This is a genomic window from Curtobacterium sp. MCLR17_059, from assembly GCF_003234665.1.
Classification (GTDB): Bacteria; Actinomycetota; Actinomycetes; order Actinomycetales; family Microbacteriaceae; genus Curtobacterium; species Curtobacterium flaccumfaciens.
In genome coordinates this window covers 114005-170022 of sequence record NZ_QKSU01000005.1, presented here as the reverse complement: position 1 = coordinate 170022, position 56018 = coordinate 114005, and the positions used below count along the sequence as shown (strand labels likewise).

Here is a 56018-nt window from a genome sequence, read left to right as displayed (position 1 = left end):
ACTGCGCAGCGCCCGGACCGTCGAGGACCCCGGCGAGGCGCTGAAGCGGGCCTCCGACGGGCTGACCGCCGAAGGCGTCGGACCCGACCTCGCCTTCACCACGCTGTTCCACGCCCGGATCTCCGACGACGGCACCCTCCAGTGGTCCGATGCCGGTCACGGACTGAGTTTCGTCCTGCGGGCCGACGGACACGTCGACCGGCTGCGCTCCGGCGACATGCCGCTCGGGCTCGGCATCCGGGAGGAGTGGGCGACGACCGACGGCACCCTCGAACCGGGCGACCTGCTCGTCTCGTTCAGCGACGGTGTGCTCGACCTGTACGACGACCTGGACGACACGATCGAGTCCGTCGCCGCGATCGCCCGCGCCGGCCGCGACCCGCACGCGGTCGTCCTCGCGCTGTCGGCCCGCGCCGACGAGGTGCCGCACGACGACGACGTCACGGTGATCGCGATCCGCCGGCAGCCGGTCGAGGTGGACACCGAGCGACCGCTCGCGATGCACGCGGACTGACGGCGCGGAACGAGCGACCGGCGACAGTGGGGAATGCACGGTCGTCTCGCGGCGATTGGTACGCGCCGCCGCTCGAACCCGAATCGTGCGGCGACGCGTGCAGACGGTGAGCGTCTGCCCTCGGACGCCCTAGCGTCCTCGGTCTGTGGGGGGCGGCCCGACGAGCCGCCCGGAGGGTCAACCGACCCGGGCGAGGTCCCAGACGGGCGGCACGTACGCGCGGGACCAGCCCTCGCGCAGGCGCGTCACGGCGCGGTCGAAGGCCTCGAGCAGGTCCATCTCCGGTCGCACCATGGACTGCAGCTGCAGCCCCTCGTAGGTCGCGAGCAGCTGCTCCGAGCCGCGGGCCGGTTCCATCGTGCTCGGCTCACGCCCGAGCAGGACGTCGCGCTCCAGGGCGTGCTGCACGAAGGCGTGGAAGCGTCGCCAGCGGGCGTGCAGCATCGGCGCGAGCGGGTGCTCGGGCGATGCCGCGATGTTCAGCGTCGCCGTCAGGAACCGCATGAGCGACGGGTCGGCCACGTTCGCCGTGACGATCGCGCGCAGGAACCGGATGGTGCCGTGCTGCTCGGCCAGGGGCATGAGCGGCACGGTGCGCTCCTCGTTCCACCGGTCGATGGTCGCCAGCAGCAGGCCGTCCCAGCTCGGGAACGTGCGGCCGACGACGTCGGTGTCCACCCCGGCCGCAGCCGCGACGACCTCGGGGGTCACTTCGTGCAGCGGACGGGAACGCAGCGCCGTGATCATCCCGTGGATGACCTCACCCCGCAGGGCGGGGTCGTCGGGGGTGGTCACCGGCGGCGTTTCGATGTGCATGCATACACTGCACCAGCCCGACGCGACCGCGCACAGTCCCCCGAACGGGAACGTGCGTTCCCCGGACAGGGTCCGGCGTCGTGTAGCACAGGGAACGACCTGTCTGTCCGCGCAGCGCGAGCCGCCAGCGCCCCCAGACCTGGGGGACGATGACGTGTCACGGAGCTTCTAGGGTGGGGAAGTTCGCACCCGAAACGAAAGCTCACGTTGTCTCACCACCAGCGCTCCTCCCGCCTCCCCTTCATCGCCGCAGCCGCATCCGTCGCCGTCTTCGCCGGCACCCTGCTCGCCACCGTCCCGAACACCGCGACCGCCGTGGAGGGAACCGGGACGATCGCCCCCGCGCCGACGGATGTTCCGGCACCGTCTCCGACCATGGAGCCGACGAGCCAGCCGAGCGAGCCCACGCCCGTTCCGACCAGCGCCCCGACGCCGAGCACCGCCCCGACGGCCACGCCGAAACCGGTGCCGACCCCGACGCCCGCGCCGACACCGAGCAAGCTGACGTTCACCTACGCCGGCGACTCGCTCACGGCCATGGACGCCTCGTGGATGCGGCAGATGAAGGACCCGACGATGGCCAACGTCGGGGGCACCTCGATCGGAGGAGCCACCTCGACGCGGATCCTCGAACGGAGCTCGGCGCACGATGCGGACGTCCTCGTCGTGATGGCCGGCACGAACGACCTGCGCTACGGCTACAGCACGAAGTCGATCCTGAACAACATCGACAAGATCACGAAGAAGGTCGGCGCGCGCCACGTCGTCATCGCCGCGATCGCCCCGTCCAACATCACGAACTACAGCAAGAAGCACATCGACCGCCGCAAGCAGGGCGAGATCCTGAACCGCGACCTGCAGAACCACGCGCTCACCCGCGGCTGGATGTTCGTCGACCCGTGGGCAGCCGACCGCCGGCTCGACGGCGGCTGGCCGTCCTCGCGCACCTACGACGGCGTCCACCCGACGGTCGCGATGTCCAAGAAGGTGTCGGTCCGGATGCAGCAGGCGATCCACATCGCCGCCGAGGGCGCCAAGGGCGCTGCGGGCTAGCCCCCGGTCTCGTCGTGAGCCATACTCGCCCCATGCAGTGGGGACGGATCGCACCGGTCGTGGCACTCGTCGTGGTGCTCGGCGGCACCCTGGCGGGCTGCGCCCCCGGAGTCGGCGGCGGGACCAGCGCCCCCACGAACCCGAGCAACGACGACAACGTGCAGAGCACCGGGTGCACCGACTACGTCCAGCTGAAGACCCCGGCCGAACGCCGCGACGCCGCTGAACTCGTCGTCGACGCTGACGTCACCAAGACCGACCGCACCGTGGAACCCCAGGGCATCTACGAGGTGTACGAGGCGACGATCACGGACGTCACGAAGGGTGACGCCGTCGCCTCCGGCGACACGATCCAGGTCATCAGCACGTCGGACCAGTGCGAGACGAGCGGCGAACCGGTCGAGTACTTCTCGGGCGACCCCCTCGCCGACGAGGGCGCCTTCCGCCTGTACCTCTCCCACGGCGGAGACGACGACGTCTGGAAGCTCGTCGTCCCCGGCGCCGCTGAGCCGCAGCCCGCCGGCTGACGCCGCAGCCCGCGGGCTGACACCGGGCCCGCTACGGCTGCTCCGGCACCGTCACGATCCGGTTCTGGTAGGCCCACACCACGGCCTGCAGCCGCGACCGCACCCCGAGCTTCGGCAGCATCCGCGCCAGGTGCGACTTGACGGTCGAGACCTCGAGCACCAGGGCTGCGGCGATCTCCTCGTTCGACATCCCTTGCGCCAGCAGCAGGAGCACCTCGCGCTCGCGGGCGGTCAGCACACCGTCGGCCCGGTCGCCGGAGACCGGCTGCAGGCTCCGCCGCGACACGAACTCCCGCAGCACCCGCCGGGTCAGGGCCTGGTCGAGCGTGCCGTTGCCGGCGGCGACCTGCCGCACGGCGTCGACGATGGTGTCCGGCTCGGCGTCCTTGAGCAGGAACCCGGAAGCCCCCGCCTCGAGCGCCCCGAACACGTAGTCGTCCAGGTCGAACGTCGTCAGCATGAGCGCGGGGATCGCCGGATCGGCGTCCGGTGCGCAGAAGATCCGGGCGAGTTCGATGCCGTTCATCACCGGCATCCGGATGTCCAGGCAGGCGACGTCGGGTCGCGTCTCGCGCGCCAGCGCGAGCGCCTCGCCGCCGTCGGCGGCCACGCCGACCACCTCGATGTCCGGCTCCGCACCGAGGAGCGCGGACACCCCGGCGCGGACCAGGGGCTGGTCGTCCGCGACCAGCACGCGGATCACGCGACCACCGCGGGGCCGTCGGCGGCCTGCGTGGGCGCGGCAGGTGCCTCCCGGCCGAGCGCCAGCTCCACCAGCCATCCGCCGGTCGCGGTCGGGCCGGTCTGGAGGCGCGCCCCGACCAGGTCTGCCCGCTCGCGCATCCCCCGCAGGCCGTTGCCGCCCGAGGGAGACGTCCCCGCTGCCGGCACGGTGGCCGGTGCGTTCTCCACCCGGATCACCACCCGGGTCACGTCGCGGTCGTCGATGGTGACGGTGCACGGGGCGGACGGGGCGTGCAGGGCGGCGTTGGCCAGTGCCTCCTGGACGGTGCGGTAGGCGGCGAGCTGCGCGAGCGGGCCGACGCCGTCGGCCAGCGGGCGGTCCCCCGGCAGCACGTCGAGCCGGACGTCGCTGCGGAACCGGGCGCGTTCGGCCAGGTCGACGATGCCGGCCACCGTCTCGACGGCGCGCTCGGCAGGGGCGTCGTCGCGGAGCAGGCCGACCAGGCGGCGGAGGTCCTCGAGCACGGCGGTGCTCTGCTCGCGGACCTGGCGGGCACCCTCGTGGGCACGCTCCGGGTCCGCGTCGATCTGCCGGTCGATGACGGCGGCCATCAGGGCGATGCCGGACAGGTGGTGGGCGGCGATGTCGTGGAGCTCACGGGCCATCGTGGCACGTTCGCGGGACACCGCGGCGTCGACCAGGGCGTCCTGCTCCCGGTTCACGGCGCTGGCCTCGGCGGTGCGGGCGACGCGGACCTCGCGGCGGGACTGCACGAGCAGGGTGACCAGCAGGGGCAGGCCGACCGCGCCGATCGCCTGCAGCACGCCCTGCCCGAGCGAGCCGGACACGGCGGCCGTCGTGTCACCGGTGACCGCCAGCACCACATTGCCGGCTGCCACCAGGGCAGCGGCGACCACGAGTGTCGACCAGAGGCGGGCCAGCGGGACACGGAGCACGGCGAGGACGACGGCGACGACCACGGGCAGTGCGGTGAGGCCGAACAGGTCGGAGGACTGCGGGGCGAGCGCCGCGACCACCACCGGCAGGGCGGCGACCACGATCAGGACGGTGCGCGGCGCCCGACGGGCGGCGAGCAGGGCGGCCGACTGGGCCAGCAGGCCGAGGGCCAAGACGGTCCAGGCGGCCGAGAACACTGCAGGGACCCCCAGTGCCAGGGCGGGGCCGTCCGGTTCGAGGCTGTCCAGGGGCGGCAGGCCGAGCAGCAGCCCGAGGGCGACGGCGGCCGTGCCGAGGGCGACGAAGACGTCGACGCGGCGGGCGCGCAGCGCGTCGTGCTCAGCGGGTGCCATCGTTGGATCCTACGAGGCGGGCGCGGGTGGGGACCGGTGCGTCGAGGGGCAGGGCGCGTCGGGCGGGGTCGTAGCCCAGGCGGCCACGGGTCACAGCGAGCAGCACCACGGCGGCGATCGTCGACATGATCGTCAGGCCGATCATCAGCGTGCCGGCGGTCATGCTCGGGTACATCTCGGGGAACAGCGTCGAGATCGTGTTGTTCACGCCGACGTGCAGCAGCAGGGCCAGGGGCAGGCTCTCGCGGGTCTTGTTGAAGACCTGGATCATCACGACGTTGAAGGTGATGGTGAACAGGGCGAACACGACGGGCTCGCTCCAGTGCGCGTTCGGCCAGCCGCCCCAGTCGCTGAAGTACAGCGGCATGTGCCAGAGCGCCCAGATCGGGCCGAGGATCGCGGCGGCGCCGAGGCCCCCGAAGCGGTGCTGCAGACGGGGCAGGGCGAAGTCGCGCCAGCCGGGCTCCTCGCTCAGGCCGGTCGAGAACAGCTGGATGATCAGTCCGGGGACGAGCATGGCGAAGGCCAGGGCCGAGGGGGCCCGCACGTCACCACCGGCGAACGGCAGCGCGGACACGACGATCAGGGCCGGCACGACGACGAGCGCCAGCGCGTACCAGTACCAGGCGACCCGCCAGCGGAACAGCCGTCCCACCCAGCGGCGGAGCCCCGAGCGACCGTCGGCGACCGCGGTGACGATGAACGCGCTGCCCAGCGGGCCGAGGAGCGCACCGGGCAGGACGCCCGTGAACTGTCCGCTGCCCAGGACCTCGGGGAAGTGGATGTCCCACACGCCCATGCCGTGCGGGGACAGGATGTACGGCACCCACGCGAGCCAGCTCAGGCCGAGTGCCATGGTGAAGAAGGACACGAGCGGGTGCCGGGCGATGAGGCCGCGGACACCCCCTCGGTCGCGGGCTGCGGTGCCGGCGGTGGGCCGGACTTCGGTGGTGTTCGTCATGTACACGACGCTAGGAAACGGGGCGCTCGGGGACGACCGGCTTCGGGATGCACCTGCCGGAGTTCCATCGAAGGATGCAAGTGCCGGTCGGTCAGTTCGGCACTCATGAACACGCCGTCGTCATCGCTCGACGACGGCGTCTTCCGAACCGGCTCGGCCCGCAGGACGCCGGCGTCTCGCGGGTCCGGTCAGGCAGCGCGCTGTGCGGCCACGTGGGCCAGGACGACGGGGTCCTCGCAGCCGCGGGCGAACCCCAGGATGCGCCGGTCGATGTCCCGCTGCAGCACCAGCACGCCGATGCGCTCGGCGATCGGCGCGAGCCACTTCGGCCGGCAGGTGAAGTTGTAGCGCCAGACCGCGAGTGTGTGCCCGGGGTGCCCCTCAGCCGCCTGGAAGCGCCATCCTCCGCCCATCCGCTCGAAGAACCACGAGCCCTTCGTCATCTTCATCCCCACGTTCGACGGCGGGTGGTACGAGACGTACTCGCTCTCCATCGCCAACCCGAACCGTTGCACCGTGTACGTCCGGACGCCCTTCGCCGGCACGGTCGCACCGTCCATCAGGTGCTGGCGGCGGATGAAGGGGTCCCACCGCTTCCGGATCGCTCCCTGTGTCTGCGAGACGGCGAACGCCACGTCGGGCTCGACCGGGATGACGCAGCGGGACTCGACGACGGGCATGAGTCATCCTCGCACGTGGCGGTCGCGCGGGCCTCCCCCACGCGGCGGACGTCAGGCCCGGTGCCGACCGGCACCGGGCCTGACGTCCCGCGATCCCGCGGGCCTGCGGTCAGCGCACGCGCCGTCGACGCCGCAGCGCCACCATCGCGGTACCCGCACCGAGCAGGAGCACCGCCGCGATGAGGCCCGGCAGGAGCGAGGCACCGGTGAACGCGAGGTCTCCGCTGCCCGTCCCGATGCCGCTCGTACCGCTCGTACCGGCCGGGCTCGTGCCGTCCGGCGTCAGGGCACCGGGAGCCGCTTCGTTGCCCGGGCCTCCGGCTGCGCTGCCGCCGCCCTGCCCGCCATTCCCGCCGTTCGCGGGCGGATCGACCTTTGCCGTGGTGACCACCGCTGCCGACACGTCGGCTGCCAACCCGGCGGGGTCGCTCAGGTGCAGCGCGGTGACGGTCCGGTCCCGCCCGCGGGTCCGCTGCTCGTTGAGCACGACCTTCCCCAGCCCGCCGGGCAGGGCGATCCGGGTGTTCGCCCGGATCGTGCCCGCCGGGATGGTGGTGCCCGCGATCCGCCCACCCGCGGTCGTCACGGTGGCACCGCCGTGGGTCACCCGGACACGGACGTCACGGAGCTCGCCGGCGATGCTCGTGCCCGGGTAGAGGACGACCCGTTCGAGTCGGACCTCGCCGCGGTCACTCGCCGACCGCACCGTGACCCCGTCGACACGCAGCTGTCCGGTGGCGCCGTCCCCGACCTGGTCCGCCCGCTCGGTCACGGTGGTGCCGTCGGCGGCGGGCGCAGCGACGGGTTGCGCCGGGACGTCGCTCGGTCCGGATGCCCGGAGCCCGAAGGCATGCCAGCGTGCGATGGCCGGGTCGTGCGGCTCCGGTGTCGGCGTGGTGCCGCCCCCGCCCGGGGTCGGGTCCGGGGCGGGCTGCGCCGCCGCCAACGTCACCTGGCCGAGCAGCACGTCGGGGTGCGTCCCGGTCAGGTCCTCGTAGCGGAGCGCCGTGAGCGTGACGGTCCCGTCCGGTTTCTCGGTCCGTTCGCCGAGGTGGACGCGGACCCGTTCGGTCCCGTCCGGGGCGAGCCCCGTGTACAGGTCGGTGGCGGTGTTGATCCACACCCCGTTCACGAACACGGCGTTCGACTCGTCGTCGAAGGAGACCGTCATCGTGCCGGCCGCCGTCACCTCGGCGTGCAATCCGTTCACGCGGAGTGCCGGCCAGCGGTAGGCGGCGACGGGGTCGGTGGCCTCGTCCGGGATCTGCTCGAAGTGCCCGACCGAGATGGTCGCGGTGTCGCCGTCGTCCCCGATCGCCGCCGTGACGTCGGTTGCACGGGCGGGGTAGTCGGCGATCGCGTCGATGCGGGCGGCGGAACGGTGTTCCCCGGCACTGGTGACCCGCGGCTGCGGGGCGACCAGCGCCGTACCGCCCGTCCCCCGGACGCCCACCCCGAAGGCGGCGGTGACCCGAGCGTCCGTCGGGCTGCTCGCCCTCGCCGGGATCGTGACGGCGCCGAGCCGCACGTCTGGGTGCGCCCCCGTCAGGTCGCGGTAGTGCAGCGCGGTCAGGGTCGTGCTACCGTCCGCGTGCACCGTGCGCTCCCCGAAGGCCACGCTGACCCGCTCCTTGCCGTCAGCGTCGACGCCGGTGTACAGGTCGGTGGCGGTGTTGATCCACACCCCGTTGACGAACACCGCGTTCGACTCGTTCGCGAAGTCCACGGTCATCGTCCCCTCTGGCGTGAGGTGGGCGTCGAGGCCGTACACGCGCAGCGCTGGCCAGCGGTACTCCGCGACCGGGTCCGAGGCCCGGTCGGGGATCTGCTCGAACGAGTCGAGGTGCACGTCCGAAGTACCGTCCGCCGCAGTCGAGACGGTGACCCCACGTGCGGTCGACGGGGAACCGTCGGCAGCGTCGACCCGGTCGGCGGTGCGCTTCGCGACGCCGGTCACCGTGGGCTGCCCGTCGATGAGCACGGTTCCGTCCGGGGCAGTCACCTGCACACCGCTGACGCTCCGGGTGGCCAGGGCGTCGCCGTGGGCCGGGGTCGGCTGCGGCGCGGGATCAGGCGTCGGAGCCGGGGTCGGGGTGGGCGTCGGCGTCGGCGTCGGCGTCGGGGTGGGTGCCGGCCAGCGGTCACCCGCCGCGCAGGAGACCGATCCGGCACGGACGCGCCAGATCTCGGAGGCACCGGCTTCGGCGTCGATGCGGAGCGCGACCGTCGTCGTGGTGCCGTCGGCGGCCGTCGTGGTGCTGCCGACGACGACCTTGGTGGCGCCGTAACGGGACTCCGGCAGGTCGCGGCTCCACCCGGGCGTCGCGGTGGCCTCGGTGGTGACGTCGTCGCCGTCGATGGTCAGGCGGTCGAACGACACCGCGGGGGTACCGCCGGGAGTGCACGCGGCGCGGAGTCCGGTGAACACGACGGGGGGACGATCGCGCAGGGTGAACTCCCCGCTCGCGATCGTCGAGGTCGCCCCGTCCGGGCCGGCCTCCGAGCGCAGACCGCTCGTGCGGGTGGTGTTGAGCTTCAGGACGTCCTGCGTCGTGTCGACCCGGGCCACCGTCGGGTCGCCCGAGTCCCAGCGCACGGCCGGGGTCGGTGCGGTGAGCGTGCCACCGTCGATGTCGGTCAGTTCGACGCCCGACGCGGCGGCGAGGGTGGCGCCGTCGGCCGCGGTGTCCGCGCTGGCCGGCAGCGCGAGCATGGGCACCACGAGGCCGATGCCGAGCAGCGCCGAGGCCGCGAGCGCGATGACGGAAGTGGTGCGTGGACGATCGGTCATCGGCGGGCCTCCTCGGCGAACGCGGTGAAGAAGGCGCGGCCGGCGGGGACGCCGACCCCGGTCACGTCGTCCCAGCCGGGTGCGGACCGGAGTCCCTGCCGACCGGTGTCCCAGAGGAACAGGGTCTCGGGCCACAGCGCTCCGGCATCGGGCCCGCGCGGCGACCAGGTGGCAGCGGAAGCGGGGCGGACGTCGCGGACGGCGTCGGTCCCGAGCATCTCGTAGAGCATCGGCGTGACGAGCCCGATCCGGACCCCCGTGGCGGCCTTGGCCATGGCGACCATCGAGGCGACCATCGGGGTCGCCAGACTCGTGCCGCCGTGCGTGACGTAGCCGGTCACGCCCTTGTGTGGCCCGTACACGACGAAGCCGGTGTTGGGGTCGCCGATCGACGCGACGTCGGGGACGAGTCGCCCGGTCCCCGGTTCGTCGAGCAGCTGGCGCTGCCACGTCGGTCGGTCGTAGACGTCGGACTGGCCGCCGCCGGCGCCGTACGCGAAGCCCGGCGGGATGAGGGCACCGTTGCGCGCGAAGCGGGTCTCGGTCTCCCAACCAGCCTCGACCGCGACGGAACCGTCATGTGCGAGCCCGGTGCTGGTCGCTCCGACCGCGGTCACGTACGGGCTGGACGCCGGCGACGACACGTCGGGGCCGGAGTCGTGGTCACCGACGGCGCTGTTGTCGCCGTCGTTGCCGGAGGACGCGAACACCGAGATGCCCCGGGCCCCCGCCTCGACGAGCACCCGGTTCAGCAGCGTCCGGTCGTCCGCGGTGTCCAGGTCCTCGGTGGACCCGAACGACAGGCTGATGACGTCCGCACTGCCGTGTTCGACGACGTCGAGGATCCGCGAGAACAACGAGGTGGTGCTGCAGTCGTCGGCACCCCAGTACTCGATGTCGGCGTCGGGGGCCATCGCGTGCACCGCCTGCACGTCGAGGTGCTGCTCCTCTGTCCAGCTCTGCGGCCCGCCGCAGCGGGAGGTGTCCGGCGACGCCGGAGCGTGGTGCTGGTACTGCCCCGAGCGGAACGGCTGGGCGCCCGCCGCCCGGAAGTAGGTGTCCGTGTTCGCTTCGACGTCGGGGTCGTCGTAGGCGGCGACGATCGCGATGGTCGCGCCGCGTCCGGTGTACCCGGCCGGCACGTCGTGGACCTCGCGCAACTGGGCCGGCTGGTACCCGCACAGCGCGTTCGATCGGTGCGTGACCGGCACCGATGCGGGCCAGTCCGTCGTGAGGCGCTCGCCCCACCATGCTGCGCACTGTCCGTCGTCGGCCAGGACCGGCGGTCGCGGGACGGTCTCACCCGGTGCCGGGGTGGGTGCCACCGCTGCTGCAGTGGTCGTCTCGGTCGGTCGGACGGCGTCGGAGTCAACGGCTCCGGACACGCCGACGACGGCGGTCAGCCCGCGTGGCACGGCGAGGGCGCGGACCGGTGCCACGGCGCTCTGTCCGGCGACGTCCCACCGCGCGAAGGAGGTGTGGAAGGCGTCCGCGATGCGCGCGGCCGTCCCGCGAACGGGCAGGGACACGATCGAGCGCTCGACGGGGCCGACGTGGAGCCCGGCACCGCGCAACCAGGTCGCCACGGCCGGGGCGCGGTCGAGGTGCACGGGGTCGAGGAGGACGGTGAGGGACAACTCGTCGACGGTCACCGGGTCGCCGCGCTCCGCGTGTGCGGTCCAGGCGGGGACGGAGTCCGCGAGCGGTCGGTCGGGCGAGGGCGGTGCGGGGCGCACGAGGAGCGCGCCTGGGATGATCACGGCGAGCGCGAGCGCACCGATGAGGAAGCGTGGACGCATGGGTTCCTGGTCTGCTGAGAGGCGGGGACGCAGCGCTGCGCGCTGCCACAGCGACCTTACATGCAACTGAGAATCGTTATCACTCGCAGGACACGAGCAGTCCAGACAAACAGGAGGCCCGGTGTCAGCTGACACCGGGCCTCCTGTCCGTCAGGGGGTCAGACCACGGCGCGCAATGCGTCCGCGATGCCCGTCAGGGCCACGTCGACCTCGTCGGCCACGCGCTGGTGCGTCGCCGTCGAGCGACGGTAGGGGTCGTCCACGTCGTCGTCGGCCGGGTCGGCGGGCGGCGAGACCGTGCCGCGCAGCCGGGCGACGCGCTCCACGAGCTCCTGCGGGGTCGTCACGTCGGCCAGGTCACCGGGCTCGAGGCCGGCGAGCACCCGCGCGAACTGCTTGATCGTGAACGTCCGCTTGGAAGCCCGGGGCGCCAGGGAGACGGCGGCTGCACGGTGCGATCGTTCGGCGGTCAGCACCAGGTCGGCGCGCTCGACGATCTCGGCCGTCAGGTACCGCGACCGGTGGGCCGACGGGTCGCCCCCGAGCCGGACGGACTGCTCCGCCGCGGCGGCGTCCATCGCGGCACCGTCGTCGGCGATGGTGCCGGCCGACTCGACCACGAACGCGGGGGCGTCCGGGCCGAGTCGTGCCGTCAGGACCTGCGCGCCGAGCGGCGACCGGCAGATGTTGCCGCTGCAGACGAACAGGATCCGCATCGTCACGCTGCGTCGGTGCGTTCGCCGGCGCGCTGGTCGGCACGCTCGTCGTCGCCGAGCAGGTCGTGCCGCACGACGATGGCGTCACGGCCGGGGCCGACACCGATCGCGGAGATCCGTGCGCCGGACATCGCCTCGATCGCCAGGACGTAGTCCTGCGCGTTCTTCGGCAGGTCGTCGAAGGTGCGGGCTCCGGTGATGTCCTCGGTCCAGCCGGGGAACTCCTGGTACACCGGCTTCGCGTGGTGGAAGTCGGACTGGTTGACCGGGACCTCGTCGACGCGGACGCCGTCGACCTCGTACGCGACGCACACCGGGATCGTCTCGAGCCCGGTCAGGACGTCGAGCTTGGTGAGCACGAAGTCGGTCACACCGTTGATGCGTGCCGTGTAGCGGGCGATCGGGGCGTCGTACCAGCCACAGCGGCGCGGGCGGCCGGTGGTGGTGCCGAACTCGAAGCCGTTGGCGCGCAGGAACTCGCCCGACTCGTCGAACAGCTCGGTCGGGAACGGACCGGCGCCGACGCGGGTCGTGTACGCCTTGACGATGCCGATGATCCGCTCGAGCTTGCCCGGGCCGATGCCGGAACCGGTCGCGGCGCCACCGGCGGTCGCGGACGACGAGGTGACGAACGGGTAGGTGCCGTGGTCGACGTCGAGCATCGTGGCCTGGCCGGCTTCGAACAGGACGGTCTCGCCACGCTCCAGGGCACGGTGGATCTCGAGGGCGGTGTCGGCGACCATCGGGCGCAGGCGCTCGGCGAAGGACAGCAGCGACTCGACGACTTCTTCCGGGTCGATCGCGCGGCGGTTGAAGACCTTGACCAGCAGGTGGTTCTTTTGGTCGAGCGCTGCCTCGACCTTCTGGCGCAGGATGTTCTCGTCGAAGATGTCCTGGATCCGGATCCCGACGCGGTTGATCTTGTCGGCGTAGGTCGGGCCGATACCGCGACCGGTGGTGCCGATCTGGCGCTTGCCCAGGAACCGCTCGGTCACCTTGTCGACGGTGCGGTGGTAGTGCGTGATGACGTGCGCGTTGGCCGACACGAGCAGCTTCGAGACGTCGACGCCGCGGGCGCGCAGGGCGTCGAGCTCCTGGAACAGCACCTCGAGGTCGACGACGACGCCGTTGCCGATGATCGGGGTCACGCCGGGCGTCAGGATGCCGGAGGGCAGCAGGTGCAGGGCGTACTTCTCGCCGCCGACGACGACGGTGTGGCCGGCGTTGTTGCCGCCGTTGAACTTCACGACGTAGTCGATGCGGGAGCCGAGGAGGTCGGTGGCCTTCCCCTTGCCCTCGTCGCCCCACTGGGCTCCGATGATGACTGCTGCGGGCATCTGGTTCTCCTCACGTTGGCGGAGGACCGCACACGGCCGTCCGGGCCGGTGGTCCACCCGAGTCTATCGGCTGGTCACCTGCGCGTCACCCGCTGTGACGTCCTGTGGACGGCGGGTCGCTTGTCCACATGGAGCGCACCTGGATGTCCGTCCGGATCTGTCGGAGCACGGTCGGACGCGTCCAGATCGGCAAGGCCGAGGACGCGGCCGACGGCAAGATCGGCAAGTGACGTCCGAGACGTCACCGGCGGACAGACGGGCGCGTTCCGCTCAGCGGCGACGCGAAGCGTTGCGCGGGGCGCGCCGACCGAGCCTGCGAGGGAGGGGTGCCAGCTGGCACCGCGCCTCCCGTCTGTCTGCCGGTGCGTCCCGAGCCACCCGGCCGACCCCGGATCAGCTCCGGAAGAAGTCCTGGTACGACGGGTCACCGACGGGCTGGGAGTGCCCCGGCTCGGCCAGGCGCTGCTCGATCATGGCCTGGATGACGTCCGGCGGAGTGAGTCCACGACGGCGCCACTCGACCGGGTTGGACCGGAGCTGGTTCAGCGTGTTCTGCATGGGACAAACAGTGGCACCACTTCACTAGTTTGTCTAACTACCTGTCCCGAACACGCGTTCGCGGGGTGGGGTGCCCCGTGCTTGGTGAGCAGAAGAGGTCGGATCCCCCCTCGGGACCCGACCTCTTCTGCTCACCATGTGGCGCGTGAACCGCGCGCACCCTGTCCTAGCGGCGCGTGACCTTCGCGGTCGCCCCGGACTTGGCCGTGCCGTCCTTGTACCCCGAGGCGTGGGCCGTCACCTGCACGCTGACGCGGTGCCCGACGTCGGACGAGCCGAGCTTGTACTTGGTACCCGTTGCCGACTTGACGACCTTGCCGTCACGCAGCCACTGGTACTTGTAGGTCGCCTTCGTCGTGCTCCACGTACCGTGCTTCGCGGTGAGGGTCGAGCCGACCTTCGCCGTCCCGCTCAGCGTGACCTTGCTCCCCTTCGCCAGCGCGAGCTTCGGCGGGACCACGTTGATCGTCGACGTGTCGGCCTGCTTGCCCGCCGCGTTGTCGAGGTGGAGCAGCAGCACCGTCGCCTTGGTGACACCCGAGGCACGGGTGACCGTGAGCGAGTCTGCGTCGGCGAACAGCACGCCGGAGGTGCCGTCCTGCGAGAACGACAGCTTCGGCTTCGACGGGTCGAACGTGGCCGTCTTCGTCTCGTCCACGACCGAGGAACCGCTGGTGGCAGCACCCGGGGCGTAGGCCGACTCCGTCAGCACCGTGTAGTCGAACTTCTTCGACGAACCGATGGCCTTCGCAGCGACGGTCAGCACCTTCACGGAGCTGTCGAAGGTGTTCACGTCCTGTCCGGGCGCACCGCCGTTGAGCGGCTGGACGTCGACGACGGGGTCGACGTCCGGGTCGTCCAGGGCGGCCTTCGCCAAGTCGACCGTCGTGGCGAACGTGGCGTCCACGGCAGCCGACTTCGCGTTGTACACCAGGAAGTCGGGCTCGCCGTCACGGTCCGTGTCGATGAGGACCTCGACGTTGGTCACGGCGCCCGGGTTCGCGTCCGGACCGGCGGTCTGCACGCCGAACGCCAGGGTTCCCGACGACTTGTCGTACGACGCACCGTAGGAACGGACGTCGGCCGCCTGCAGCGAGCGCGTCGCCGAACCCTCGGGGAACGCCTCGGCCGGGTCGGTGCCGCCGAGCACGAACGGAGCGACGGCGGCGTGGTAGCCGGTCGTCAGTCCGCCCTGGTCGAGCGTGCGGCCCTTGAGCGTCAGCTCGGCCGACTTGCCCGGTCCCGTGAACGAGACCGTGGTCCGTGCCCGCACCGCGCTGACGGGCTTCGGGGCCACGTAGGCCCCGAGGCGCATCGGGTTGAGCGAGCTGTCGGTCGGCGCGAACGCCACGATGCCGGAAGCGGCGGCCACGAACTCGCGCTGGTAGCCCTGCTGGACGGCCTCCTGGGTCGGGTCGATGACCCGGCGGAGCTTCGTCGCGTCGGCGACCGAGAACGTCAGCGTGACCGACGCGGTGCCGTTGGCGGGCACCGTGACCTGCTTCGAGCTGAGCGCGAAGGTCACACCCGGCTGCGACACCTGCGGCTGGTACGACACGTTGTACGTGTGCGCCGTGCTGTCGGTGTTGTCGATCTGCAGGGTGCGGGTCTCGCTCGTCCCGCTCGCGACCTCGACGACGCCGAACGACGCGGTGACGAGCTGGTCGTTCTCGGCGCTGCGGACCGTGGTGCCGGCGGTGACCGCCTGCAGTGCGTCCACGCGACCGGTGCCCTGGCGGAGCAGGGTGGCCGAACGGTTGCCGTCCTTCACGTCGTGCGTCGCCGTGTTCATCAGGGCCGCCTTGACCTGCGGGGCGGACCAGGTCGGGTGCGACTGGAACGTCAGCGCCGCGATGCCCGCGACGTCCGGCGTGGCCATGGAGGTACCGCTCATCGACATGCGGCCGTCACCGGTGCCGTTGGCCGCGGAGATCACGTTGACCCCGGGGCCGGCGATGTCCGGCTTGACGATGTCGTCGAACGATCCGTGCACACCACGGCTGGTGAACGACGCGAGCGTGTTCACGGCGTCCGCCTCGATGGCGACCTCGAAGCCCTTGAGCTCGTCCGCGAAGCGCACGTGCAGGGTCCCCGCCTTGGCGGTGGCCTGGAGGCTCGCCACGCTCTTCGCGGTCAGCTCGGCACCCGGGATGGTCGCGTTGCCACCGATGCCGGATTCGAACGTGTCGAGCGTGCCCGCCAGCAGGACGCCGACGCCGCCAGCGGCCTCGACGTTGCCGAAGCGCACGAGGGAACCGCACTCGAGCGCGGCGTCCGTCCACTTCAGCCAGACGACCTTGCCCTTGATCTTCGCGGCGTCGGCGGCGCTGAACGCGGCACAGCCGTCGATGTTCGCGGTCGGGACGACGACGTCGCCCTCGACCGGCAGGGTGCCCTTGAAGTTGGACGAGTACTGCGAGCGGTAGGTCTTCGCGACGTCGGCCGGTGCGGTGACCTGCACGCCGTCGTAGAGCGACTGGCCGGTGGCGCTCGCGGCGACGGTGAGCGCGCCCTCGGCGTTGCCCGGCGAACCACCGATGTCGGTGAAGTCGTCGGCGTTGCCCGAGGCGATCACGGGGAGCACGCCGCGAGCGGTCAGTGCGTCGATCTTGGCGTTGTCGGGGTCGTCCGGTGCGCCGTAGTCGGAGCCGAGCGACAGGTTCAGGACGTTGATGTCCTTGCCCTCGGTGAGCGCCTGGCCCACCCAGTCGAGCGCGGCACCGGTGACGTCGGTCGAGCCACCGTTGTCACCGAAGACCTTCAGGGCGTACAGGCCGGCCTCGGGCGCGGTGCCCGGACCGATCCACATGTCCTGCACCTGCTGCGTGGTGAGCTTGGTGTAGTCGCCGTCGAACTGCTGCTTGTCGGCGGTCAGGCCGTAGCCGGCGATCGAGCCGGACACGTGCGTGCCGTGGTCGCCGCCCTTGCCGTCGATCGGGTTGTCGTCGGGAGCCGGCACCGGGTCGTAGGCGTCCGGGTCCGTCGGGTCGGCGTTGTAGGTCGCACCGGCGAAGTCGTACCCGCCGAGGAACTTCGACGCGTCGTACAGGCTGGGGTCCGGGGCGCCGCCGCTCGCGTTCGCCAGGGCCTGCTGGTACGCCTCGGTGGTGCCGGGGCCGCCGAAGTCGGCCTGCGTGTAGTCGAGACCGGTGTCGAGGACGGCGACGTTGACGTCCTTGCCGGTGTGGCCGGTCTGCTGCCAGGCGTTGAGCGAGCGCGTGTAGACGTCGCTCGCGGCGTTCTTCGGCGCGACGCCGTCGGCACCGGGCTGGACCAGGCTGGGGTCGACACCCGAGGGAGCGGCGTCGGCGTTCTCGTTGACCGTCGGCTCGACGATCTTCTTCGGCGTGAGCGGGATGATGCTCTCGACGTCGGAGCGCTCCGCGATCTTCCGGAACGCGTCGACGTCGGCGACGACCGCGACGCCCGGGACGGTGTACTCGGTCGAGTAGAGCTCGGTCGCGTCGGCGTCGGCGCGCTTGACGGCCGACCGCACCGCGGCGACGGTCGACTGGATCGCCTCGACGCGGTTCTTGGCCGCGGAGGACTGGGTCCGTGACTTCGTCAGGTCCCCACCCTTCGCCTTGGCGTCCACTTCGAGGGCACCCTGGCCGGTCGTGCGCACGAACGCGGCGACGGTCTTCGTCGGCTTGGCGTCACGGAGCGGGGCGGAGAGCTTGAGGTCGGCCACCGAGATCCCGGCCGGAGCTGCGGAGGCCGCGCCCCCGACTGCGAGACCGCCACACGCGAGGGCCGCGACGGCGATGCCGGCGGTCAGGACGCGGGTGAAGCGATGGGGGGTTGGGTTCGGGTCGGTGTTCGGTGTTGCACGGTTCAAAGAGGGCACTCCTGGCTCAGTCCGTGGTTCGCATGAGATTCCTGTGAAGCTATGCGTTCGTTCTCAGGGAAGACAGTCCGCACTTTGGGGGACCCCCCTCGTCCGGGGGGCCGAACCTGTTAAGTTGCACACCCGTGTGCACGTTATTACGATGGGGTGCGTGACCACCACCGAGCAGCCCTCCCGCGCGCCCCGCCGCGACGCCACGGAGAACCGGGCAGCCCTCCTCGACGCGGCGAAGACCTGTCTGCAGCAGGACCCGGACGCCTCGATCGAGACGATCGCCGCGGCTGCGGGACTCTCGCGCCGTGCGGTGTACGGACACTTCCCCTCCCGCGACGACCTGGTGCGCGAGGTCGTGACGGCCGGCGCGGCCCGGATCGCCGCAGCCATGCCCACCGCATCGGACCTGCAGGAGCTCCCGCCGGCCGCACGCCTCGCCGCCATCGCGGTGACGCTCTGGACCGAGGTGTCGCACGTCCGCTCGATGGCCCGGGTCGCCGTGCGCAGCCCGTTCGCCGAACCCGTCGCCGAGGTGTTCGCGCCGCTGCGCTCGCAGGTGCGCCAGGCGTGCGCGCTCGGGATCGCCGACGGTGCCATGCGGGACGACGTCGACCCCGAGACGCTCGGCCGTCTGGTCGAGGGTGCGTGCATCGCCGTCCTCGACGAGGCCACCCGTTCCGGCACGAGCGACGAGGACGGACGGCGCATGGTCGTGGTGTCGGCGCTGGGCATGGCCGGCATCGACTGGCGCACGGCACTGCTCTCCGAACCCGCTGCTCCCGCTCCCACTCCTGCCCCGAAGGACCACGCATGACGCTCGAACTCGACCACGTCGGCATCGGCGAGGAGCCCGGCGCACCCCTGCCCGTCGTCTCCGCCGTCGCCGCCCCTGGACGCCCCGGGGTCCTCGCCGTCGAGACCGAGCAGGCACCCGTGCTCGCGTCACTCGTCGCCGGTGGCCGCATGCAGCCCGACACCGGCCGCCTGCTGCTCGACGGGCACGAGGACCCGGCAGCCGTCCGCCGCTCGTTCGCGCTCGTGGACACCCCCGGGGTCGCCGAGCCCTTCCCCGTCATGACCCTCAAGCAGATCGTGCGCGAGGAGCTCGCGTTCGCCGGGCAGCGCCCGAACCGCGAGCACGTCGACACCGTGCTCGACGAGCTCGGTCTGCGGGACTACGTCGACACCGCCGTGCAGCGGGTGCCGACCGTCGTGCGCGTCCGGCTGCTGGTCGAACTCGCCCTGCTCCGCGACGGTGTGACCGGCATCGTGATCACCTCGCCCGAGCGGCACGGCGGCGCCGTCGAGGACTGGTTCCAGGTGGTCCGCGACGTCGCACGACGGGGCGTGCCCGTGGTCCTCGTGACCTCGAAGGCCGCTGCCACCACCGTCGAGCACCTGCTCGACACGATCGACACGCACGACGGCGTCGACACGCACGACGGCGTCGAAACGCACGACGACGTCGCGACGCTCGCGACGCCCCAGACCGAGGACCCCGAGGACGTGGCCCGAACCGACGGAACCGAGCCGGGCCTCCCGGCCGCTCCTTCCGTCACCGAAGCATCCGCAACCGTCCCGACGGAGGCACAGAAGTGACCACCACCTCGCTCGTCCGCGCAGAACTCGCGCGGCTCACCGCGACCCCGCTCGCACGCCTGGCGTTCATCGCGCTGATGATCGTGCCGCTGCTCTACGGCGGCGCCTACCTGTGGGCGAACCGCGACCCGTACGCGAAGCTCGACCAGATCCCCGCCGCGATCGTGAACCTCGACGCCGGCGCCACGCTGGACGGCGACCACGTCGACTACGGCAAGGACGTCACGAAGGAGGCCATCGACGGCGCCGACTTCAAGTGGACGAAGACCAGCGCCGCCGACGCCCGCTCCGGCGTCCGGAACGGCACCTACGACTTCGTCGTCACCATCCCGCACGACTTCTCCGAGCACCTGGTGTCCGCGCAGTCCGACGACCCCACGCAGGCGAAGCTCGTCATGACGACGGCCGACACCAACTCGTACCTGGCCTCGACCATCGCCGAACAGGCGGGCAAGACCATGCGCACCGCCGTCGCCGAGCGTGTCGGCAAGCAGGCGGCGAAGACCCTGCTCGTCGGGCTCGCCGACGTCCGCGACAGCCTCGGCGACGCCGTCGACGGTGCCGATGAGCTCGCTTCCGGGACCAAGAAGGCGGACCGTGGTGCGCACACGCTCGCGGACGGCACCGGCAAGCTGTCGTCCGGTGCGGCGGATCTCGCGTCCGGCACGGCCGACCTGCCGTCGCAGACCCAGCAGCTGAACAGCGGAGCGCAGCAGGTGGCGTCGGGGGCGTCGACCCTGGCGTCCGGGCTGGCCAGCGCGCAGCAGCAGACGGCGGCGCTGCCGTCGCAGACGCAGCAGTTGGACAGTGGGGCGCAGCAGCTGCAGTCCGGGCTGCACCAGCTCCGTGACCAGACGGCTTCGCTTCCCTCCGACTCTGCGCGCCTGTCCACTGGTGCGTCGCAGGTCGCCGCCGGGAACGCCACGCTGGCCGACGAGGCCGCACCGTTCATCGCGGGCGTCCAGCAGCTCTCTGCGCAATCGCCGGAACTCGTCGCGTCGCTGAAGCCCGTCGTCCAAGCCTCCACGGTGCTCTCCGAGGAACAGAAGACCCGGCTGCTCGCCGGGCTCGACGACCTGCAGGCCGGCAGCACCAAGCTCGGTACCGGTGCCGGCGACCTGTCCGGCGACCTGCAGAAGCTCAAGACCGGCAGCGCGCAGGTGTCCGCGGGCGCCTCACAGCTCGCCGAGCAGGCCCCGGCGCTCACGAGCGGCATCCAGCAGCTCTCCGACGGCTCGGACACGCTCGCCGCCGGCACCGGCAAGCTCGCCGCGAAGGCTCCGGAGCTGTCGTCCGGGATCGCGGACGCGGCCACGGGCGCCTCGACGCTCTCGTCGGGGGCTTCGAAGGTGGCCGACGGCACGTCGAAGCTGGCCTCGGCCGCTCCGACCCTGTCGTCGGGTGCGTCCCAGCTCGCGACCGGTGCGAAGACCGCCGACCAGGGCGCTTCGTCGCTCGCATCGGGGTTGGACAAGCTCACGACCGGCTCGTCGAAGCTCGCGTCGTCGCTCGACGAGGGCCGCACGAAGATCCCGGCGTCGAACGCCTCGGAGCGTGCGTCGCAGGCCTCGGTCATCTCCGACCCGGTCAAGGTCGGGGACGACAACGTCGCCGCCGCGTCGAACTACGGTGCCGGCCTCGCGCCGTTCTTCATCTCGCTCGCGGCCTGGATCGGCATGTACGCGCTGTTCCTCATCCTCAAGCCGATCTCGAAGCGTGCGATCACGGCGGTACGGAAGCCCCTCGCCGTGGTGTTCGGCGGCTGGCTGACCCCGGCACTCCTCGGCCTGGTGCAGATGGTGGCGCTGTTCTTCATCGTGCGCTTCGCCCTCGACCTGAACGTGGTGCACGTCGGCGGCACGATCGGGATCATGGTGCTGGCCTCGGCGACCTTCGCGGCGATCATCATGGCGCTCAACGTGCTGCTCGGATCGGTGGGGCAGTTCCTCGGCCTGGTGCTCATGCTCGTGCAGCTCGTCACCGCCGGCGGGACGTTCCCGTGGCAGACGCTGCCGGGGCCGTTGGCGGCGCTGCACTTCGCGCTGCCGATGACGTACTCGGTCGACGCGATCCGGCAGACGATGTACGGCGGGAACCTCGGCGCCGCGTGGTCGGACGCGGGCGTGCTGCTCTGCTGGCTGCTCGGGGCGCTCCTGGTGTCGTTCGTGGTCACGGCGAGGCAGACCCGCTCCCGCACGCTGCGCGACCTGCGCCCGAGCCTGATCGGGTAGCGCGGCGGCGCGGGCGCGGGCGCTCGCGCGCGGGACGCTCGCGCGCAGGGCCGCCCGCGACATCGAGTGAGCAGAAGACGACGGGTGTGCAATAGCGACCCGTCGTCTTCTGCTCACTCGACGCGACCTCCGCGTGCAAGGAGCGTCTGCAGGTGCGCCACTGCGGCTGACCGGTGCAGCGTCAGGTCGGACTTGGTCCACCGGACGACTGCCCAGCCGAGTCGTTCCATCTCGCGGTAGCGGCGGAGGTCACGGCCCCACTGCTCGGCGTCGGTCCGGTGGTGGTCACCCTCGTACTCGATGACGATGCGGTGCTCCGGGTAGGCCAGGTCGACGCGGCCGACGAACCGACCGGCTTCGTCCAGCACGTCGACCTGCAGTTCGGGCTCGGGCAGCCCCGCGCGGACGATCGCCAGCCGCGCTCGGGTCTCCTGTGGCGACCCGGCCCCCACCCGCACGAGCTCGAGTGCCACGCGCAGCTTCCGCACGCCACGACGATTCCCCGCCCCGGCGAGCGCGGCGGCGAGGTCCTCCAGCGCGGTCGCGCACGCCCGCGACGTGACGATGGCGTCACCCAGGACGACGAGCTCATCGAGTCCGAGCAGGCCCCCGCACTCCACCCACAGCGCCGCGGGGCTGCTGGACGGAACACCCCAGCGCTGCTGGGTGCTCACCCGGTCAGCAGCCACACGGTGCCCGACCACGCCGACGCGCCGGGGCTGCGCCTGCGGGTGCACGCTGGTGATGTGCACCGGTGCGTCAGGGCCGCACGGCACCGGCAGACCCCACAACACCCCCGCAGAGGTGTGGCTGACGAACTGTCCGGGCAACAGGACCGGCCGCAGTGCCTGGATGCGGCGGATCGGATCGGGTGGTCGGTCCCGGGGCCATCGGATCGATCGCGTCGGGCACGTCAGGTCCTTCCGCTGGAGTCGTTGTCGGGGAACTCCGGCTCGATCAGCCGCGCCGATGTCGAAGGCCCGGCCTCGCAGCGCCGGAGGGAGTGGTCGTGGTCGCATGCCGACACGCTCGCGCCCCGCGCCGACGCCCCGCTCACCGAACCGGAGTTCCGTGCAGAACCGGCACCGTGCCTCCGCTGTGGAGGACTCGCGAACCCAAGGGAATGAGCAGAAGACGACGAGTGGCTGTTCGAGACCCGTCGTCTTCTGCTCACTCGACGCCCCACCCCACCCGCCGGCCCATGTCACGTCAACCGCTACGATCGACGCACGAGCCAACGGAGGTCGAAGCGCATCATGGGAGACGGCAAGCCCGCGACCATCTACGACGTCGCCGCACGCGCCGGGGTCTCGAAGTCCCTCGTCTCCCTCGTGCTGCAGCGCTCCCCCCGGGTCAGCGAGCAGCGCCGGGCCGCCGTGCTCAAGGCGATCCAGGAGCTCGACTACCGCCCCTCCACCGCAGCGGTCTCCCTCGCCGGCACGCGCAGCCGCACCATCGGCGTGGTCCTCGACGACTTCCGCAACCAGTGGTTCGTGGACCTGCTGACCGGTCTGCGCGAGAGCCTGCAGGACCAGGGGCACCGGCTCGTGGTCGCCGACCGGTTCCTCAACACGGGGCTCGATGCCTCTCCGGTCGAGGGCTTCCTCTCCATGCGCGTCGAGGGCATCGTGATCGCCGGCGAGCCCACCACCGACCTCGCGATCCCCGCCTCGATGCCGCTCGTGATCGCCGGCGGCCGGGTCGCGATCCCCCGTGCCGACACCGTGGCGAACGACGACCACGCCGGTGGCGGCATCGCGGCGCAGCACCTGCTCGACCTCGGCCACACCCGCCTCGGGTTCGTCGGTGCGAGCTCGGCTGCTTCGGCCGAACGCCAGGCCGGGTTCGAGCAGGCCGCAGCAGCACGCGCCTCTGTCGTCACGACGGTGCTGCCGGGTGAACCCACCGAAGAGGCCGGTTCCCGCGCCCTCGGCATGCTCCTCGACGAGCACCCGGACGTCAGGGCCGTCTTCGCAGCGAACGACGTGATGGCCCTCGGCGCGCTGTCCGAACTCGCCGAACGCGGGTTGCGCGTCCCCGAGGACGTCTCCGTCATCGGCTACGACGACACCCCGGTGGCCGCGATGCGGTACGTCGGCCTGACGAGCATCGACGACCGCAGTGTCGAGATCGGTCGCGGCGCCGGCGAGCGCCTGCTGGCCCGCATCGCCGATCCGCGGATCGCCGCCACGGAACTCCTCGTCGAACCCCGCCTGGTCGCGCGCCGCACCACCGCCGCTCGCTGACGCGGCAGCACGGACCCTGGCCTGGAGGCCCGCCCCGCCTCCGCCCCGCCCGCTTCGTGAGCAGGAATGGTCGGGTCCAGGGCCCGTACCCGACCATTCCTGCTCAGGAAGTCGCGCCCGGCAACTCCGCGTGCTGGACGACCCAGCTGTGCATGACGATCGCGGCCGCCGCCGAGGCGTTGATGCTCCGCGTCGACCCGAACTGCGTGATCTCGAGGTGTGCGTCGGCACCGGCGACCGCCTGCTCGGTCAGCCCGGGGCCCTCCTGCCCGAACAGGAACACGCAGCGCTCCGGGATCGTCGCGGTCTCGATGCGCTCGGCACCCGTGGTGTTGTCGATCGCGACGACAGGACGCTGTTCCTCGGCCATCGCGGCGAGGAAGGCCTCGACGTCTGGGTGGTAGCGGACGTGCTGGTACCGGTCGGTGACCATCGCTCCGCGCTTGTTCCACCGGCGTCGTCCGATGATGTGCACGGTGCCGGCGAGGAAGGCGTTGGCGCTCCGCACGATCGACCCGATGTTCAGGTCGTGCTGCCAGTTCTCGATCGCCACGTCGAACGCGTGCCGTCGGGTGTCGAGCTCGGCGACGATCGCGTCCATCGACCAGTACCGGTAGCGGTCGAGCACGTTCCGGGAGTCCCCCGCGGCCAGCAGCTCCGGGTCGAGCCTCGGGTCGTCGGGCCAGGGTTCCGGGTGCGGCCCCACCCCGTTGGTCGTCAGCTCGTGCGACGGTTCGGGCGCAGTGGTCACCCGACCAGCGTACGGCGCACACAGCACCGGCCCGACGACGGCCGCGCCCGGCGGCGCCGCGGGCTCAGGCGGCGCCGGACCCGTGGGCGATGCGCGACTCGATGCCGGCGATCAGGATGTCGAGGCCGAGCGCGAACCGGTCGTCGTAGGAGTGCTCGCCGAGGATCTCGCCCACCAGCCGGTGCCGCTCGGGGCGGCCGGCCTCGGAGTCCCCGCGCCCGACCTGCACCCCGGCGTGCCCGACCACGAAGTCGTAGACGACGAAGAAGGTGTACATCGCCTCGGCCGGCGGCAGCCCGGCGTCCTGCAGGGCACCGACGACCTTCGCCACGACGGCGTCGGACTCGGTCGAGGCGAGCGGGGCGCGCTGGCTGTGCGACTCGAGCACGAGCGGGTGGGTGCGCATCAGGTCACGGAACGTCGTGGCGAAGGTGCGGACGACGGCGTGCCACTCGTCCGGCCAGACGAAGGTGGCGGTGAACTCGTCGACGGTGCGGCGGACGAGTTCGGCGTGCAGGTCGTCCAGCCCGCCGATGGTCCGGTGCACGGTCATCGGGGCGACCCCGAGCCGCACGCCCAGGGCTCGGAAGGACAGCCGGTCGAGGCCGTCCTCGTTCGCGATGGTCGTGGCGGCGTCGATCACCTGCTCGCGGGAGAGCACGTTCGGGCGGCCTCGGCGTCGTCGCGGCGTCACCTCGAGCTCCGTCTCCGACACCGGGGTGGGTCGGGGCGCGGCGGACGGGGTTCCGGGTTCGACGAGCACGAGGGGCCTCCTTGATTCGGTACGTGTCCCGAAAAGCGTAGGGCAAAAGCCGACCGCGGTTCGGTGTCTCGACCTTCTCGGGTCTCGGAGCAGCGCGCAAGAGCCGCCCCGGGCCTCCCGGCCCTTTCCGAGCCGGCCACGAGCCGGGCCTGAACCCCTGCGCAGTAGGGTGAGGGCCATGGCGACCCGAGACGACGTCGAGTGCTGGCTGACCGACATGGACGGCGTGCTCGTCCACGAGAACCAGGCACTCCCGGGCGCGCCGGAACTCATCCAGCAGTGGCTCGACGACGGCACCGAGTTCCTCGTGCTGACGAACAACTCGATCTTCACGCCGCGCGACCTCAGTGCCCGGCTGCGGGGCTCGGGCCTGCACGTGCCCGAGGAGCGGATCTGGACGAGTGCGCTCGCCACGGCCGACTTCTGCAAGTCGCAGATGCCCGGCGGTTCGGCGTTCGTGATCGGTGAGGCCGGCATGACGACCGCCCTGCACGAGGCAGGGTTCATCATGACCGAGACCGCCCCCGACTACGTCGTCGTCGGCGAGACCCGCAACTACTCGTTCGAGGCGATCACGAAGGCCGTCCGGCTCATCCGCGCCGGCGCCCGCTTCATCGTGACGAACCCCGACGCCACCGGCCCGAGCGCCGAGGGGGTCCTGCCGGCCACCGGCGCCATCGCGGCGATGATCGAGAAGGCCACCGGCAAGCAGCCCTACGTGGTGGGCAAGCCGAACCCGATGATGTTCCGCTCTGCGATGAACCGGATCGGCGCGCACTCCGAGAACACCGGCATGATCGGCGACCGCATGGACACCGACGTGCAGGCCGGCATCGAGGCGGGGCTGCACACCGTGCTCGTGATGACGGGCATCAGCGACCAGGCCGAGATCGACCGGTACCCGTTCCGCCCGAGCGAGGTCATCTCCGGCGTGCACGAGCTCGTGCGCACCGAACCGTTCGAGGTCGAGCTCTAGCTCGAGCTCTAGCTCGAGCGGCCCACGCCGCCCGGGTGCGCCCGTTCGCCGCAGATCGCTCGATGACGATCCGGTGAACAGAACCGGCCTGCGGTGAACGACGGGAAAACTGCCCCTGGGGCGACTCTATGGTTGCCCTGGTCGAGCCGAAAGTGGCTCTGATCAGGGTTTTCTGTGAGTTGCTACAGGATGGGGTCATCGGTGCCGATGTCGGTTCGTGCCACGACGGCAGTGGTCGTCGGCGCGCTCGGGGCGCTCGTGGGGACCGCGATCGTCGCCCCGCACCTGGTCCCCTCGCCGGCGCCGTGGACGTCGGCGGTCACCGTGCAGGCCGGCACCGACGCGTGCGGGACGGGGTGGCCCGCGAGCCCGGACCGCGCCCTCGCCGGCCCCCAGACGTTCCGGATCCACAACACCTCCGTCGCCGGGATCGAGGTGCAGCTGGTCGACCCCACGAACGGCGCGGTCTACCTCGACGCGGAGGGCCTGGGGTCGGGTGCGACGCACGACTACGGCGTCCGACTCCCGAGCGGCCAGTACCGGTTCCGCTGCCTGCCCGCCGACGCGAACCCGAGCACCGGACCCGTCGTCCACCTGCGCGGCGCCACCCACGTCAGCGACGAGACCCCGGGGATCGTCCCGGTCACCCGCGACGACCTGATCCCCGCCGCGAAGTCGTACGGCGCCTGGATCCAGAGCCGCCTGCCGGCGCTGCTCGACGACGTGCGTGCGCTGGACGCCGACGTCCGTGCAGGTGACGTCCGCGCTGCACGGCGGGACTGGCTGACCGGGCACCGCGAGTACGAGCAGCTCGGAGCCGCCTACGGTGCGTTCGGCGACGACGACACCGCGATCAACGGGCTCCCGGCAGCCGGACGGACCGCACTCGACGACCCGCACCTGACCGGGTTCCACCGCGTCGAGGCGCTGCTGTGGTCGGGTGCGCCCAGCCGTCGCGCCGTCGCGCCCGCCGACGCCCTGGTCGCCGCCGTCGCACACCTGCGCCGGACGTTCCCCACCCAACGGGTCGACCCGCTCGACATCGGCCTGCGCTCGCACGAGATCCTCGAGAACGCACTCCGCTACGAGGCGACCGGGGCCACCGACGCCGGCAGCCACACCGCACTGGCGACGATCGACGCGAACACCAGCGGGACGGAACACGCGCTCGAGCCGCTCCGGTCGATCCTGCGGACCCGCTACCCGGGGCTCCGGGCCACCGATCGCGCGCTGGCGACCCTCCGCGCCGACGTGGAATCACACCGACGGCCCGACGGCAGCTGGGACACCCTCGACGGTCTCGACCGCACCGCCCGCGAGCACCTCGACGCCGACCTCGACGCTGCGCTCGAACGACTCGCCCCCGTCGCCGCCATCTGCGACCCGAGGAGGACCTCGTGACCGAACGACCGCAGCGCCAGGGCCGGCAGAGCCTCCAGAGCCGGCAACTCCCACGCGGGATGGACGCGGCGACGTACCGACGGATGACCGAGGCGCACGCCCGCCTCGGACTGTCCGCCGACGGCAGCGCGTGTCCCGCCGGTGCCCCGGGCGACCAGCAGCCGCCGACCGGCCCCACCCGCGGCGTCGGCCGCCGCGCGTTCCTGACCAGCGCGGTCGGGGCAGGTGCCGGAGCCGCCGCGGCGGCGGCGAGCCTGACCGCCGGGGGTGGGACGGGCCTCCAGGCAGCCGCCGCGACCACAGGCGGTGCCGACGCCTCGCCCGGTTCCTCGTACGCGTTCCACGGTGCGCACCAGGCCGGGATCACCACGCCCGCGCAGCGACAGTCGGCGTTCCTGGCGTTCGACGTGACCACGGCCGACCGCGGGGAGCTCGCCGACCTGCTCCGGACGATCACCGAGCGGGCACGGTTCCTCACCCGCGGCGGCGCGCCTGCCGACGTCGGGATCACCGCGCCGCCGGCCGACTCCGGCGTGCTCGGACCGGAGGTCGCGGCCGACGGGCTCACCGTGACCGCGAGCGTCGGTGCCTCGCTCTTCGACCACCGGTACGGCCTGTCGGGGCAGCGCCCGGCGCGGTTGCGGACGATGGAGGACTTCCCGAACGACGACCTCGACCGGTCGATCTCGGACGGCGACCTGCTGCTGCAGGTGTGCGCGCACAACACCGACACCGTCCTGCACGCCGTCCGCGACATCGCCCGGGCAACCCGCGGCGGCATGCAGGTGCGCTGGCGGCAGGACGGCTTCGCGTCCCCGCCGCGCCCCTCCGGCACCCCGCGCAACCTGCTCGGGTTCAAGGACGGCACCGGCAACCCGTCCACCGCGGACCGCAGCGTCATGGACGACCTGGTCTGGACCCGCGGCGGACAGGACGGCGAACCCGACTGGGTCACCGGGGGCAGCTACCACGTCGTGCGGACCATCCGGATGTTCGTCGAGTTCTGGGACCGCGTCTCGCTGCACGAGCAGGAGAACATGATCGGCCGGCACCGCGACTCCGGTGCCCCGCTCACCCGCAGCGGTGAGTTCGACGACCCCCGGTACCAGGACGACCCGACCGGCGACGTCATCCAGATGGACGCGCACATCCGGTTGGCGAACCCGCGCACCGCCGAGGCCCGTGCGCAGCAGATGCTCCGTCGTCCGTACAACTACGACAACGGCACCGACACGAACGGCGACCTCGACATGGGCCTGTTGTTCGCGTGTTTCCAGGCCGACCTGGAACGGCAGTTCGTCGCCGTGCAGAAGCGCCTGGTCGACGAACCGCTCGTCGACTACGTGTCGCCGGTCGGTGGCGGCTACTACTTCGCCCTGCCCGGGGTCCGCCACGCGGACGACTGGCTGGGCCGCCGGCTGCTCACACGGACCTAACCGGGCCGTCGCTCGAACGCGCCCGCCCGCCGCAGGGCCCCACCGCTCCCCCACCACCCCACCGTCCCGACCAGTGAGAGGTTCCACGTGTTCCGACCTTCCGAACGACGCGTCCAACAGGGCGCGCTCGCCATCATGGCCCTGGCGGCCGTCGCCGGGACGGCCCTCGCCATCCCGCAGTCGGCGTCCGCCGCGGACAACTCCCTGAAGACCACCACCCCGATCAAGCACGTCGTCGTCATGTACGACGAGAACGTGTCGTTCGACCACTACTTCGGCACCTACCCGAAGGCCGCGAACACCGACGGCACCCGCTTCACCGCGGCGCGGAGCACCCCGAAGGTGAACACGCTCGCGTCCTCCGGCACCCTGACGAAGAACCCGAACGCCTACGCCCCGTCACGGCTGACGCCCGCCCAGGCGCTCACGTGCGACCAGAACCACAACTACCTGCCCGAGCAGAAGGCCGTCGACGGGGGTGCCATGGACAAGTTCGTCGAGAGCACCTCGGTGGACACCTGCACCGGCCTGTACGGGTCGCCGGGTCTGACGATGGACTACTACGACGGCAACACCACCACCGGGCTGTGGAACTACGCCCAGAACTACGCGATGAGCGACAACGCCTGGGACACCGGCTTCGGCCCCTCGACCCCCGGGGCACTCAACCTGATCAGCGGGAACACCCACGGCGGCACGGGCGTCGACTCGGTCACCGGTGCCACGGTGCCGACCTCGACCGCCGTCGTCGCGAAGGACGCCGCCGGCCAGGGCACCGTCACCGCCGACCCTGACCCCGCCTTCGACGACTGCTCCGACAAGGACCACACGTCGACGTCGAACCTGGTCAAGATGTCGGGCAAGAACATCGGCGACCTGCTCAACGCGAAGGGCGTCACCTGGGGCTGGTTCCAGGGCGGCTTCACCCCGACGACGGCCTACGCGGGCAGCGGCACCCTCGCCAAGTGCGACGCCACCACGACGAACGTGGGCGGGTCGGTCAGCAACGACTACTCGCCGCACCACAACCCGTTCGCGTACTACGCGTCGACCTCGAACCCGCACCACCTCGCACCGACGAGCGACCGCATGATCGGCTCCACCGACCGTGCGAACCACCAGTACGACTTGTCGGCGTTCGACACCGCGCTCGCCGAGCACCGGATGCCCGCCGTGTCCTTCCTCAAGGCGCCCGAGGCCCAGGACGGCCACGCCGCGTACTCCGACCCGCTTGACGAGCAGAAGTTCCTGACGTCGAAGATCAACGAGATCGAGCGGTCGCCGGAGTGGTCGAGCACGGCCATCGTCATCAACTACGACGACTCCGACGGCTGGTACGACCACCTCGCGCCCACGATCCTGAACGGGTCGACGGACTCCTCGAACGACACCACGGTCTGCACCACGGCCGCGACCAAGGTCGGTGTCGCCGGCGGGTACCTCGACCGCTGTGGTCCCTCGCAGCGGCTGCCGTACCTGGTGATCTCGCCGTTCGCCAAGCAGAACCACGTCGACCACACCGCCATCGAGCAGACGTCGACCACGAAGTTCATCGAGGACAACTGGTCGACGGGCCGGATCGGCGACCAGTCGTTCGACGCTCGGGCCGGGTCCATCCGGAGCATGTTCGACTTCACGCACCCGCAGCACCGCGAGGTGCTCCTGAACACGAAGAGCGGTGCGGTCTCGCGGATCGTGTCCACGGCCGTCACGCCGAAGCCGAAGCCGACCCCGAAGCCCACGACGAAGCCGCACACGGGGACCGGCGGCAGCGGCACGGGCGCGAGCACCGGTTCCGGTGGAGCGGCAGGAACAGCAGGAACGGCAGGCACGGGCGCCGGCACGGGCAGCGGGGCCGCGACTGCCTCGAGCGCCGCAGCAGGAGCCGGGGCCGCGGGGCAGACCGTCGCTGCCGATCCGTCCGCGAACGATCCGTCCGCGACGCGCCTGGCCTTCACCGGCGTGCAGCTCACCGGGGTCACGATCGCCGCGATCGTGTTCCTGATGGCCGGCATCGCGCTGGTCGTCGTGCGCCGTCGACAGCTCCGGCGTCGGGCCGACTGACACGGAGCGTCGGGTCGACTGACACGACACGCCGAGCCGACCGACACGTCGCGTCGCGTCGACCGACGCGACCGAACGGTGCCCCGGAGCGTGCTGCGCTCCGGGGCACCGTCGCGTCCGCGCGGGGTCGCCACGCGCCGGTCGGCTCAGCGTCCGCCAGTGCAGCGGCCGTCGCGTCCGGTCCCTCAGACCACGTCGGCCCGGAGGCGCGGCTCGCCTCCCGGCACCACGACCACCCCCATGGGCGGTACCGTCCGCCACCGCTTCGCGAGCCGACGGGGTCGGTCGTCGTACCAGGCGATGATCCCGCCGGCCACGATGCCGAACGCGAGCACCCCGAACGAGAACAGCCCGATCAGACCGAGCAGGGTCAGCTTGCCGAAGTCGCCCGTGTCCGCGGTCGCCGAGAACCCGATGGACCCGAAATCCCAGAAGGCGTGCAGCAGCACTGGGGCGAGCAGCGACCCGGTCAGCCGACGCGCAACGTACAGCGTCGACCCGAACGACGCCGCGAACACGACCTGGATGAGCGTCGGCCCGATCCCGGCTCCGGCGAGCGCGTTGAGCAGGTGCAGCAGCCCGAACAGCGCGCACGACAGGGCCCAGACCCCCATCTCCGGCAGGCGCCGCCGCAGCCCGACGAGCAGGGTCCCGCGGGCCATGAGCTCCTCGAAGACCCCGACGAACAGCACCCCGACGGCGAGCAGCAGGAAGTAGTGCGCCGGCAGCGCCGTCCAGTCGATCAGGGGCAGCCGGACGACGCACACCACGAGCACGAGGATCGGCGCGAGCATCGTCCACCGCAGCCGCGTCCGGACCGGGTCGACCGTGGCGATCCGCCACCAGCCGAGCGCCGTGACGAACAGGGCGAGTGCCACGACGGCGATGCCCTCGGGGATGACCAGGGCGTGCACGACGCTGTCGACGGTCTGCCCGAGGGTCGCGTAGTCGTCACTCGGCCGAGACCGCCAGGCGCTGATCGCCGCGAACACCACGATCGGCGCGAGCCCGAGCAGCAGCGACGGGGGCACCGGCCAGCGACGGCGGCGGGCTCGGACGGGGGCGGTGGTGGTCATCTGCTGGTTGTACCAGGCGGGTCGTACGATTGGCGGTATGCGCCTGCCATCCCTGTCCACCATGGCAGAGGACTACGTCAAGCTCATCTGGAAGGCCAGCGAGCGCGGCGGGCCCGGCTTGGCGACGCGGGACATCGCGGCGTCGCTGAAGGTGTCGGCGTCGACGGTGTCGGGCAACCTCAAGAAGCTCGACCGCGACGGCCTGATCGAGCACACCCCGTACTACGGCGTCGTGCTCACCCCACTCGGGCAGCAGGTCGCGGTGGCGATGGTCCGGCGACACCGGCTGATCGAGACGTTCCTGGTGGAGCGGCTCGGCTACTCGTGGGACGAGGTCCACACCGAGGCCGAGGCCCTGGAGCACGCCGTGTCCGAGCAGTTCCTCGACCGGGTCGACGCCGACCTCGGCCACCCGACGCACGACCCCCACGGCGACCCGATCCCCGGAGCGGACGGCATCGTGCCGGACTCCCCCGGCACCCTGCTCGGCGCGATCGAGCCGGGAGCGTGCGGCACCGTCGACCGGGTCTCGGACGACGACCCCTCACTGCTGCGGTACTTCGACGAGCTCGGGGTGGGGCTGGGCACGCACCTGCGGGTCGAGCGGGTGCGGGACTACGCCGGCGTCATCGCGGTGTCGCGGCGGGCGACCGACGGCTCGGAGTCCCTCGTCGACCTGCCGGCCGCCGCCGCGTCCTCCATCTGGCTCGCACCCGACGGCGACTGACCGCGCGGCGTGCGCGGGCGGGAAGGTCGGCTGGTCACGACACCCCGCTCACGTCCGCCGAGCGGTCACCTTCTGTCGCCCGGCAGCCCCGCAACCGACGGTTCGCGACCACTCGGCACCCAACGCACGGGGCGTCGTGACCGCACTGCGGCCCGCGAACGCGCGTGGCGACGGACGGGAGGCCCGGTGCGCGGCCGCCACGCGCCTCCCGTCCGATGGCCCCACCGGTCACAACACCCCGCTCACGTCCGCCGAGCGGTCACCACCTGTCGCCCGGCAGCCCCGCAACCGACGGTCCGCGACCACTCGGCACCCCGCCCACGGGGTGTCGTGACCGCGCGACGCGCCCGCCCCACCACCGCGACGCCGACGGTTCTCGACCACTCGGCGCGCCCGACCGGGCACGTCCGCCGGCCCTAGCCCTTCACGGAGCGCGTCCGGCCGAGGGCGACCTCGCGCCGAGCCCGTTCGAGCGCGTACTCGGAGGCGACGCCGTCGTCGTGCAGCAGGCGTTCGGTCTCGCGCACGTGCTCCCGGACGGCCTCGGTCCCCCGGTCGGCGGCCGCGGCGAGGACCGGTCCGACGGTGTCCTCGCCGAGTCCCACCAGGGCACGCGACAGGCTGAGCCGACGTTCGCGGTCGCCGATGCCGAGCTGCACGGCGAGGGTCCGCGCGAGCGACGCCCGCTCGTCGTCCGGCACCAGTGCGACGGCCGTGCGCCAGGCGGCGCGGAGCACCTCGTCGTCGTGGTCCTCGAGCAGCGGGCGTACCGCGGGCCACGCGTCCGGGTCGCCGATCTTCGACAGGGTGTGGAGCGCCTGGCTGCGGGCCTGGGGCTCGGGGCGCTCGAGCTCGGGCAGGACGCGGGCGACGACCTCGTCGGCGGGGTGCCGGGTGAGCGCCCACGTCAGCATGTCGCGGACGAAGAAGTCCGGCTCGACGGCGCACTGCGCGACGAGCACCTCGAGGTCCGCGGGGTCCGGGGTGGTCCCCGCGGCCATCACGGCCTGCAGCCGGGCGGAGGATCGCGGATCGGCGAGGGCATCGGTGAGCGTGGTCATCCGTCCATCGAAGCCCCTCGCGCCGGGGCCGTGTCAAGCATCGGGGCATAGCGTCGGGAGACGTGCGGTTCGCTCCCACCGCACCTCCGACCACGAAAGGACCTCCGCATGCCCCGCATCGGTACCAGTGACCTGCACGTGTTCCCCCTCGCCCTCGGCGGCAACGTCTTCGGGTGGACGGCGGACGAGTCGACCTCCCACCAGGTCCTCGACGCCTACACCGCGGCCGGTGGCGACTTCATCGACACCGCGGACGTCTACTCGGCCTGGGCGCCGGGCAACTCGGGCGGCGAGTCCGAGCGGGTCATCGGTTCGTGGCTGCGCGCCTCGGGCAAGCGGGACGACGTCGTCATCGCCACGAAGGGCTCGCAGCACCCGGAGTTCCAGGGCCTCGCCGCGGACACCGTCGCCGCCGCTGCCCGCGCGAGCCTCGAGCGCCTCGGCACCGACCGGATCGACCTGTACTACGCGCACTTCGACGACCAGTCGACCCCGCTCGAGGAGACCGTCCGCGCCTTCGACCAGCTCGTGCAGGACGGCCTGGTCCGCTACACCGCGATCTCGAACTACTCGAAGGACCGCGCCGCGGAGTGGATCCGCATCGCGACGGAGAACGGCCTCGCCCAGCCCGTCGCCATCCAGCCGCACTACAACCTGGTCACCCGCCAGCCGTACGAGGCCGAGATCGCACCGCTCGCGCACGAGCACGGACTCGGCGTCGTGCCGTACTTCTCGCTCGCCGCGGGGTTCCTGACCGGCAAGTACCGCTCGAAGGACGACTTCGCGGGCAAGGACCGCGAGGGCCAGGTGTCCGGCTACTTCACCGACGAGGGGCTCGCCGTCGTGGACGCGCTGTCCTCGATCGCCGATGCCCACGGTTCCGAGATCGCCACCGTCGCACTCGCCTGGCTGCAGGCGCAGCCCGACGTCGTCGCGCCGATCGCGAGCGCCCGGAACACCGAGCAGCTGCCGGCGCTGCTGGCCTCGGCAGAGCTCGAGCTCACCGCCGACGAGCTGCAGACCCTGTCCGACGTGTCGGCGAAGGTGCCCGCGAGCGCCTGACGCCGGCGCATCTCAGCCGATGCGCGTACATGTTCCGACATCCCACTCGTCGTTCGACGGGTGGGATGTCGTTCGTTGCGCACGCAGTCGCTGCGTGTGCATGTTCCGACAGACCACCAGTCGATCACGGGGTGGATCGTCGCAGAACGCGTGCGACCCGCGCCGACCGCCCCTACGCCCCCGGCGCCAACGACCCGGTCAGCGGCTGCCCCGACGACCGCGTCACGAAGCACGCGATGAACCGGTCACCCTGGTCCCACGTCGCCTGGTCCGGCGCGTAGGAACCCTGCACCTGCACGTCCCCCACAGCTGCGGCGGCCGAGGCGTTCAGCGCCGTGTCGGACTGGCACTGGTCGGCCGCCTGGGTCGCCAGGGCCTCGGCACCGGGGTAGGTGTCGCCCTCGACCGCGAGCCGTGCGGTCAGCTGCCCGATGTGCGGCGTCGCGCAGTCCACCACCGTGAAGGTCTGCGACCACGCGTTCGTGAACGGCGACAGGCACTCCCCGCCGGCCAGGTCGGTCCACGGGTGCTCGCCGGGCAGGGCCGGGGTCGTGGCGAACTGCAGCGTGGCGGCCGGTGCTGCGGCGTCACCCGGCTGCGAGGCCGACGCCGACGGCGCAGCGCTCGGTGTCGCCGGCGCCGACGAGGCAGCCACCGGCGACTTCGTCGGCACGGCCTGGTCGGCGATGTTGTTGCCGAGGATCCACTTCGACAGCAGGAACACCAGCACGATGAGCACGAGGATCAGCGCGATCGACCCGTAGATCAGCAGCTGCTTGCCGCGCTTGCCCTCGTTCCGCAGCCGCGCGAAGCCCTCGTTGATGAAGTTGTCGCGATCGCCGGGCTGCCGGTCCGGACTGCCGGCCGGCCGGCCGGCAGCAGCGGGCGCGGGGACAGCAGCAGGAGCGGCAGCAGCCGCTGGCACGGCAGCCGCCGGCATCATCCGCGTCCCGGTGTCCTCCGGGTCGTAGCCGGTCCCGCCGAGCTGCCCGACGGCCTCGGTGCCGAACAGGTCCTTGATGGCACTCGTGTCACTGGTCTCGCGGCCGTCCCACTCGGACTGGTCCAGGTCGTCCGGCGCCGCAGCGGGAAGGGACTCCGGCTGCGGACCGGTGTCGTTCCCACGCAGGCCGAGCACGGCGTCGAGGTCCTGCCCCACCGACGGCGGCAGGTGCGCCGGGTACTCCTGGGCACCCGCAGCGGGCTCCACGAGCGGCGGCGCGGCGGTCGGCGGCACGGTCGCGTCGGGCTCGGACCACCAGGGCGTCCCGGCCGCCGGCATCGCGGTGGTCGGGGCATCGGCCTGGAGGCCCTCGGTCGCGTCCGGCACGTCGCCTCCGGCGGGCTCACGGGGCACGTCCACGGCCTCGGTCGCCTCCGACGGCGCACCAGTGGCAGCGGCACCAGCACCAGCACCAGCACCAGCAGCCGGGACCGCCGGGGGAACCACCGGCTGCACGGGGACCGCCGGCGGCACCGGGTAGGTCCGCGGTGCCTGCGGCAGCCCGGAGGCCGGGGTGTCGACCTCGCCGGCGACGACCTCGTCCTCGTCGTCCAACTCGTCGGCGAGCGACCAGGACCCGGCGGACAGCGCGGTGGTGTCGAACGAGTCGGTGGTCAGCGTCGCCGGGACCTCGCCGGGCTCGTCGTCACCGAGCGCCCAGTCGAACGGCCGGTCGTGCGCGCCCGTCTGCGTGGGGACCGGCCCGGTGCTGGTGATGCGCAGCAGATCGGTGAAGGTCGGCGGTTCCTCGGTCGGCGGCAGCACGTTCTCGACGCCGAGGGGCTGCGGGGCAGCGGGAGCAGCGGGAGCAGCGGGCGCCACGGACTCCGGGTGGTTCCCGGTCGCACGGCCGAGCCAGTCGACGTCTGCGCGGCCCTCGCCGAACGGGTCGACGCGGCGACGCTCGTCCTCGATGGCCTTCGACGCGGCAGCTCGTTCGTCGCGGTGGGTCTGCGCCGTCGGCAACACGATCGACGACGGGTGCGGCGCGGTGGAGTCCGGCGCGACGTCGGCGGCGGCCGGGATCCGGTCGTGCAGTGTGGAGCGCTCGTGCTCGACGACGGCGTCGGGGTTCTCGGAGGGTGCGAGCAGCTCGGGCGGCATCGAGATGGCCTGGGTCGCGCCGTCGTCGAGCGCCGGCGCCGAAGCGGCCGGCGCAGACGCGGCAGGAGCAGGAACAGCAGGAGCAGGAGCAGGAGCAGGAGCAGGAGCAGGAGCAGCAGCAGCCTCGGCGCCCTCCGCCTCCCCCTCGGCCACGAACGGCTCCGGCAGCGGCGCGCCCGTCTCGCGGGCGGTGCGCTCGGCCTCGCGACGCTCCCGCCGCGACGGCCAGTCCTCCTCGCCGCGCGGAGCCCCGAAGATGTCCGCAGCGCTACGGAGACCGTGGAACGGAGCGTCCGATCCGGACGCACGCCGAGCCTCCAGGCCGTCGTCCCCGTCTGCCGGGCCGGCGGTGCCGTCGGGTTCGCGTGCGTCGTCCGGACGCTCCTCGGTCACGCGGTCAGCCCCAGATCAGCCAACCCGATGGCCGCGAAGTACGGGTAGCCAGCCGCCTCGATCGTCTCCTTGGCACCGGTGTCCCGGTCGACGACGACCGCGACGGCGGCGATGATCGCGCCCTCGCGCTCGAGCGCCTCGGCCGCCTTGAGCGGCGAGCCGCCGGTGGTGGAGGTGTCCTCGAGCACGACGACGCGCTTGCCCTTGAGGTCCGGTCCCTCGACCTGCTTGCCGCGGCCGTGGTCCTTCGGCTCCTTGCGGACGACGAAGGCGTCGTAGGTCAGGCCCTGGGCTGCGGCCTGGTGCAGGACGGCGCTGGCGATCGGGTCGGCGCCCATGGTCAGGCCACCGACGGCGGAGACGTCCGGCACCTGCTGCACGAGCTCGGTCATGACCTGGCCGATCAGCGGCGCGACGCGGTGGTCCAGGCTGACCTTCCGCAGGTCGATGTAGTACGTCGCCTTCTTCCCGCTGGTCAGGGTGAAGTCGCCGTGGAACACCGCTTCGGAGGAGATGTACTGGATCAACTGTTCGCGCGCGTCGGTCACAGCGCACAAGGGTAGTCGGTCGGGCCCGCAACGCGCTCCCCCAGCCTGTGGGTCCGTGCGTACCGGCACCGAGGCGGCCTCGGTACGCTCCGGGGCATGTCCCGAGCACCGCGTCTCCCCGCCGTGGAGCCGGCTCCGTCCGGCGGCCGCCGGACCGGTGGGGTGGCCGTCACGATCGGACGGGAGGCCCTGGGCGGGCTGGTCGCGCTGGCCCTGGCCGTCATCGCCCTCCGCCACGTCGTCGCGACCGAGCGGGTGGCGTTGCTCTGGTACGACGGGGACTCGGTGCTGCTGCCGCTCGTCGAGCGCTCGCTGCAGGCCGTCCAGCCCTTCGAGTGGGCGATGTCGCCCGCACTGTTCTTCTTCCCCGAGCTGCCCGTGTACCTGTTCTGCTCGCTGGTGACCGGGACCCCGCAGCAGGCCCTGGCGCTGAACGGGGTGCTCGTGCTGCTCGCGGTCTACGCGCTGGTGCGGGCAGCCGCGAACGAACTGATGCCGTCCGCCGGGCGACCCGCGCGGATCGCGGTGTCGGCGGGGGCGCTCGGCCTCGTCACGCTGCTGGTGCTCACCGAGTCGTCGGCGACCGCGACCTCGCTCGAGCTGGCGTCCCTGCTGCTCACGACGACCTACTACTACGGCGCCGTGCTGGCGGTGCTCGGCACCGCGGTGCTCGTGCTGCGGGCGGTGCGCCTCGGCCGGGCGTCGGTGCCCCTGCTCGTGGTGCTCGGACTCGTCGCCGCGTGCACGACCGCGTCGAACCCGCTGTACGTGCCCTGGTCCGCCGCTCCCGTCGTCGTCACCCTCGGGCTCCTGGTGCTGGCAGGGCGGGTGCCGTGGCGCCCCGCTGCGCTGCTCGCCGGTGCCGTCACGGTCGGATCGGTCGTCGGGTACCTGGTGCGGATCCCGTTGCGACCGTTCGTCTCCCTCGACCCGGCGACGTACGTGCAGCCGTCACGGGCCGGGGAGACCCTGCGGTTCTTCGCGGCGCTGACCGACGACCGGGCGGGCACGGCACCGGGCGACCTCGGGCTCCTGCTGCTGTTCGCCGGGGTGCTCGTCACCGTCGGCGGCACGGTCTGGGCCTGGCGGGTCCGCACCGCACGCACCGTGCTGGTCGCGACGCTGCTGCCGCTGGTGACCGTCGTCGCCGTGTCCGTCGGGGTCGTCGTCGCCGGGTCCGAGACCCCGCGCTACCTGCAGCCGATCGTGACGGCACCGCTGCTCGCGCTCGTCGCCGTGGCCGAGCTCACCCGCACCGCGGTCCGTCGCACCCGCGTGCACCGCCCGCACCGCGGGGTCCGGGCGGGGGTGGCGGTCGCGATGGCCGCCGTCCTCGCGACCGGGATCGCCGTGGCCCCCGGCACCGCCCACGCCGTGTCGACCGCGCGGTACCCGGCGGCCGCGTGCCTGGACCGCTGGGCCGACGGACGCCAGGTCACCGGCGTCGGGCAGTTCTGGACGGTCCGACCCCTCGCCACCTACGCGTCGACGAACGTCGGGCTGCTGCAGGTCCGCGACACCTTCGAGACGTACCCGTGGCTCGTCGACCTCGGCGCCTACCGCGACGCCGACCCGAGCTTCGTGGTGGTCGGGTCGCACGACCTCTGGACCACCGCGGTCGAGGACTCCCTCGGCCCCCCGGCGACGATCACCCACTGCACCGGGTTCGACGTCTACGACTACGCCGGCACCGCCGGGCAGGCGATCCTGCGGCGCGACGTCGTCGGGAGCGCCGACGTCATCCGTCGCGACCGCGGCTTCTGATCCACTGCTGAAGTTGTCCACAGCGGCGCGTTGCCGTCCGATGCTCGCTGTACGGATGTATAGGCTCGTGCTCGATGTCTCGTCCCACCAGCCCCCGCGCCCACCGTGTCCCCGTGCGCCTGCGCCTCGCCGTCACCGGCCTGGCACTCGCGGGCCTCGTCGGCACGGTCATCGCCGACGCTCCGGCCGCCCAGGCGGTGACCTACCCCACGTGGGACGAGGTGAAGTCCGCCCGCGGCAAGGAATCCGCCAAGCAGGGGCAGATCACCGAGATCCGGGGCATCATCAGCGAACTCGACGCCAAGGTCGAGGCTGCCGAGGCGAAGGCGCAGAAGCTCGGCGACGTGTTCTACAAGGCACAGCGCAAGGCCCAGACCGCGGCCGAGAAGGAACAGCAGCTCCGCGCCGACGCGAAGGACCACGCGAAGGTCGCCGACCAGAGCGCCGCGCAGGCCGGGCAGTTCGCCGCGCAGATGTCCCGCTCCGGTGGCGCCGACGTCACCACCTCGGTGATCACCCAGGGCGAAGACGCCAGTGATCTGCTGTACAACCTCGGTGCACTGAGCAAGCTCTCCGAGCAGGCCGAGCGTGTGCAGGCCGCCGCGAGCGCCGACGCCGCCGTCGCCAGCTCGCTCGAGGCACAGGCCGACCGCGCCGCCGAAGCGCTGGGCGACCTCGCTGCCGAAGCCGAAGACCGCATGCAGGAAGCCCAGGCGGCGTCCGACGCCGTGCAGGCCGCCTACGACGAGCAGCAGTCGAACAAGGCCCGACTCGACGCCCAGCTCGCGACCCTGACCTCCGGCCGCGTCCGGACCGAAGCCGAGTTCGCCAAGGGTGAGCGCGTCCGCAAGGCGGCGGAGGAGAAGGCCGCACGCGAAGCCGCAGAGCGCGCAGCCGCCGCGCAGCGAGCAGCCGCCGCACAGGCCGCCGCGAACTCCGGCGGGGGCGCTCCGTCAGGCGGCGGCGCGACCGGCAGCAGCGGCTCGGGCGGCGGCGGTTCCGTCGGCGCGGGCTCCGGGACCGGCTGGGTCCGCCCGGCCAGCGGCTACGTGATCAGCCCCTACGGGTACCGCGTCCACCCGATCACCGGCGTCGTCACCATGCACGAGGGCACCGACCTGGCGAGCGGCTGCTACACGCCCATCGTCGCGGCCTCGGCCGGCACCGTCGACTACGTCGGCTGGTACGGCGGCTACGGCAACTACGTCCGCATCAACCACGGCGGCGGCGTGCAGACCGCGTACGGCCACATCGTCGACGGCGGCTTCCGGGTCGCCACCGGCCAGCAGGTCTCCGCGGGGCAGCTCATCGCGCTCGTCGGCTCCACCGGGGCGTCGACCGGCTGCCACAGCCACGTCGAGGTGCACATCAACGGCGCCACCACCGACCCGGTGCCCTTCATGGGCGCTCGCGGGGTCGCCTTCTAGCCGATCGGTTCCGGCTCCGGCTCGTCGATCCCGTCGTCGCCGGCGTTCCACAGCGCCCGGTACCAGGCGGTGCGCTCCGGGTCGTCCGGCAGCCCGTACGCCCGGTGGAACAGCGGCTCCCACCCGGGTCCGTAGTTCCAGCCGAGGGCCATCGTCGCCACCGCGATGTCGGCCCAGCGGTCCGCGACCCCCATCGCGTCCAGGTCGACGTGCCCGCTCCACCGCCGATCCGCACCGATGAGCGTGTTCGGCGTGCACGGGTCGCCGTGACAGACGACGATCCGGTCACTCGTCGGCTCCGGACCGAGACCGCCCGGGCCGCGCTCGGCGTCGGCGGCAGCGTCGGCGCTCGTCCCACGCGCGCGATCGAGCCGGTCCGCCGTGGACCACGTGAACGGGCAGTCGTCGACGGGCAGGGTGTCGTGCAGCGCGCGCAGGCCCTCGCCCACCGCGACCACCGCGGTCCGGGGTTCGTCGTGCCAGCGCGGGTCGACGGCGCTCCACCCGTGCACGGCACGGGTGTGCAGCCAGACGCCGTCGTCGTCAGCGCCGTGGTCGAGCACTTCGGGCACCCGGGCGTACCGGGACGCCCACGTCAGCCGCGCGGCCTCGCCGCTGATCCACGATCCGTAGGCCTGCGGCAGCACCTTCACGAACTCCTCGGCGTGCGCGTCCGGCCCGATGCGGAACGTCGTCCCGCCGATCTGGTTGTGCCAGACGAGGGCGACCTCACGCCCTCGCGCGACTTCGGTGACGATGCGCGGCACCGGGACGGTCTCGCCCGGCCGGGGCAGCCCACCGATCGAGCGCACCACGGTGACGCTCAGTGCACGCGGTCCGGGCGGGACGACCCCGACCCACCACGGGCGATCTCGAGCAGCACCGGCAGGCGTTCGCCGAGCAGGGCGTCCAGGTCCGCGACGACGGCCTCGACCCGTTCGGTGATCTCGCGCGGCGCGGCACCCCGGCGCGGACGGACCCGCACCCGGATCGCCCGGCCACCACGGACCCGGTAGACGTCGACGGCGAGCGAGCCGACCTGGGGCATGTCGCCGATGGCCGAGGAGAGCGCGTGCTGCACGGCCGTGGACTCGATGCGCACGGAGCCGGCGACGCCGTCGGCCGAACCGTCGCTGTCCACGACGGTGCTCTCGCGGCCACCGCCGAGCGTCGTCAGCACGACGAGTGCGAGCACGCCGAGCACGACGCCACCGCCGAGCACGCAGGTCCACGCGAACACCGAGTCGTCACGCGACGCCCCGGTGCCGAGTCCGGCGAGGGCATCGCCGACCGTGCGCCACCACGATGCGACGAGGGGCAGGCCCTGCGCGGTCTGCACCAGGATCGCGGCGACCCCGGCGACGAGCAGGACGAGCCCGAGCACGACGAGCGCCGTCCGGCCGAGCCCGCGGTTCGTGGCGTTCATCCGTCCACCCGCCCGGTCGGCTGCACCCGGACCCGCGCGGCCAGCGTCGGCTGCGCGTCGATCGCGGCGAACTCCCGCTCCACGGCCTCGGTCGCGGCGACCGCGGGGACGTCCACCCCGGCTGCGGGACGGAGCACGACGTCGACCGTGCGGCGACCGACGGTGCCCACGGCGGCGTCGGCGCCCAGACGGGTCGCGGAACGGGCGGCTCGGGCCGCGGCGGAGGCCAGGACCTCGTCGTCGACGACGACTGCGAGCCGGTCGGACGACATCACGTGCCGCGGACGGCGCTGGGGCAGGATCCCCTGCAGCAGGAGCACGAGGCCGATCAGGGCCACGACGGCGCCGATGCCGATCACGATGGTGGTGTCGAGGCCGTCCGGCGCGGCGAGCGCGGCGTCGATCACGGCACGGGGGTCGACACCGAGCACGTTCTGGTCGAGCAGGACGAGTGCGCCGGCGAAGACCGCGGCGGCGGCGAGCACCATGGCGATGAGCATCGCGACGACGACTGCGCCGGAGCGGGAGACGTGGGTCTCGCGGCGCAGCAGGCGGCGGTGGGTGGCGAGGTGGTCGTCGTGCGACGGGCCGGCGGGGACGACCGGATCGGGGTTGCCGCCGGCGGGGTCGACGGCTGTCGCGGCGGTCACCGGACCCTCCGCGGGGTGTCCACGACCGACGAGGCGAAGGTCACGGTCACGCGGGCGACCTGTCGGCCTGTGATGGTCCGGAAGCGCTCGGCGATCGTGCCGCGAGCCCGGTGCGCCGCGGCGACGACGGGTTCGTCGGGGAGTGCGTGCGAGCCCAGCACCGGCAGGGCGAGCGGGGCGGTGATCTCGACCGCCAGCGCGCCGCGGCCGTCGTCCGCGACCCGGGCACGGACCTCCCGGAAGGCAACGCGCAGCGCTTCGGCGGCGACCGCCTGGGCGGTGTGCACCAACGCGGACGTACCGATGCGGTCGGAGCCGCGGAGCCGGACGCCGCTGTCGCCGGCCGTGGCGACGGCGGCGTCGCTCACGACGAGCTCCGGCGTCCGCGCAGCACGTCGAGCAGGCGCCGGAAGTCGACGTCACCCGTGACGATGCGGGCGACCAGTGCACCGACCGCCATGCAGACGGCGACGACGACGAACGCCCAGAACCCGAGCGTCACGGCGACGATCGCGAGCAGGGCGCCGGTGCCCATCCCGACGACGGTGGCGTTCACCGGACCCGACCGTCCCGGGTGTCGAGCTCGTCCGCGACGCCGTTGAGCGCCGGGATGTTCACGTCGTTGATGGCGATGTTGACCTCGGTGACCTCGAGGCCGACGAGTTCGGTGACGGCGTTCGTGACGGCGGCACGGACCGCGGAGGCGACCTCCATCATCGGCGTCGGGTAGTCCACGACGATGGTCAGGTCGACGGCCACCTGGGTCTCACCGACCTCGACGCGGACGCCCTGGCCGAGCGCGCTCGAGCCGATGGCGTCGCGGATGGCGCCGAACGCCCGCGAGGCGTTGCCGCCGAGCGCGAAGACGCCGGGGACGTCGCGGGCGGCGATGCCCGCGACCTTCGCGACGACCGTGTCGTCGATGATGGTCCTGCCCTTGGCGGTGACCTGCGTCGTGGTGGTGCCGGCGGGCTGGGTGCTCCCGGCCCCGGTCCCGAGCGTGGCCCCGGTCGTGGTCCCGTCGACGCGGTTGGTCGTCGATGCCATTGCTGCCTCCGTGCGGTCGATTGCTGGCCTCCAGCGAACACCATCGTGCCGTACGCCGCACAGGCGGCGCACGTCCCGCCCGACCATGCCGCTGGTCTCGCCGACCTCGTCGTCAGTCGGCACCGGTAGGTTCTTGTTCCATGCGCGTGGCGACCTGGAACGTGAACTCCGTCCGCACCCGAGTGGGTCGGATCGTCGACTGGCTGGTGCGTGAGGACGTCGACGTCCTCGGCATGCAGGAGATCAAGTGCAAGCCGGAGCAGTTCCCGGTCGAGCAGTTCGAGGCCGCGGGGTACCACGTCGAGGCGCACGGCCTGAACCAGTGGAACGGCGTCGCGTTCGCCAGCCGGCTGCCGATGGAGGACGTCACCCGCGACTTCCCCGGCCAGCCCGGCTTCCTGAAGGGCCACGAGGGGCCGGACCTGCCGGTCGAGGCCCGCGCGATCGGCGTCACGGTCGACGGCGTGCGGCTCTGGAGCCTCTACGTGCCGAACGGCCGCGAGCTCGGCGATCCGCACTACACGTACAAGCTCGACTGGCTCGCCCAGCTGGCCGACCGCACCTCGGAGTGGATCGAGGCGTCGCCGGAGACCCCGCTCGCGCTGATGGGCGACTGGAACGTCGCACCGCTCGACCAGGACGTCTGGGACATGCGGGTCTTCGAGGGGTCCACCCACGTCAGCGAACCCGAGCGGGCAGCGTTCCGCGAGTTCGAGGCGCGGGGCCTGCAGGACGTCGTGCGCCCGATCGTGCCCGACGGCTACACCTACTGGGACTACAAGCAGCTGCGGTTCCCGCGCAACGAGGGCATGCGCATCGACTTCGTCCTCGGTTCGCAGGCCTTCGCGGACGTCGTCACCGACGCCTCGATCCACCGGAACGAGCGCAAGGGCGACGCCCCGAGCGACCACGTCCCCGTGGTGGTCGACCTCGACCTGGACACGTCGCTCGACGACGACCGCCCGATGATCTTCTGATCGGAGTCGGCTCACCGGCCCGGCCCGGCCCGGCCCGGGATCGGCGTCCGTCCGGCTCTGTTACGCCCGGCGTCCGCCGTGATTGAGCCGTCCGTCACGCCGACGTAGGTTTCCTGCACCGAACCCCTTCGAGAGCAGGTGAAGCCATGTCCCGCACGACGATCCTTCCCATCCAGCGCCTCATGGCGACCGCGGCCCCCGGTGCGTGGCGCGACGGCATCGTCGTCGAGACCCGCGCAGCCGACGCCGTGGTGCTGTTCCTCGACGGGAGCATCACGCAGCTGCGGGTGGCGGACGCCGACGGCGTCCTGTCGGTCGGCGAGCCGGTCGCCCACCACCCGGTTGCAGAGATCCTCAGCGCCGGCGGTCGACAGACCACCGCACGCGTCGCGTAGCGCGCACGCGTCGGGGAGCGCGCACGGAGCGGGTCAGGCCGCCATCGAGTCGAGCATCGCCTGGCACTTCGACACCATCTCGTCGCAGGCCATGGCGCAGTAGCGGCACGACTCGTCCATGTCCTGGTGCTGGCGGCACTCGGCGGCACACGCGGTGCCCATCGCGACGACGGCCATGAGCATCGCCTGCATCGCGGCGGTGTCCATCCCCATCGGACGCATCATCATCCGCATGCCGGTGTCGGCGAGCATCGCCGTGTTCGAGCACATCGCGGCGCAGGTGGCCATCTCGCCGCCCATCCGCATGTCGGCCGCGGAGCACATCGTCGCCGCCATCGACGCGGCGTTCATCGCCATCATCGTGTCCTGCATCATGTCCATGTCCATCTCCATGGGCATGTCCGTCATCGACATGTTCTTCATCATCGCCATCGTGTCCATCGCCGGTCTCCTCGTCGTGGTCATCGGTCACGAGGCGGTCCGCCCCGCGTGCCCGCCAGGGTACGCGCGTGCCGTCCGCGCTTCGTGAGCAGGAATGGTCGGGTCCGCGACCGCCACCCGACCGTTCCTGCTCACCATCCGCGGTGGTCGCCACCACAGCCGGACGGGAGGCCCGGTGCACCCCCGCCACGGGCCTCCCGTCCGCCCCGCGGCGCGTCCACGGCGCGGAAGACGCCGGCGTGTCCGCAGGACGCCCGCAAGAGCGCGAGACGCCGCCGAATGCGGCGGCGTCTCGGCGACATCGAGGCGTCTCGACAACACGACGGCGTCTTCCGGGCGGCCACACGCCGGCGTCGCGCGTCCAGGGCGCGCTACGGGTGCAGCAGGGCGGCGATCGCGACGAGCACGGGCACCGAACCGAGCGTCGAGATGAGCACGACGTCGCGCGCGACCGGGACCGCGGCCCCGTACCGCTGCGCGTAGTTGAAGACGTTCTGCGCCGCCGGCAGGGCGCCGAGGGTGGTGAGCACGAAGACCTCCTGGTCGCCGAGCCCGAACACGAACCGGGCGAACACGAACGCCACGGCCGGCATCACCACGAGCTTGATCGACGACGCCACGATGACGTCGGTCCGGATCGCCGGGTCCCGCAGCGGGGTCGCACCGTGCAGGCTCATCCCGAACGACAGCAGCACGACGGGCACCGCGGCCGCGCCGACGAGCGAGAACGGCTCGAGCACCGGGTCGGGCAGCGTGATCCCGGTCGCCGAGCACACCAGCCCGACGAGCGAGGCGATGATGATCGGGTTCCGGAACGGCCCCGCGAGCCGCCGCCCCCATCCGCCGCCACCCGCGGTCGCCGCGTCGAGGATCGTCAACGCGATCGGGGCCATCACGACGAGCTGCAGCAGGATCACGGGCACGACCGCGGTCGCCTGGCCGAGGACGTACACGGCCACCGGCAGCCCGATGTTGTTCGCGTTCACGTAGCTCGACGCCAGGGCGCCGACGGTGGTCGTGGTGACGGGGCGGCGCAGCACGAAGCGGAACACGGCGGCGGCACCGAGGGCGACCACGGCGGCACTCAGCAGCGAGACCCAGAGCATCGAGGACAGCAGCGACGCGATGTCGGCGGTCGCGATGGTGTGGAACAGCAGGCACGGCATCAGCACGAAGAACGCGAGCCGACTCATCACGAACTGCGCGTGCGGGCCCAGCAGGCCGATGCGTCCGACGACGTACCCACCGGCGATGATCGCGCCGATGATCGCGAAGCCGGTCAACACGCCACCCATCCCGTCCATCCTGGCACCTGCCGGCGGGGATGTGACGTCACTCAGGTCGGAAATGCGTACGCATCGAATACCGTTGAGCGCATCATGACCTCGACGAACGCCGACACCCTCACCCGGTCCACCGACTCCAGCCAGCCGCTCGTGCCGCTGCTCGAGGAGCGCTGGAGCCCCCGCTCCTACGACGAGACCGCGACGATCTCGGACGACCAGCTCGACGCCGTCCTCGAGGCCGCTCGCTGGGCACCCTCGGCCATGAACTTCCAGCCCCGCCGCTTCATCGCCGGCCGCCGCGGCACCGAGACGTTCCGGAAGATCAACGAGAACCTGCTCGGCTTCAACGCCGCCTGGGCCTTCCGCGCCAGCGCCCTCGTCGTCGGCGTGCTCGAGACCGTGACCGCCGACGGCGAGGAGCGCCCCTTCGCGCAGTACGACCTCGGCCAGTCGCTCGCCGCCCTCACCGTGCAGGCGCACGCCGAGGGCCTGCACGTGCACCAGATGGCGGGCATCGACGCCGCCGGGCTCCGTGCCGCGTTCGACCTGCCCGAGCGCTTCCTGCCGTACACCGTCACGGCCGTCGGCACCGTCGCGCACCCGTCGCAGCTCGACGACAAGGCCGCCGAGCGCGAGGTCGCCCCGCGCACCCGCATCCCCCTCGACGAGGTCGTCCTCGTCAAGGAGTGAGCTCCGGCGGCACCGCCGCCCGCGATCGCCACGACGGCCGCGTCCCTGCGGGGGCGCGGCCGTCGGCGTACCATGACGTGACATGGATCAGCACCAGGACGACGCCCCGCCGGAGATGAACTTCTACACCCGGAAGTGGGTGCGACCGGAAGACCTCAACGCCAACGGCACCCTGTTCGGCGGCAGCCTGCTCCGCTGGATCGACGAGGAAGCCGCGGTCTACGCGATCATCCAGCTCGGCAACGGCAAGGTCGTCACGAAGTACATGTCGGAGATCAACTTCCTGTCCTCGGCGAAGGAGGGCGACATCGTCGAGATCGGCCTCGTCGCCACCCGGTTCGGCCGCACGTCGCTGACCATGCGGGCCGAGGCGCGCAACCTCTTCACGCACCGCAGCATCCTGACGATCGACGAGGTCGTGTTCGTGAACCTCGACGAGGACGGCAACCCGGCCCCGCACGGCTACACGGACATCACCTACGCGCGCGACCGGGTCCCCGCCACGCACCGCGCGTGACCCCGCAGACTTCGCGCAGCACCGGGGTGCCCGGATGGTCGCACCCTGCGGGTGGTCGGCGGGCTCTGGCAGGATCGGGGGCATGACCACGCCCCGCCTCGTCGCCTTCGACCTGGACGACACGCTCGCCCCGTCGAAGTCCTCCCTCGACCCCCGCATGCTCGAGACCTTCGCGTCCCTGCTCGAGGTCGTGCCGGTCGCGGTCATCTCCGGCGGCAACTTCACCCAGTTCGAGCAGCAGCTGGTCACCCCGCTCCGGCAGCGCGACGGCCTGACGCTCGACGCCCTGCACCTCCTGCCCACCTGCGGCACCCGGTACTACCGCTGGGAGGACCAGGACTGGGCGCTGCAGTACGCCGAGGACCTCACCGACGAGCAGAAGGACCGCGCCCTCGCCGCGGTCGAGGCCCGTGCGAAGGAAGCCGGGTACTGGGAGTCGGAGACCTGGGGCGCCATCCTCGAGGACCGCGGGTCGCAGATCACGTTCTCCGCCCTCGGCCAGTCCGCCCCGGTGGACGTCAAGAAGCAGTGGGACCCGACCGGCGAGAAGAAGGACCACCTGCGCCGCCTGGTGCAGCAGGACCTGCCCGACCTCGAGGTCCGCTCGGGCGGCTCCACCAGCATCGACATCACCCGCAAGGGCATCGACAAGGCCTACGGCATGCAGCGTCTGGCCGAGATCACCGGCATCGCGCTCGACGACATGCTCTTCGTGGGCGACCGGCTCGACCCCGAGGGCAACGACTACCCGGTGAAGGCGCTCGGCGTCCCCTGCCACGCGGTGCAGGGCTGGGAGGACACGGACGCGTTCCTGACGGAGCTCATCCCCACCCTGCGCTGACCGCGCGGCGGACGGGAGGCCCGTGGCGGGCCCGCACCGCGCCTCCTGTCCGTCCCCGGTCGCGTCCAGAGCCGCGAACGCGACCGACGCGGCCGGGCGCTCAGCCCAGGCTGCGGACGGCCTCGACGAAGGCGCGGATCTTGGCGGGGTCCTTGACGCCGCGCTCGGACTCGACCCCGCTCGACACGTCGACGCCGTCGGGGTCGAGCGCCTCGACCGCGGCGACCACGTTGGCCGGGGTCAGCCCGCCGGCGAGGATCCAGGCCTCGTCCACGCCCTCGATGGTGGCCGGGTCGATCAGGCGACCGCTGCCGGGCACGGCGGCGTCGAGCAGCAGCAGGTCGTGGTCGAACGCGGCGCGCTGCTCGGGCGTCTCGCGCAGGTAGTCCTCGGCCGCGATGGCCCGGATGGTGAAGAAGCCGGCGTCGCGCGCGCGGGCGAAGTCGGACGCCGACTCGCCACCGTGCAGCTGCAGCGTCGTGAGCCCGACCTCGGAGGCGATGCCGACGATCTCGTCGATCTTCTGGTCACGGAAGACCCCGACGGCGTCGATGCCGTCCGGCACCCGCTCGACGAGTTCCTTCGCCAGGTCGGCGGTGACGGTCCGGGGGCTGCCCGCCGCGAAGACGAACCCGACGGCGTCGGCACCCGCGTCGACGGCGGCGTCCACGGTGTCGGGCGTCGACAGGCCACAGATCTTGATCCAGCGCTGGTCGGTCATGCTGTCCATCCTGCCAGGGCGCTCCGGTGCCCGGAGCACGGAGCCGCCGAGCGGGTCAGTGCAGGGCGCCCGCGACGTAGGCGGCCACGCAGGCCGCGGTGACGCCGAAGGCCGCGAAGGACCCGACCAGGACGTTCCGCCGACGCCAGCGCCGCACCGCCGAGAACGTGCCGCGCCTGGCGTGCCGGTGCGCGGCACGGTGCATGCGGTGGTCGCGCTGGTGCTTCACGCGTTCCGGACCGAGCGGCACCGGGCCGGTGATCTGGGTGGAGCCGCCGCGCAGCGCGTTGGCGATGGCGACCGCCGTGGGTCGGCGCTCCGGGTCGCGGGCGGTCATCCGGCTGAGCAGCTCGCGCCACTCGTCGGCGACGTCGTCCGGGACCTCCGGGTCGCGGCGGAGCCGGGCGAGTGCGGCCTCGATGAGGGTGCCCGAGTACTCCTGCTTGCCGGTCAGCGCCTCGAGCAGGACGAGTCCGAGCGAGTACACGTCGGTGGCGAAGCTGATCGGTTCGCCGGCGACCTGCTCCGGGCTGAGGTAGGCGGCGGTGCCGATGACCGTGCCGTCGTTCGTCAGGCGGGAACCGTCGACGAAGTGGGCGACGCCGAAGTCGGTGAGCTTGACCGTGCGGGCGAACCCGGACGAGCCCTCGTCGCTGATCAGGATGTTGGCGGGCTTGACGTCGCGGTGCACGATGCCGCGCGAGTGCACGTAGGCCAGGGCGTCGGCGAGCTGCGCACCGAGGTCGGCCACCTCGTAGTTGTGCAGGGCTCCCTCGGACAGACGGCGGAGCAGCGTCGTGTCGGCGATGAGCTCCATCACGATGAACCGGTGCGGGCCGTCCTCGAACTCGTGGGTGCCGGCGTCGTACAGCGGGATGAGGCCCGGGTGGGAGAGCATGCTGAGCAGCCGGATCTCGCGCTCCTGGCGGACACGGTCGGCGGTGGTCATCTTGTCCGGGGTCGCGAAGAGCTTCACGGCCACGGCCCGGTACGTGTGCTCGTCACGGGCTTCGTAGACGGATCCCATGCCGCCGGTGCCGATGAGCTTCACGAGCCGGTACCGCGCAGAGAGGACGGTGTCCGCCCGCGCGCTGTCCAGCAGGGTCATGGTGTCCGTCGTCCCGTCCGGAGCCCGTGGTTCCGCGGCGCCTGCCGGCGTGTGGGCTCAGGGGAAACGGTACGCGTCCGACTCTCGATCCGCATGGCCGTTACGACATCGTGATCGCCGTACTTCCCTGAGTTCCCGGGGATCGACGGGGTACAGTCCGACCTCCACCAGGACGAGGAATCGCGCAAGGAGGACAGCATGGCGTTGTCGAAGGGTGACGAGGTGCACTGGAACACCTCGCAGGGCAGGACGACCGGCACGCTCGTGCGGAAGCGGACGAGCGACTTCGAGTTCGACGGGCAGCACTTCAGGCCGACCGACGACGACCCGTACTGGATCGTCGAGTCGGAGAAGAGCGGCAAGCAGGCCGCCCACAAGGAGTCGGCGCTGACGAAGGCCTGAGGCTCAGTCGCGGGCGGGCTCGGCGCGACGACGACCCCGGGCACCGCCCACTGCAGGGCTGCCGGCGGCGGCGTCGTGGTCGTCGTCGGGGCCGCCCGTGCGCCGCTCGGCGCGGACACGGCGGACCCGGCGCACGACGAAGGTCACCACGACCGCGGCGATCGCGACGTAGAGCACGCGGTCGATCCACTCGGTGTACGCCTCGACCTGGTCGTACTGCGACCCGAACGCGGCACCGAGCAGCACGAGCGCGCTGTTCCAGATGCCGCTCGCGATGATCGTGAACACCGAGAACGTGCCGAGGTGCATGCGGTCGGCGCCGGCCGGCAGCGAGATGAGGCTGCGGACGATCGGGACGAACCGGCCGAAGAACACCGCGCTCTTGCCGTGCCGGTGGAACCAGCCGGCCGCCTTGCGGAAGTCGTCCTCGTCGACGAGGGGCAGCTTGCCGAACCACCGCGTGGTGCGTTCGAACCCGATCTTCGCGCCGAGCCAGTACAGCACCAGGGCCCCGAGGTACGAGCCGATCGTCGCCAGCACCAGGACCAGGACCAGGTTCATCTGGCCGGCACCCGCGAGGAACCCGGCCAGCGGCAGGATGACCTCGGACGGGATGGGCGGGAACACCGTCTCGACGAAGAGCATCAGCCCGACGCCCCACTCCCCCAGCGCGTCGATCAGCTGCAGCACCAGGCCGGAGAGGCCGCCGAGGTCCGACGGGGCGGGGGAGTCGCCACTGGCGACGGTCATGGCACGGGCGGTCACGGCAGTCGTCATGCCCCCAGCATCCCTGAACGCCCTGTCAGGACCCGGCACGCTCCCTGGGTGTCAGCCGAGTCCCATGTGGGCGGACCGGACGTGTGCGAGCGACCGCGCGAGTGCACCCCGGGCGACGGCGTCGCGACCGACGGTCGACGGGGCGAACACCACCGGGTGCCGGAGCTGTGGCGTGACGATCTCGTCGAGCGCGGCGCAGAACACCTCGGCAGCCGGCAGGACCTCGCCACCGACGACGACGACCTCGGGGTCGATCGTCGTCACGAGCTGCACGACGCCGGGTGCCACGTCGGCGGCGAACGCACGGACGGTCTCGACGGCCGACACCGAGCCCTGGGCCGCCGCCGCGAAGACGGACTCGAGGTCCGTGCCGGACGGGATCCGGGCCTCCAGGCGGGCGGGTGCGGCGGGCCAGCCCGTCGAGGCGATGCCGCCCATCTCCCCGGCCGCACCGCGCGCACCGCGCGCCAACGAGCCGTCGACCACCAGCGCGGCACCGATCTGCCGACCCATCACCAGGTACAGGGCGTCCCGGACGCCGTGGAACCGCCCCCACCGCGCCTCGGCCGTGGCCGCCAGCTTGGCGTCGTTGTCGAAGAAGGTGGCGACCCCGGGGAAGAGGTCCTGGATCCGGCCGGGCACCCGCCGCTCGACCCACTCCGGCACCGCGACCGTGTAGTCGATCGCGCCGTCTCGGTCGACGACCGCCGGCACACCGAACGTGGCACCGAGCACCGGCGCACCACCGGCGGAGCCGCCGACCGTGCCACCGACGGGCGCCGTCAGCCGACGGACGACGTCCTGCACGCTCGACCAGGCCTGTTCGGCGTCGGCGAGGTCGGTGTAGCGCTCCTCGACGCGGGCGAGCGTGACGCCGCGCAGGTCCGCGCGCACGCCGACGATCCCGTGCAGGCCGAGGTCCACGCCGAGCACGGAGCCGGCCGACGCGTCGGCCGCGAAGCGCTTGGCCCGACGACCGGCCTTGTTCGGGGTGGCGATCGCCTCGGCCTCGGTCACCCAGCCCTCGTCGACCAGATCGGCGAGCGCCGCCTCGACCGTGGGGCGGGAGAGCCCGACCGTGCGCCCGAGCTCGGTGACCGTGCGGGAGACGTCGTCACGCAGGAGCTCGTCGAGGATCGCCCGCGAGTTCATCTGCCGCAGGACCCCCGGGGTCGTCCCGACGGCGCCCGGGATCGTTGACACGGTCTGCTGCACGGTCATAGCCTCCACATTACGAAAGATCATTGAGGAATGGTGGCTCCGACATGCTCGTCCCACGACCGCACCGCACCGCTCCCGGTGTCGGGGCCTTCGCGATCACCCCGTCGACCCGGATCGCCGCCGACCCGGCGAGCGAGTCCGTCCGACTGTACCTGCAGCAGACCCTGCGGGGATCGACCGGGCTGCCGGTGCGGGACGCCCTCGACGACACGGCACCGGGGGCCGGCACGATCGCGCTGCGCGTCGCCGACGACCCGTCCCTGCCCTCGGGCCCGACGACGCCGGAGGGCGACCGGGCGGAGTCGTTCCGCCTCACGGTGACGCCGGACGGCATCGACGTCGTCGGCGGTTCGCCCGCCGGGGTCTTCTACGGTGTGCAGGCCCTGCTGCAGCTGCTGCCCCCGGACGTGTACCGCCGCGGCCGGGTCGCGACCGGTCCGTGGTCCGTCCCCGCCGTGGTCGTCGAGGACGCCCCCGCCTTCGCCTGGCGTGGCGTGATGCTCGACGTCGCCCGGCACTTCCGGACGAAGCACGAGGTCATGCGGGTGGTCGACCAGCTCGCCGCGCACCGGATCAACCGCCTGCACTTCCACCTCACCGAGGACCAGGGGTGGCGCATCGAGATCCGGAAGTACCCGCGCCTCACCGAGGTCGGTTCCTGGCGTCGGGAGTCCCAGGTCGGCGCGCACATCCCCGGGCCGGACGGCACACTCGTCGTCGCCGGGTTCGACGGCCGCCCGCACGGCGGGTACTACACGCAGGACGACGTCCGCGAGATCGTGGCGTACGCGGCCGACCGGTTCGTCACCGTCGTCCCCGAGATCGAGACCCCCGGGCACGTCCGCGCGGCACTGGCGGCCTACCCGTCGCTCGGCGTCACGGGCGAACCGGTCGAGGTGTGGACGGAGTGGGGCATCGCCGACGACGTCCTGAACGCCGAGGACGCCACGATCGACTTCTTCAAGGACGTCCTGGACGAGGTCATCGCGCTCTTCCCCTCCGGCTACATCGGCATCGGCGGCGACGAGTGCCCGAAGGTGCAGTGGGAGACCGACCCCCGCACCCAGGAGCGCATCCGCGAGCTCGGGCTGCAGGACGAGGAACAGCTGCAGGCCTGGATCATCGGACAGCTCGCCGCACACGTCGAGTCGCACGGCCGGCGGGCGTTCGGGTGGGACGAGATCCTCGAGGGCGGCACGCTCGACCCCTCGGCGACCGTGGTCTCCTGGCGCGGGCTGACCGGCGCACGGACCGCCGCCCGCCGCGGGCACGACGTCATCTCGTCGCCGGACGACCAGGTGTACCTCGACTACCGCCAGAGCGACCTGTCGACCGAGCCGATCCCGGTGTCGATCGTGCTCACCGTCGACGACGTCTTCGCCTTCGACCCGGTGCCGTCGGGGCTCACCGACGACGAGCGCGCCCACGTCATCGGCGGCCAGGGCAACATGTGGACGGAGCACGTCGACTCCGCCCGTCGGCTCGACTACCAGCTCTTCCCCCGCGTCGCCGCCCTTGCCGAGGCACTGTGGTCGGCCGACGTCACCGGGCCGCGCGACCTCGCCGAGTTCCGCGGACGCCTGGCCGAGCACACCGCCCGGCTCGAGGCCATGGGCATCGAGTACCGGCACGAGGCCGGGCCGTTCCCGTGGGAGCAGCGGCCGGGCGTGCCGGGGCGCCCGCACTCGCGCGATGAGCGTGCGGCGTACATCGACGCGGTCACGGCGAACATCGCCGACTGACCTGTTGACATTTCACATGTGAGAGGTTCACACTGGGGAGGACTTCACGGAGGAGACCCCCATGCCACAGCGCAGCATCCCCGGCCTCGACGGGCTCGACATCGACGCACTGATCGGGGATCGACAGCCCGAGGCCGAGCTCGAGATCACCGTCGACTTCGTCCGGGGCCGGTCGGTGCTGATCACGGGCGCCGGCGGCTCGATCGGCAGTGAACTCTGCCGACAGCTCGTCCGGTTCGAGCCGGCGGAGATCATCATGCTCGACCGCGACGAGACCGCCCTGCAGCAGGTGCAGGTCTCCGTGGACGGTCACGGGCTCCTCGACACGAAGAACGTCGTCCTCGCCGACATCCGCGACGCCGACGCCATCCGCGACATCATGCTGACCCGCCGGCCCGACGTCGTCTTCCACGCCGCGGCGCTGAAGCACCTGCCGATGCTCGAGCAGTACCCGGACGAAGGCTGGAAGACGAACGTCCTCGGCACCCTGAACGTCCTCCGCGCCGCTGCTGCCGCGGGCGTGGGGACACTCGTGAACATCTCGACCGACAAGGCCG

Annotated in this window: 54 protein-coding genes (2 of these 54 running past the window's edge); 24 read left to right on the top strand and 30 right to left on the bottom strand. The window is 72.2% G+C overall.

Going from position 1 to position 56018, the window contains the following annotated elements; translation table 11 throughout:
• A protein-coding gene (locus DEJ12_RS09260; protein WP_146245585.1) for a PP2C family protein-serine/threonine phosphatase crosses the window boundary here: on the top strand, positions 1-514 show its 3' portion. It extends 770 nt beyond the left edge of the window; the window shows 514 of its 1284 coding nt (coding positions 771-1284); its start codon lies off the left edge, out of view; it ends in the stop codon at positions 512-514.
• A gap of 177 nt (positions 515-691) precedes the next feature.
• On the opposite strand, the gene DEJ12_RS09255 is transcribed toward DEJ12_RS09260, so the two are convergent.
• The gene (locus DEJ12_RS09255; protein WP_139196581.1) at positions 692-1330 is read right to left on the bottom strand and encodes a TetR/AcrR family transcriptional regulator; all 639 of its coding nucleotides are present in this window, start codon (positions 1328-1330) and stop codon (positions 692-694) included.
• 207 nt (positions 1331-1537) lie between these two features.
• Between DEJ12_RS09255 and DEJ12_RS09245 the strand changes: the two genes are divergently transcribed.
• Both DEJ12_RS09245 and DEJ12_RS09240 read left to right on the top strand, forming a co-directional pair.
• The gene (locus DEJ12_RS09245) at positions 1538-2383 is read left to right on the top strand and encodes a GDSL-type esterase/lipase family protein (protein ID WP_111089896.1); all 846 of its coding nucleotides are present in this window, start codon (positions 1538-1540) and stop codon (positions 2381-2383) included.
• A 32-nt stretch (positions 2384-2415) separates the two neighbouring features.
• Entirely contained in the window at positions 2416-2910 is a 495-nt protein-coding gene (locus tag DEJ12_RS09240) for a hypothetical protein (protein WP_111029768.1), read from the top strand.
• 31 nt (positions 2911-2941) lie between these two features.
• Here DEJ12_RS09240 and DEJ12_RS09235 read toward each other — a convergent pair whose 3' ends face one another.
• The 10 genes from DEJ12_RS09235 to DEJ12_RS09180 all read right to left on the bottom strand — a co-directional run bounded on the left by DEJ12_RS09235 (position 2942) and on the right by DEJ12_RS09180 (position 17585).
• Complete coding sequence (locus tag DEJ12_RS09235) at positions 2942-3613, bottom strand: response regulator transcription factor (protein WP_110892023.1); 672 nt, start codon at positions 3611-3613, stop codon at positions 2942-2944.
• Positions 3610-4905, bottom strand: coding sequence for a sensor histidine kinase (locus DEJ12_RS09230; protein ID WP_146245586.1), 1296 nt, complete (start codon positions 4903-4905; stop codon positions 3610-3612). Before DEJ12_RS09230 ends, DEJ12_RS09235 begins: the two co-directional genes overlap by 4 nt.
• The gene (locus DEJ12_RS09220) at positions 4892-5866 is read right to left on the bottom strand and encodes a CPBP family intramembrane glutamic endopeptidase (RefSeq protein WP_111029835.1); all 975 of its coding nucleotides are present in this window, start codon (positions 5864-5866) and stop codon (positions 4892-4894) included. The genes DEJ12_RS09230 and DEJ12_RS09220 overlap by 14 nt, the downstream gene beginning before the upstream one ends.
• Before the next feature lie 188 nt (positions 5867-6054).
• Positions 6055-6546 carry an SRPBCC family protein gene (locus tag DEJ12_RS09215; protein ID WP_111029765.1) on the bottom strand — a complete coding sequence of 164 codons (492 nt, stop codon included), beginning with the start codon at positions 6544-6546 and terminating at the stop codon, positions 6055-6057.
• A gap of 109 nt (positions 6547-6655) precedes the next feature.
• The gene (locus tag DEJ12_RS18015; protein ID WP_181433137.1) at positions 6656-9337 is read right to left on the bottom strand and encodes a hypothetical protein; all 2682 of its coding nucleotides are present in this window, start codon (positions 9335-9337) and stop codon (positions 6656-6658) included.
• Positions 9334-11136: a S8 family serine peptidase gene (locus DEJ12_RS09195; protein ID WP_111029761.1), complete on the bottom strand. Its 1803-nt coding sequence runs from the start codon at positions 11134-11136 to the stop codon at positions 9334-9336. The genes DEJ12_RS18015 and DEJ12_RS09195 overlap by 4 nt, the downstream gene beginning before the upstream one ends.
• Positions 11137-11294: 158 nt before the next feature.
• The gene (locus tag DEJ12_RS09190) at positions 11295-11852 is read right to left on the bottom strand and encodes a low molecular weight phosphatase family protein (protein ID WP_111029760.1); all 558 of its coding nucleotides are present in this window, start codon (positions 11850-11852) and stop codon (positions 11295-11297) included.
• Between the two features lie 2 nt (positions 11853-11854).
• On the bottom strand, positions 11855-13189 hold the full coding sequence (locus DEJ12_RS09185; protein WP_017886319.1) for an adenylosuccinate synthase: 1335 nt from the start codon (positions 13187-13189) through the stop codon (positions 11855-11857).
• A gap of 393 nt (positions 13190-13582) precedes the next feature.
• Complete coding sequence (locus DEJ12_RS18010) at positions 13583-13747, bottom strand: hypothetical protein (RefSeq protein ID WP_155896763.1); 165 nt, start codon at positions 13745-13747, stop codon at positions 13583-13585.
• A gap of 166 nt (positions 13748-13913) precedes the next feature.
• Positions 13914-17585 (bottom strand): S8 family serine peptidase, encoded by a 3672-nt coding sequence (locus DEJ12_RS09180; RefSeq protein ID WP_146245587.1) that lies wholly within the window; start codon positions 17583-17585, stop codon positions 13914-13916.
• A gap of 160 nt (positions 17586-17745) precedes the next feature.
• Here DEJ12_RS09180 and DEJ12_RS09175 point away from each other — a divergent pair, with 160 nt between their 5' ends.
• From DEJ12_RS09175 to DEJ12_RS09165, 3 genes are read left to right on the top strand one after another with little or no spacing between them, the layout of a single operon-like run.
• The gene (locus DEJ12_RS09175) at positions 17746-18402 is read left to right on the top strand and encodes a TetR/AcrR family transcriptional regulator (protein WP_111029758.1); all 657 of its coding nucleotides are present in this window, start codon (positions 17746-17748) and stop codon (positions 18400-18402) included.
• Positions 18399-19187 carry a hypothetical protein gene (locus DEJ12_RS09170; protein WP_111029757.1) on the top strand — a complete coding sequence of 263 codons (789 nt, stop codon included), beginning with the start codon at positions 18399-18401 and terminating at the stop codon, positions 19185-19187. The genes DEJ12_RS09175 and DEJ12_RS09170 overlap by 4 nt, the downstream gene beginning before the upstream one ends.
• Positions 19184-21418 (top strand): YhgE/Pip domain-containing protein, encoded by a 2235-nt coding sequence (locus DEJ12_RS09165; protein ID WP_111029756.1) that lies wholly within the window; start codon positions 19184-19186, stop codon positions 21416-21418. Before DEJ12_RS09170 ends, DEJ12_RS09165 begins: the two co-directional genes overlap by 4 nt.
• Positions 21419-21531: 113 nt before the next feature.
• On the opposite strand, the gene DEJ12_RS09160 is transcribed toward DEJ12_RS09165, so the two are convergent.
• The gene (locus tag DEJ12_RS09160) at positions 21532-22170 is read right to left on the bottom strand and encodes an endonuclease domain-containing protein (RefSeq protein ID WP_181433138.1); all 639 of its coding nucleotides are present in this window, start codon (positions 22168-22170) and stop codon (positions 21532-21534) included.
• Positions 22171-22674: 504 nt separating this feature from the next.
• Here DEJ12_RS09160 and DEJ12_RS09155 point away from each other — a divergent pair.
• Positions 22675-23664 (top strand): LacI family DNA-binding transcriptional regulator, encoded by a 990-nt coding sequence (locus tag DEJ12_RS09155; protein WP_111029754.1) that lies wholly within the window; start codon positions 22675-22677, stop codon positions 23662-23664.
• 103 nt (positions 23665-23767) lie between these two features.
• On the opposite strand, the gene DEJ12_RS09150 is transcribed toward DEJ12_RS09155, so the two are convergent.
• Both DEJ12_RS09150 and DEJ12_RS09145 read right to left on the bottom strand, forming a co-directional pair.
• Positions 23768-24415, bottom strand: a complete 648-nt coding sequence (locus DEJ12_RS09150) for a TrmH family RNA methyltransferase (RefSeq protein WP_111029753.1) — start codon at positions 24413-24415, stop codon at positions 23768-23770.
• A 64-nt stretch (positions 24416-24479) separates the two neighbouring features.
• The gene (locus tag DEJ12_RS09145; RefSeq protein ID WP_181433139.1) at positions 24480-25178 is read right to left on the bottom strand and encodes a TetR/AcrR family transcriptional regulator; all 699 of its coding nucleotides are present in this window, start codon (positions 25176-25178) and stop codon (positions 24480-24482) included.
• A 178-nt stretch (positions 25179-25356) separates the two neighbouring features.
• On the opposite strand from DEJ12_RS09145, the gene DEJ12_RS09140 reads away from it, so the two are divergent.
• The 4 genes from DEJ12_RS09140 (at position 25357) to DEJ12_RS09125 (ending at position 31055) form a co-directional block, all read left to right on the top strand.
• Positions 25357-26154: an HAD-IIA family hydrolase gene (locus tag DEJ12_RS09140; RefSeq protein ID WP_027464991.1), complete on the top strand. Its 798-nt coding sequence runs from the start codon at positions 25357-25359 to the stop codon at positions 26152-26154.
• A 207-nt stretch (positions 26155-26361) separates the two neighbouring features.
• Complete coding sequence (locus DEJ12_RS09135; protein ID WP_111029834.1) at positions 26362-27555, top strand: EfeM/EfeO family lipoprotein; 1194 nt, start codon at positions 26362-26364, stop codon at positions 27553-27555.
• Positions 27552-28991, top strand: a complete 1440-nt coding sequence (gene efeB / locus DEJ12_RS09130; RefSeq protein ID WP_258370592.1) for an iron uptake transporter deferrochelatase/peroxidase subunit — start codon at positions 27552-27554, stop codon at positions 28989-28991. Before DEJ12_RS09135 ends, efeB begins: the two co-directional genes overlap by 4 nt.
• Before the next feature lie 87 nt (positions 28992-29078).
• Complete coding sequence (locus tag DEJ12_RS09125; protein ID WP_258370621.1) at positions 29079-31055, top strand: alkaline phosphatase family protein; 1977 nt, start codon at positions 29079-29081, stop codon at positions 31053-31055.
• A 185-nt stretch (positions 31056-31240) separates the two neighbouring features.
• Here DEJ12_RS09125 and DEJ12_RS09120 read toward each other — a convergent pair whose 3' ends face one another.
• Complete coding sequence (locus DEJ12_RS09120) at positions 31241-32131, bottom strand: CPBP family intramembrane glutamic endopeptidase (protein ID WP_181433168.1); 891 nt, start codon at positions 32129-32131, stop codon at positions 31241-31243.
• Between the two features lie 37 nt (positions 32132-32168).
• On the opposite strand from DEJ12_RS09120, the gene DEJ12_RS09115 reads away from it, so the two are divergent.
• The gene (locus tag DEJ12_RS09115; RefSeq protein ID WP_027464846.1) at positions 32169-32858 is read left to right on the top strand and encodes a metal-dependent transcriptional regulator; all 690 of its coding nucleotides are present in this window, start codon (positions 32169-32171) and stop codon (positions 32856-32858) included.
• Between the two features lie 416 nt (positions 32859-33274).
• Here the strand turns inward: DEJ12_RS09115 and DEJ12_RS09110 are convergent, their stop codons facing one another.
• Positions 33275-33919 (bottom strand): HEAT repeat domain-containing protein, encoded by a 645-nt coding sequence (locus DEJ12_RS09110; RefSeq protein WP_111029749.1) that lies wholly within the window; start codon positions 33917-33919, stop codon positions 33275-33277.
• Positions 33920-34027: 108 nt separating this feature from the next.
• On the opposite strand from DEJ12_RS09110, the gene DEJ12_RS09105 reads away from it, so the two are divergent.
• A complete protein-coding gene (locus DEJ12_RS09105; RefSeq protein WP_111029748.1) occupies positions 34028-34981 on the top strand; it encodes an aldo/keto reductase in 954 nt (317 codons plus the stop codon).
• A gap of 172 nt (positions 34982-35153) precedes the next feature.
• Here the strand turns inward: DEJ12_RS09105 and DEJ12_RS09100 are convergent, their stop codons facing one another.
• Positions 35154-37481 (bottom strand): septum formation family protein, encoded by a 2328-nt coding sequence (locus DEJ12_RS09100; RefSeq protein WP_146245598.1) that lies wholly within the window; start codon positions 37479-37481, stop codon positions 35154-35156.
• Positions 37478-38029 (bottom strand): orotate phosphoribosyltransferase, encoded by a 552-nt coding sequence (gene pyrE, locus DEJ12_RS09095; RefSeq protein ID WP_071404348.1) that lies wholly within the window; start codon positions 38027-38029, stop codon positions 37478-37480. The genes DEJ12_RS09100 and pyrE overlap by 4 nt, the downstream gene beginning before the upstream one ends.
• Positions 38030-38125: 96 nt before the next feature.
• Here pyrE and DEJ12_RS09090 point away from each other — a divergent pair, with 96 nt between their 5' ends.
• Together DEJ12_RS09090 and DEJ12_RS09085 are read left to right on the top strand one after the other, a co-directional pair.
• Positions 38126-39793 (top strand): hypothetical protein, encoded by a 1668-nt coding sequence (locus DEJ12_RS09090; protein ID WP_146245597.1) that lies wholly within the window; start codon positions 38126-38128, stop codon positions 39791-39793.
• A gap of 74 nt (positions 39794-39867) precedes the next feature.
• Positions 39868-41220 carry a M23 family metallopeptidase gene (locus tag DEJ12_RS09085; RefSeq protein WP_111029745.1) on the top strand — a complete coding sequence of 451 codons (1353 nt, stop codon included), beginning with the start codon at positions 39868-39870 and terminating at the stop codon, positions 41218-41220.
• Here the strand turns inward: DEJ12_RS09085 and DEJ12_RS09080 are convergent.
• From DEJ12_RS09080 to DEJ12_RS09060, 6 genes are read right to left on the bottom strand one after another with little or no spacing between them, the layout of a single operon-like run.
• On the bottom strand, positions 41217-42035 hold the full coding sequence (locus DEJ12_RS09080; protein ID WP_111029744.1) for an aminoglycoside 3'-phosphotransferase: 819 nt from the start codon (positions 42033-42035) through the stop codon (positions 41217-41219). The two genes, DEJ12_RS09085 and DEJ12_RS09080, sit on opposite strands and share 4 nt — an antisense overlap.
• An 8-nt stretch (positions 42036-42043) precedes the next feature.
• Entirely contained in the window at positions 42044-42646 is a 603-nt protein-coding gene (locus DEJ12_RS09075) for a hypothetical protein (protein WP_111029743.1), read from the bottom strand.
• Positions 42643-43296 carry a hypothetical protein gene (locus DEJ12_RS18005; protein WP_181433167.1) on the bottom strand — a complete coding sequence of 218 codons (654 nt, stop codon included), beginning with the start codon at positions 43294-43296 and terminating at the stop codon, positions 42643-42645. The genes DEJ12_RS09075 and DEJ12_RS18005 overlap by 4 nt, the downstream gene beginning before the upstream one ends.
• The gene (locus DEJ12_RS18000) at positions 43293-43664 is read right to left on the bottom strand and encodes a hypothetical protein (protein WP_181433166.1); all 372 of its coding nucleotides are present in this window, start codon (positions 43662-43664) and stop codon (positions 43293-43295) included. Before DEJ12_RS18000 ends, DEJ12_RS18005 begins: the two co-directional genes overlap by 4 nt.
• Positions 43661-43852 (bottom strand): DUF2273 domain-containing protein, encoded by a 192-nt coding sequence (locus DEJ12_RS09065; RefSeq protein WP_027464859.1) that lies wholly within the window; start codon positions 43850-43852, stop codon positions 43661-43663. Before DEJ12_RS09065 ends, DEJ12_RS18000 begins: the two co-directional genes overlap by 4 nt.
• Positions 43849-44343 carry an Asp23/Gls24 family envelope stress response protein gene (locus DEJ12_RS09060; protein ID WP_110858766.1) on the bottom strand — a complete coding sequence of 165 codons (495 nt, stop codon included), beginning with the start codon at positions 44341-44343 and terminating at the stop codon, positions 43849-43851. The genes DEJ12_RS09065 and DEJ12_RS09060 overlap by 4 nt, the downstream gene beginning before the upstream one ends.
• A gap of 140 nt (positions 44344-44483) precedes the next feature.
• Here DEJ12_RS09060 and DEJ12_RS09055 point away from each other — a divergent pair, with 140 nt between their 5' ends.
• The gene (locus DEJ12_RS09055) at positions 44484-45320 is read left to right on the top strand and encodes an exodeoxyribonuclease III (RefSeq protein ID WP_110864246.1); all 837 of its coding nucleotides are present in this window, start codon (positions 44484-44486) and stop codon (positions 45318-45320) included.
• 146 nt (positions 45321-45466) lie between these two features.
• Positions 45467-45715, top strand: a complete 249-nt coding sequence (locus tag DEJ12_RS09050; protein ID WP_027464862.1) for a hypothetical protein — start codon at positions 45467-45469, stop codon at positions 45713-45715.
• A gap of 33 nt (positions 45716-45748) precedes the next feature.
• Here DEJ12_RS09050 and DEJ12_RS09045 read toward each other — a convergent pair whose 3' ends face one another.
• The gene (locus tag DEJ12_RS09045) at positions 45749-46096 is read right to left on the bottom strand and encodes an aldehyde dehydrogenase (RefSeq protein ID WP_232536581.1); all 348 of its coding nucleotides are present in this window, start codon (positions 46094-46096) and stop codon (positions 45749-45751) included.
• Between DEJ12_RS09045 and DEJ12_RS17995 the strand changes: the two genes are divergently transcribed.
• Complete coding sequence (locus DEJ12_RS17995) at positions 46095-46244, top strand: hypothetical protein (protein WP_181433171.1); 150 nt, start codon at positions 46095-46097, stop codon at positions 46242-46244. The two genes, DEJ12_RS09045 and DEJ12_RS17995, sit on opposite strands and share 2 nt — an antisense overlap.
• A 283-nt stretch (positions 46245-46527) precedes the next feature.
• On the opposite strand, the gene DEJ12_RS09040 is transcribed toward DEJ12_RS17995, so the two are convergent.
• A complete protein-coding gene (locus DEJ12_RS09040; RefSeq protein ID WP_111029741.1) occupies positions 46528-47451 on the bottom strand; it encodes an AEC family transporter in 924 nt (307 codons plus the stop codon).
• Between the two features lie 84 nt (positions 47452-47535).
• Here DEJ12_RS09040 and DEJ12_RS09035 point away from each other — a divergent pair, with 84 nt between their 5' ends.
• The 3 genes from DEJ12_RS09035 to DEJ12_RS09025 all read left to right on the top strand — a co-directional run bounded on the left by DEJ12_RS09035 (position 47536) and on the right by DEJ12_RS09025 (position 49490).
• The gene (locus DEJ12_RS09035; RefSeq protein ID WP_027464865.1) at positions 47536-48132 is read left to right on the top strand and encodes a nitroreductase family protein; all 597 of its coding nucleotides are present in this window, start codon (positions 47536-47538) and stop codon (positions 48130-48132) included.
• An 82-nt stretch (positions 48133-48214) separates the two neighbouring features.
• Positions 48215-48649, top strand: coding sequence for an acyl-CoA thioesterase (locus DEJ12_RS09030; RefSeq protein ID WP_017886352.1), 435 nt, complete (start codon positions 48215-48217; stop codon positions 48647-48649).
• Positions 48650-48731: 82 nt separating this feature from the next.
• Positions 48732-49490: an HAD-IIB family hydrolase gene (locus DEJ12_RS09025; RefSeq protein WP_071404337.1), complete on the top strand. Its 759-nt coding sequence runs from the start codon at positions 48732-48734 to the stop codon at positions 49488-49490.
• Positions 49491-49590: 100 nt separating this feature from the next.
• Here DEJ12_RS09025 and DEJ12_RS09020 read toward each other — a convergent pair whose 3' ends face one another.
• A complete protein-coding gene (locus DEJ12_RS09020; protein WP_071404336.1) occupies positions 49591-50211 on the bottom strand; it encodes a phosphoribosylanthranilate isomerase in 621 nt (206 codons plus the stop codon).
• Between the two features lie 55 nt (positions 50212-50266).
• A complete protein-coding gene (locus DEJ12_RS09015; RefSeq protein ID WP_111022754.1) occupies positions 50267-51319 on the bottom strand; it encodes a serine/threonine-protein kinase in 1053 nt (350 codons plus the stop codon).
• A gap of 198 nt (positions 51320-51517) precedes the next feature.
• On the opposite strand from DEJ12_RS09015, the gene DEJ12_RS09010 reads away from it, so the two are divergent.
• Complete coding sequence (locus tag DEJ12_RS09010) at positions 51518-51721, top strand: DUF2945 domain-containing protein (protein ID WP_027464869.1); 204 nt, start codon at positions 51518-51520, stop codon at positions 51719-51721.
• A gap of 3 nt (positions 51722-51724) precedes the next feature.
• On the opposite strand, the gene DEJ12_RS09005 is transcribed toward DEJ12_RS09010, so the two are convergent.
• Entirely contained in the window at positions 51725-52498 is a 774-nt protein-coding gene (locus DEJ12_RS09005) for a DedA family protein (RefSeq protein WP_258370618.1), read from the bottom strand.
• Positions 52499-52549: 51 nt separating this feature from the next.
• Positions 52550-53719: an ROK family transcriptional regulator gene (locus DEJ12_RS09000; RefSeq protein ID WP_181433165.1), complete on the bottom strand. Its 1170-nt coding sequence runs from the start codon at positions 53717-53719 to the stop codon at positions 52550-52552.
• 44 nt (positions 53720-53763) lie between these two features.
• On the opposite strand from DEJ12_RS09000, the gene DEJ12_RS08995 reads away from it, so the two are divergent.
• Together DEJ12_RS08995 and DEJ12_RS08990 are read left to right on the top strand one after the other, a co-directional pair.
• The gene (locus DEJ12_RS08995) at positions 53764-55461 is read left to right on the top strand and encodes a beta-N-acetylhexosaminidase (RefSeq protein WP_111029738.1); all 1698 of its coding nucleotides are present in this window, start codon (positions 53764-53766) and stop codon (positions 55459-55461) included.
• Between the two features lie 61 nt (positions 55462-55522).
• On the top strand, positions 55523-56018 hold the 5' end (the start) of the coding sequence (locus DEJ12_RS08990) for a UDP-N-acetylglucosamine 4,6-dehydratase family protein (RefSeq protein WP_110864239.1). The gene runs 539 nt beyond the window's last position; only the first 496 of its 1035 coding nucleotides appear in the window; its start codon is at positions 55523-55525; its stop codon lies beyond the right edge, outside the window.

Coding starts and splice junctions, on each gene's coding strand:
- DEJ12_RS09255 (WP_139196581.1), bottom strand. CDS start 1,330: ATGCACATCGAAACGCCGCCGGTGACCACCCCCGACGACCCCGCCCTG.
- DEJ12_RS09240 (WP_111029768.1), top strand. CDS start 2,416: ATGCAGTGGGGACGGATCGCACCGGTCGTGGCACTCGTCGTGGTGCTC.
- DEJ12_RS09230 (WP_146245586.1), bottom strand. CDS start 4,905: ATGGCACCCGCTGAGCACGACGCGCTGCGCGCCCGCCGCGTCGACGTC.
- DEJ12_RS09220 (WP_111029835.1), bottom strand. CDS start 5,866: ATGACGAACACCACCGAAGTCCGGCCCACCGCCGGCACCGCAGCCCGC.
- DEJ12_RS09215 (WP_111029765.1), bottom strand. CDS start 6,546: ATGCCCGTCGTCGAGTCCCGCTGCGTCATCCCGGTCGAGCCCGACGTG.
- DEJ12_RS18015 (WP_181433137.1), bottom strand. CDS start 9,337: ATGACCGATCGTCCACGCACCACTTCCGTCATCGCGCTCGCGGCCTCG.
- DEJ12_RS09195 (WP_111029761.1), bottom strand. CDS start 11,136: ATGCGTCCACGCTTCCTCATCGGTGCGCTCGCGCTCGCCGTGATCATC.
- DEJ12_RS09190 (WP_111029760.1), bottom strand. CDS start 11,852: ATGCGGATCCTGTTCGTCTGCAGCGGCAACATCTGCCGGTCGCCGCTC.
- DEJ12_RS09185 (WP_017886319.1), bottom strand. CDS start 13,189: ATGCCCGCAGCAGTCATCATCGGAGCCCAGTGGGGCGACGAGGGCAAG.
- DEJ12_RS18010 (WP_155896763.1), bottom strand. CDS start 13,747: ATGCAGAACACGCTGAACCAGCTCCGGTCCAACCCGGTCGAGTGGCGC.
- DEJ12_RS09170 (WP_111029757.1), top strand. CDS start 18,399: ATGACGCTCGAACTCGACCACGTCGGCATCGGCGAGGAGCCCGGCGCA.
- DEJ12_RS09155 (WP_111029754.1), top strand. CDS start 22,675: ATGGGAGACGGCAAGCCCGCGACCATCTACGACGTCGCCGCACGCGCC.
- DEJ12_RS09140 (WP_027464991.1), top strand. CDS start 25,357: ATGGCGACCCGAGACGACGTCGAGTGCTGGCTGACCGACATGGACGGC.
- DEJ12_RS09135 (WP_111029834.1), top strand. CDS start 26,362: ATGTCGGTTCGTGCCACGACGGCAGTGGTCGTCGGCGCGCTCGGGGCG.
- DEJ12_RS09120 (WP_181433168.1), bottom strand. CDS start 32,131: ATGACCACCACCGCCCCCGTCCGAGCCCGCCGCCGTCGCTGGCCGGTG.
- DEJ12_RS09115 (WP_027464846.1), top strand. CDS start 32,169: ATGCGCCTGCCATCCCTGTCCACCATGGCAGAGGACTACGTCAAGCTC.
- DEJ12_RS09110 (WP_111029749.1), bottom strand. CDS start 33,919: ATGACCACGCTCACCGATGCCCTCGCCGATCCGCGATCCTCCGCCCGG.
- DEJ12_RS09105 (WP_111029748.1), top strand. CDS start 34,028: ATGCCCCGCATCGGTACCAGTGACCTGCACGTGTTCCCCCTCGCCCTC.
- DEJ12_RS09090 (WP_146245597.1), top strand. CDS start 38,126: ATGTCCCGAGCACCGCGTCTCCCCGCCGTGGAGCCGGCTCCGTCCGGC.
- DEJ12_RS09085 (WP_111029745.1), top strand. CDS start 39,868: ATGTCTCGTCCCACCAGCCCCCGCGCCCACCGTGTCCCCGTGCGCCTG.
- DEJ12_RS09075 (WP_111029743.1), bottom strand. CDS start 42,646: ATGAACGCCACGAACCGCGGGCTCGGCCGGACGGCGCTCGTCGTGCTC.
- DEJ12_RS09060 (WP_110858766.1), bottom strand. CDS start 44,343: ATGGCATCGACGACCAACCGCGTCGACGGGACCACGACCGGGGCCACG.
- DEJ12_RS09055 (WP_110864246.1), top strand. CDS start 44,484: ATGCGCGTGGCGACCTGGAACGTGAACTCCGTCCGCACCCGAGTGGGT.
- DEJ12_RS09050 (WP_027464862.1), top strand. CDS start 45,467: ATGTCCCGCACGACGATCCTTCCCATCCAGCGCCTCATGGCGACCGCG.
- DEJ12_RS17995 (WP_181433171.1), top strand. CDS start 46,095: ATGTCCATCTCCATGGGCATGTCCGTCATCGACATGTTCTTCATCATC.
- DEJ12_RS09045 (WP_232536581.1), bottom strand. CDS start 46,096: ATGGACATGATGCAGGACACGATGATGGCGATGAACGCCGCGTCGATG.
- DEJ12_RS09040 (WP_111029741.1), bottom strand. CDS start 47,451: ATGGGTGGCGTGTTGACCGGCTTCGCGATCATCGGCGCGATCATCGCC.
- DEJ12_RS09035 (WP_027464865.1), top strand. CDS start 47,536: ATGACCTCGACGAACGCCGACACCCTCACCCGGTCCACCGACTCCAGC.
- DEJ12_RS09030 (WP_017886352.1), top strand. CDS start 48,215: ATGGATCAGCACCAGGACGACGCCCCGCCGGAGATGAACTTCTACACC.
- DEJ12_RS09025 (WP_071404337.1), top strand. CDS start 48,732: ATGACCACGCCCCGCCTCGTCGCCTTCGACCTGGACGACACGCTCGCC.
- DEJ12_RS09020 (WP_071404336.1), bottom strand. CDS start 50,211: ATGACCGACCAGCGCTGGATCAAGATCTGTGGCCTGTCGACGCCCGAC.
- DEJ12_RS09015 (WP_111022754.1), bottom strand. CDS start 51,319: ATGACCCTGCTGGACAGCGCGCGGGCGGACACCGTCCTCTCTGCGCGG.
- DEJ12_RS09010 (WP_027464869.1), top strand. CDS start 51,518: ATGGCGTTGTCGAAGGGTGACGAGGTGCACTGGAACACCTCGCAGGGC.
- DEJ12_RS09005 (WP_258370618.1), bottom strand. CDS start 52,498: ATGACGACTGCCGTGACCGCCCGTGCCATGACCGTCGCCAGTGGCGAC.
- DEJ12_RS09000 (WP_181433165.1), bottom strand. CDS start 53,719: ATGACCGTGCAGCAGACCGTGTCAACGATCCCGGGCGCCGTCGGGACG.
- DEJ12_RS08995 (WP_111029738.1), top strand. CDS start 53,764: ATGCTCGTCCCACGACCGCACCGCACCGCTCCCGGTGTCGGGGCCTTC.